Here is a 44,715-nt window from a genome sequence, read left to right as displayed (position 1 = left end):
CAAAAAAATACCTTTGTGCCCTTGCGATTAACCAATAATATCAATTATTTAAGCTATTTTCTCTGTTTGCTAAATGATGCCATTAAATAAAACAAAAACGGCAATATAAACAAAGATCCTAATAGTAGAGCCCATCCTAATGCTGAAATGGTTTTCGGGGCAGCCACGTGTTCCAATAAAGAAAGATGTTGCCCGTTTCCAAATAAGATAATATTCGGATTATGCTGATACGTTGCTGCCACCAAAATCATAATCACCTGAAATCCTGCCAAGGCTCTTACAGGAAGGAGTTTTCGAGTATTCATCGCTTTTAAGATAAGGAAAAGGCTAATGGTTGCAAAAACGGTAGCCATAATTCCTAAAGGTTTCGAGAAAACCCACATCACCAAAGGAATATCTGAAATATAAGCCGTCAGAAATACCAAAAGACCAGTGATGACAACGAAGATCATTGTCTGTTTTGATTTTTTGATCATTAAACCTAATTCAAGACGGTCGGTAGTTTCTCTCAAAGCAAATACGGAAGCGAGATAGGCACAAATTGAAATGGTAAATAATCCTACAGCAACGCCAAACCAATTCAACCAGCTGAAAATATATAAGTCTAAAAATCCAGTAGCATCCGGATTGATAGAATGTGAAACCGTTGCGGCCGCAATTAACCCCAAGAAAAAGGGAGTTAATAAGCTTGAAAAATAAAATATCTGAGCATAAACATGCTGCCAATCGTCTTTCACAGCATCATAATGTCTGAAAGTAAAAGCGGTTCCTCTCGCAATAATTCCAACCAGCATTAAAACCAATGGAATATGAAGATAGGTGGAAAGGGTAGTATAAATCTCAGGAAAACCGACAAAAAGAATTACAATCGCAATAATCAGCCACATATGATTGGCTTCCCAAACGGGCGCAATAGATTCATACATGATCTCTTTCGTCTTATCTCGCGCTCTTTTTTTCGTGAAAAGTTCTACAATTCCGGCTCCGAAATCGGCTCCGCCCAAGATCACATAAAGACAAATTGATAACCAAAGAAAACCTATAACTACGTAAATCATGATTTTTTGTTTTTAGGGTTAAACTGAACGTCGGTAGGATCGTATAATCTCGGAACCATCTGTATTTGCCGTCTCAGTAAGAAGATGATAATGATTGATAATGAAACGAAAATCGCGGTAAAAAAATAAAATGAATATTGAATTCCTGGCATTGGCGTTACGGCGTCTGCGGTTCTCATAATTCCGTAGATGATCCATGGTTGTCTTCCGACTTCGGTCACTGTCCAACCCGCTTCCAAAGCAATATATCCAAAGGGAGTAGCGAATAAAAATGTTTTTAATAACCAGTTTTTCGTCAGCCATTCTTTCTTAAAATACGTTGCATACAGAAAAATAGTTCCAATAATAATCATGACAACGCCGAAAAAGATCATAATCTGAAAAGCATAATGCACAACAGGAACTGGCGGCCATTCATCTTTCGGGAAATCATTCAGGCCTCTTACTTCATGGTCAAAATCATTGGCTACTAAAAAACTCAATACTTTCGGGATTTTTAAAGCATATTTTATTTCTCCTTTTTCTTCATCAGGAATTCCACCAATCACGAAAGAAGCACCTTTTTCGGTTTCAAAATGGGCTTCCATGGCGGCTAATTTTATAGGTTGTCTTTCTGCCACAGATTTTGCCGCAACATCACCGCTTAAAGGCGCTCCAAATGCTCCGATTAAAGCAAATCCCGCTGCAATTTTGAAGGCTTTGGTATGAAATTCCACATTCTTTTTTCGCATAATTAAATAGGCATGAACCCCCGCAACGGCAAAACCTGTCGCACAAAACGCGGCTACAGTCATATGCAAAGCCTGTGGAAACCAAGCTTCATTAAACATGGCTTTAATAGGATCTATATTTAAATATTGCCCATCAATATAATCAAATCCGGCAGGTGAATTCATCCAGGCATTGGCAGCAACAACTAAAATTCCCGAAGCCAAACCGCTTAATCCTACCAAAAATCCACAAAACCAATGGAACCATTTATTAAATCTGTCCCAACCGTAAAGGAAAAATCCGATAGCAATGGCTTCGATAAAAAAAGCGGTTCCTTCCAGTGAGAAAGGCATTCCGAAAATCGGTCCGGCATGTTTCATAAATTCAGGCCAGAGAAGTCCGAGCTCAAAAGAAAGCATTGTCCCGGAAACGGCTCCCACAGCAAAAAGAATGGCAACTCCTTTGCTCCAGGCTTTGGTAAGACCTTTATAGACTTCGTTGTTTGTTTTTAAGTATTTCCAGTGTGCAAATGCCATTAAGAAAGGCATAACCATACCCACACAGGAAAATATGATGTGAAACCCAAGCGACATTGCCATCTGCGCACGGGCTGCTAGAAAATCATCCATAATATCAACTTTTGAGTAAATAAATGTAAGCATAAATTAGAGATTTTAGTATGATTTACAACAGCAATGGTTTAAATAATAGGTTTTAACTTTGATATTTTTTAAATTCAATACTTTCAGATTTCCTCAGAAAAATCAATGCTTTTTTGACATATTTTAACTTTCATACCTCGAAAAAAATCACGATATTTGTAGGTCTTTGCATATAGCAAGATTTTAATATTTGATATGAGTCAGAAACAATATACAGCTAGTAGTATTCAGGCATTGGAAGGAATGGAGCACGTACGTATGCGTCCTTCAATGTACATTGGTGATGTAGGAGTAAGAGGTCTCCATCATTTGGTTTATGAAGTAGTAGATAACTCTATTGACGAGGCGTTGGCAGGATACTGCGACACGATCTTTGTCAGCATTAAAGAAGGAAACGGGATCGAGGTTAGCGATAACGGTAGAGGTATCCCTGTAGATTTCCACGAAAAAGAACAAAAATCTGCTCTTGAGGTTGTAATGACGAAAATCGGAGCCGGAGGTAAGTTCGATAAAGATTCTTATAAGGTTTCCGGTGGTCTTCACGGAGTTGGGGTGTCGTGTGTGAACGCGCTTTCAAACCAGATGGTTACAACCGTTTACAGAGACGGAAACATATATCAGCAAATTTATTCTAAAGGTAAAGCTCAGACAGAGGTTGAAGAAATCGGTCACAGCGAAAACAGAGGAACGAAGCAGTTCTTCCAGCCGGATGATACGATCTTCACAGAGTTAGTGTATAATTATGATACATTGGCAAACCGTCTTAGAGAGCTTTCTTACCTTAATAAAGGAATCACGATTACGCTTACCGACGAAAGAGAAAAATTGGAAGATGATACTTTCAAAACTGAAGTTTTCCATTCTGAAGGTGGTTTGAAGGAATTTGTTGCTTATATCGATGGAAACCGTGAATCAATCATGGAGCACGTAATTTTCATGGAAGGTGAAAGAGACGATATTCCGGTTGAGGTAGCGATGCGTTATAATACATCATTCAACGAAAATCTTCACTCTTACGTTAATAATATCAATACTCACGAAGGAGGTACTCACTTGGCAGGTTTCAGACGTGCTTTAACGAGAACTTTGAAGAAATATGCAGATGAATTAGGACTTCCTGCCAAAGAAAAAGTAGAAATTACTGGGGATGACTTCCGTGAAGGTTTAACAGCAGTTGTTTCTGTAAAAGTAATGGAACCTCAGTTTGAAGGACAGACGAAAACGAAATTAGGTAACTCTGAAGTTTCGGGTGCTGTAGATAAAATTGTTGGGGAAATGCTTACCAATTTCTTGGAAGAAAACCCTAATGAAGCGAAGTTAATCGTACAAAAAGTAGTGTTGGCCGCAAAAGCTAGACAGGCTGCGAAAAAAGCTCGTGAAATGGTTCAGAGAAAATCTCCGATGGGAGGTTCTGGGCTTCCTGGAAAATTGTCTGACTGTTCATCTAAAAATCCGGCAGAATCTGAAATATTCTTGGTAGAGGGAGATTCCGCAGGTGGAACGGCAAAACAAGGTCGTGACAGATTTTTCCAGGCAATTCTTCCATTAAGAGGTAAAATTTTGAACGTTGAGAAATCAATGCTTCACAAAGTGTATGATAATGAGGAGATTAAAAATATTTATACTGCTTTAGGAGTTTCTGTAGGTACAGAAGAAGACAGTAAAGCATTGAATATGGCGAAGTTGAGATATCACAAAATCGTAATCATGACCGATGCCGATATTGATGGTTCTCACATTTCTACGTTGATTTTAACGTTCTTCTTTAGATATATGAAGGAATTGATTGAGAACGGATATATCTATATCGCTCAGCCGCCTTTATATTTATTGAAAAGAGGTAATAAAAAGCAATATGCTTATAACGAAAAAGAGCGTGAGCAGTTTACCTTAGAAATGTCTCCGGACGGAAAAGGTGTTGAGATTCAGCGTTACAAAGGTCTTGGAGAGATGAACCCTGAACAACTTTGGGAAACGACACTAAATCCTGAACACAGAATTCTGAAGCAGGTAACTATTGATAATGCAGTAGAAGCTGACAGTGTATTTTCGATGTTGATGGGTGATGAAGTTCCGCCAAGAAGAGAATTTATAGAAAAAAATGCTAAATATGCGAAAATAGACGCGTAATTTTTTCATTTTTAGATAGATACAAAAAAGCCCTAATTTTAGGGCTTTTTTAGTATAATGTTATTTCATTTTATAGAGATATAAAATATTTTTTTAATTTTTTTTCAATAAAGGTATAATATTTGTTACAGACATGATGAAAAAACCCCTTTTAAGATGAAAAAAATTAAATTAGTAATGCTAGTTGCTATGACTACCATTTCTGCGTATTCTTACGCCCAAGTAGGTATTAATACCAACAACCCTCAAGCTTCTTTAGACGTAGTAGGTAATCCTACCAATACTTCAAAACTAGATGGTTTTATTCCACCACGACTTACAGGAGATCAACTGCGTGCGAAAACATATACCGCAGCCCAGACGGGAGCACAGGTATATGTGACGGCTGCGGACTCTAATCCGTCGGGACAAACGGCAAGTGTTAAAACTCCAGGAAGTTATTATTTCGATGGAACAGTATGGAAGCATGTTGTGGGCGCAGATAATGCTTTGCCAAATGGGACAGGTACGGTTATCATGATTAACGGTGTACTTCAGGTGGCTCAAGAAATGTCTTTGAGATTGAGTAATGACTGGACTTTTACCACAAGTTCCGCAAACCCATCTGGCACAACCAATAGATTTTCAATTGGTAACATGACCACAGAATTGATTGATAACTATAATGGTTTTACAGGAACTGCAGCTTCCAATTCATTTACTGTGCAACAAGCCGGAACTTATCTTATAGGAATGAATTTTCCTATCCAAAATCCGAATGCTGCTACGTTAAGTGGTAATCTCTATTACGGAGTATTCAATGTAACTGATAATGTTTGGGAAAATTTTGGATTAGATACCATTCAGAGTTTGAGCCAAGGTCAGGTGGAAAATGTTAGCTATTTGGTGGCTTTGGATTTATTACCTTCAAAAACGTATTCATTTTACATTGGTCAACAGCAATCAACAGCTTCTACTCTTACCATGAGAGGAATATCAACTATAAACGGTAATACAGCACTCACTTATTTCTCAGTAAAACGTTTAAAGTAAGAATACAAAAAAACACTAGAAAGACTTCAGAAATGAGGTCTTTTTTTTGTGGTATTAATTGTAAAATTATTGGTAAAAGATATTGTTTATTTTATTATTTTTGCTCAATTTTAGTAACCATGATGAAAATATTTTCGATTGGAGCATTATCTTTAGCTTCAATATATTATGCTCAAACATATCCCGCTTCCGCCATTCCGGAAAATCTTAAAAAAAACGCCAATATCGTTGTCCGAAAGGATTTTACAACCATTAATATTAATAAAATTGATGAAGTAAAATATCAGATCAACACGGTAACTACTGTTTTAAATAAAGACGGAAATTCTCAGGCAACGGCCTATATTCCTTATGAAAAAGGTGATAATATTTCGGATGTAAAAGTCACGATCTATGATGAGCAAGGTAAAAAAATAAAATCTTTTTCTAAATCAGATTTTAGCGATTTTGCCAATAATACCCAAGGCGTTTTTTACTCAGACAATAGGGTGATGGCATTGCAATACACCCCGACACAATATCCTTATACGATAGATTTTTCGTATCAGATTGCAAATGATAATACTGTTTTTATTCCTGATTTTGTGCCTTTTACCAATACCAATGTGTCATTGGAAGAGGCTCAGTTTAAAATCGTTAATAAATCCGGAATCGAGCTTAAAACAAAAACATATCCTTCGAAATATAATTATGCCACTGTAACCGAAAGCGACAATGCTGGCGAGAAGATATATTCTTATAAAAATGTTCCGGCGATTGACGATGCTTTGATGTTGCCTAAACCAATAACGATTTTACCAAAAGTAAGTTTTGCCTTAACTAAATTTAATCTTGAAGGAAAACAGGGAAGTATCAATACCTGGAAAGATTTCGGATCTTGGTATTACAACAGCATTTTGCAGCCGGTTTCGGTTTCTACGCCAGCGATCAAAGCAGAAATTGCTTCTTTGAATCTGCAAGGTTCTACCGAAGAAAAAGTAAAGAAAATCTATCAGCACATGCAGGCCAAAACACGATATATTTTCGTGGCGTTGGGAATCGGAGGATGGCAGCCTATGCTGCCGGATGAGGTTCAGAAAAAAGGTTATGGCGATTGTAAAGGGCTTACCAATTATATGAAAACGTTGCTGGATGAAGCTGGAATTCCTTCGCAGTATTGTGTGATTAATTCTAATTCTTCTGAAGTTTCTTTTGATCCTGAATTTCCAAAAATGGGCGGAAACCACGTGATTTTAATGGTTCCTACCGAAAAAGGAAATATTTGGCTTGAAAATACTTCTCAGCAAATTGCTTTTAATCATTTAAGTTACAGAACGACAGATAGAAATACACTTTCGGTAACGAAAAACGGAATTGATATCATTAATACGCCTTCTTATAAACCAGAACAGAATCAGGAAGTTCAGAAATTAAATATTAAACTGAACGAAGATAACAGCATTAACGGAGAGGGAAATTTTGCCTTTACCGGAAATCAATATGATTACAGTTTGGCATTTGCCTATATGTCTCCAAAAGAAAAAAATGATGCATTGAAAGAAAGGCTTTCTGTTCTGAATTTTGAAAAGGTGGAAATGAAGAATTACGTCAATGATCGTGACAAAGCCGTAGGAAAATTTGATATTGATTTTAAAGCGAGTAATTATTCGAAAAATATGGGAAGTAGCTTGATTTTCAGAGCGGTTCCTATTTATTCGGATAGCTTTTATAAATCTGATGAAAGCAGACAGCTTCCTTTCGAAATCGGACAGTCTTTTAATGATGAATATGAGATCAGTTATGCGATTCCTCAAAATTATAAGATTGATGAAGTTCCTGATAATGTTATGATTAATTCAGAATTTGGAACTTACAAGCTTAGTTTTGTTAAAAATGGCGAAGAATTAAAAGTCATTCGATCGATTAAAGTAAATAAAGGAATTTTCCCGAAAGAAAAATACAACGACTATATCAGTTTCCGAAAAAAAACACTTAACTCAGATAACTCAAAAATTTTAATAACAAAAATATAAACATGAAAAAAATATTATTAGGTGCTTTCTGCTCATTAAATGTCATTTTTATTGAGGCTCAGAAGCATGAATTTTTAGACTTTCCGAAGTTTAATGATGCCGATCTTTCCAGAACAAAATCTACATTGGATGAAAATGCTCCGGCGGAAATTTTATACAAATCGGTTCATTTTAATGTGGATACCAATACAGGAAATCTTCGTAAAACGGCTTTTTACAGAGTGAAAATTTACGATAAAGATAAGGTTGAAGACTGGTTGAATCTTGAAATTCCATTATATCAAAACGGAAGCAACAGAGAAACATTAGATAAAATAAAAGCTTTTACTTACAACCTTGAAAACGGAGCTACAGTTTCTACTAAAGTTGATAAAAGTTCGAAATATAAAAGTAAGGAAAGTAAAAATGTGACGGTAACCAAATTTGCTTTTCCAAATGTGAAAAATGGTTCGGTGATTGAATATCAATACGAAGTCGTTTCACCTTTTTTATATGCCATTCCACAGGTTTTAATTGAATCTGACACGCCTTCTTTATATACAGAATACGTGCTGGATGCGCCAAGCAATATTTCTTATAATGTAAATTACACAGGTTCTCTAAACCCAAAATACAGAATGGTGGAAGAGAAAATGCTGTATGGAATGAATCACAGAACATACCGTTTTGGTTATGAAAATGTGAAAGGTTTCAAAACGGAAAAGTTTGTGAAAAATGATAGAAACTTCAGAACGAAAATCAGTGCAGAATTGCATTCAACCAATTTTAGAGAATTGAAGTTGTATTCGTCTTCATGGGAAAAGATTAAAGATAAATTGTACGAGGATGAAGATTTTGGAGGTGAGCTGAAGAAAACAAAACTAGCTAAAGAAAATTTGCCGAATCTTTCAGGAGCTACTTCTGATCTCGACAAAGCCAACGCGATTTTTAAATATGTTAAAAATACATTTACCTGGAATAAAGACCGCGGAATTTACACCGAAGATGGCATTAAAAAAATGCTGGAAACAAAAACGGGAAATGCTGCAGAAATGAATCTTTTTCTAGTGATGCTATTAAGAGAAGCGGGTTTGAAAGCTGATCCTGTGATTATTTCTACTGTTGATAATGGATTAATTAATTTGATTTCGCCAAGTGTTGCAAGTACCAATTTTGTAATCGCAGCGGTGAATACGAAAGAAGGTTTCCATGTGTATGATGCGACTTCAAGACAATCTAATGTCGATGATTTGCCACCAAGAGACTGGAATGAATATGGAATTTTGATTGCGAAAGATAAAGCGCAGCAAATGCAGTTGGTAAACAGTACTTCAAGTTTTACACATTTAACGACAACAGCCAAAATTAATGATGACGGCAGTATTTCCGGAACATATTCTGATAAAGATACAGGTGCTTTTGCCATGTTTGCGAAGGAAAGTTATGATGAAAATACCGATAAATACAAGAAGCAGTATAAAGAAAATTTTTCGATAGATTTTAATAATATTGATTCTAAAGTATTGGAAAATGGTGATTTTGAAAGCACGATGAGTTTTTCTTCAGACAACCTGATTGATAGAGTTGGTAAGAAAATGATCATCAACCCAATGCTTTTTATGAATAAAAACTCGAATGAATTTGATCAGACGGAAGCGAGAAAATTTCAGATTGATTTTATTGCGCCTTACACAAAAGTGAAAAAGGTGGTTCTTGAAATTCCGGATGGCTATTCTATTGAAGAAATGCCTAAAAGTAAGAAAATTGTAACGGACGATAAAGAAATTGAGTACAGTTACGTAGCCGAGCAAAAAGGAAATAAGCTGGAAGTTACATCGAGTATAAAAGTAGCGAGCGCCGATTATCCTAAAGAGTATTATCCTGCGTTTAAACAGATTTGGGGAGTTGCTTCAAAAAGTGAAAACCAAGTAATCAGTTTAGTTAAAAAGTAGAATTTTAATTAAATTTCAAAAATATTTTAAAACCATTCATTTTTTGAATGGTTTTTGCTTTTATAATGAAAATTAAAAATTATGAAAAATACGGTGGCCGTTTTAGCACTATCTTCTTTCTTTATTTTTTCGGCATGTAAGAAAACCGAAACTCAAAATACAACCATTGAAACTTCCGAACCAAAAGCTGAGCAATTTGTGGTAGATTCTGTAAGCATCAATGATTCTATCAAAATAAGCGATTCACTTCAGTTGAAATTCAGTTCTAAAATGTTGGTTTTTCCATCAATTAAGGATAAGAATTTGTTAGACAGTATTTATATGAAGAAAAATATGAGTGATTTTTCTAAAACTGGCGTTCAAAATTTACTTCAGGCAGAGAAAAACGGTTATTTTGAAAGTGTAAGAAAAGATTCTAAAGATTTTCTTTCAGATATTACTTTTGCTGAGGTGTGGTATGAAGATAACAAGATGAAACTTGTCTCTCATGCGAATGATTATCTTCATATTCGGTATTATGGAGGTTCTTACTCAGGGGGTGCACATGATAATTATGCATACATGGAAAGAGTTTTCGATTTAAAAAATTCTAAAAAACTGGAGTTAAAAGATATTACTTCAATGCCTTTAGCTAAAATTGAAGAATTATTAAAGAAAAATATCAATAAAATAAACAGCGGAACAACCGATGAAAAAGGGGAAGTCAATAATTCTGATATGCTTTTGGTGGATAAAATCCCTGCAACCGGAAATTTCTATTTTGATGAAAAAAACCTGTATTTTCACTATAGTCCTTACGAAATAGCAGCTTTTGCGGCTGGAGATATCGAAATTCCGATTTCTTGGGAAGAGTTAAAAGGCACGCTGAATGCTGGATTTAAAGAAAGAATGAAAATTAAATAAATTTTAATGCTTCCAATCAGGAAGCATTTTTTATTTTTGTGGCAATGGAAAAAGTAGCTTTTATCATCAATCCTTTTTCAGCGAAAAAGAATTATCAGCCGTTTTTGAACGAACTTAAAAATAAGGTTGAGAATCCTTTGTACTACGTCTCAGAATCTATTCCCGGAACGGATGAATTCATCAAAGAACATTTTGAGAATACAGATATTTTTGTGGCGATAGGAGGTGATGGCACGATTTCCACGGTTGCCAAAAACTTAATTAATACGGAAAAAATTCTGGCTATTTTTCCGGCAGGTTCAGGAAACGGATTTTCTAATGAAACCCAATTCAGTAAAAATCTGGATGAACTTTTAGAGAAATTAAAGGCAAAAAAATCCAGAAAAATTGATACGTTTACGGTAAATGATCGCCTTTCGATTAATGTTTCAGGAACCGGATTTGACGGAAAAGTGGTGAAGGAATTTGAAAAAACCAATCGCGGTTTTAAAAATTATATTAAAGTTTCTCTAAAAACGTTTTTTAATTATAAACCGATCAAGCTTAAGTTTTTCGATGAACAATATCAAAAACACAACGGAAAATATTTAATGGTAAATATCGCCAATACACGTCAGTTCGGGAACAATGCCTATATCGCGCCACATGCCAGCAAAAGTGATGGTTTGGTTGATATGGTTTTGGTTAAAAAATTTCCACTGACGTATTCGCCGCTTTTTGCTTTTAGAATGTTCACCAAAAAACTGAAAGAGGACGATTATATCACTTATCTTCCGGTTTCAGAAATTGAATTTAAAGTGAATACTAAAAACTGGCATCTGGACGGGGAGTTTAATAAAATAAAATCTCCGGTTCATGTGAAAGTGCAGCCTGCAAGTTTGAATATTTTGGTTTAGGGAGTTATTGTCTAAAAGCAGTCTCAAATCTTAATAATCATTTTTACCATAATGTTTGTCATTCCGAAGGAATCTAGACGCGAATTTTTTCATTCTCATATTGCTTAGATCCTTTCAGGATGACAAAGTGAGTGTTGAGTTTTTATGACAAACATTTAAATTTCGACCTATACCTAGCCCCGATCGCAGCAATTGTTTGAGCTCATTTTGAGTATTTCGGCTGCGGCTGGCAAAGCCAGCCGCAGCCGAAATACTCAAAATAGCGAGTGCGTAGAGCGGGAAATTGCTTCTAAAAGCTAAACTTCCAATTTCTTTTCCACTTGGTTCGGGTGATCCAAACAATATTGCAACTGCTCTTTATCAAGCTGCTTTTCCCAATTGGCAACCACAACTGTTGCAACGGAATTTCCGATAACGTTGGTTAAGGCACGACATTCACTCATAAATTTATCGATTCCTAAAATTAAAGTCATTCCTGCAATCGGAATTTCAGGAACGACAGCTAATGTTGCAGCTAAGGTAACAAATCCAGCTCCTGTTACTCCTGCAGCTCCTTTTGAACTTAACATAGCGACTAATAATAGCATAATCTGTTTCTCAATCGGAAGATGAATATTTAATGCCTGAGCAATGAATAAGGAGGCTAAGGTCATATAAATATTTGTTCCGTCAAGGTTGAAAGAATATCCGGTAGGAACCACAAGTCCAACGATCGCCCTCGAACATCCCGCTTTTTCCAGTTTTTCCATAATTCCCGGAAGTGCAGATTCGGAAGAGCTCGTTCCTAAAACCAAAAGAAGTTCTTCTTTTAGATAATACATGAGTTTGAATATATTAAAACCATTATACCAAGCCACTGCCCCTAAAACTAAAACAACAAATAGGGCAGAAGTGATATAAAATGTTCCGACTAAATAGATAAGGTTCAGGACAGAATGTAGTCCGTATTTTCCGATGGTAAAAGCCATTGCGCCAAAAGCTCCGATGGGAGCCAGCTTCATCAGCATATGAACAATTTTAAAAACCGGAGTAGAAAGGTCTTGTAAAAAATCGGTTACTTTCTGGCTTTTTTCTTTGGTTAAAACTAAAGCGACCCCCATCAAAATAGCGACCAAAAGTACTTGCAGGATATTTTCCCCAACCAACGGACTGAAAAGCGTTTCAGGAATGATATTCATGATGAATCCGGTTAGTGTAGATTCATGTGCTTTTTGTTGATATTGCGAAACATCTCCAGATAATGTTGCAGGATCGATGTTTAATCCATGTCCGGGTTGTAGAATATTTCCAACAACCAATCCTATAATTAAAGCTAATGTTGAAAAAGTAATAAAATAAATCATTGCTTTGATGGCAATTCTTCCTACTTTTTTCAAATCGGTCATGTGGGCGATTCCTAAAGTAAGGGTAATAAAAATCACGGGAGCGATGATCATTTTAACGAGTTTAATGAATCCGTCTCCGAGAGGTTTCATTTTTTCGCCTAATTCCGGATAGAATCGTCCTAAAAGTATCCCCGCTATAATCGCAATAATTACCTGAAAGTAAAGTTGTTGATAGATTTTTTTTGCCTTCAATTCCACAAAATTTATTTTTTGAAGGGCGAAAATTAAGAAAATTTACTTGAAAATATGATAAAAGTCATGAAAAGTTTCGGCGTGGCTGAAAGCCACGCCGAAACTCAAAATATTCATTTGTAATTTAAACTTTAATGATAAAAATAACGAATTTATTCAACCGCCACAGAATCATCCCCACGTCCGTCAGCAACGGCATGAATGGTTCCTTTTTCATCAATGGTAATTACTTCTGTTTTTCCGATATGATCTATTTTTTCAGGTTTATAGCCTAGTTTTTCAAGATCTTTAATTACGTTTTCAGGGAAATTCTTTTCGTAAGAAACTGTTTCCGGAAGCCATTGATGATGAAATTTCGGTGCATTGACCGTCATATTGGCATTCAATTTAAAATCAACGACATCTACAATCGACTGATAAACAGAAGTTGGAATCGTAGTTCCTCCCGGAGTTCCCACCACCATATAAGGTTTTCCGTTTTTCAAAAGAATGGTCGGTGTCATCGAAGAAAGCATTCTTTTATTGGGTTGAATAGCATTAGCTTCACCCCCCACAGCCCCAAACATATTTGGAACCCCAGGCTTGATAGAAAAGTCATCCATTTCATTATTTAAGAAGAATCCTGCGCCAGTTACGAGTACCTTACTTCCATAATATCCATTCAGTGTAGTGGTCACAGAAGCTGCATTTCCATCTTTATCAAGTACTGAAATATGAGTGGTTTGTGTAGATTCATTCGGTTGTTTGATGATGTTTCCAACTTCAGCGCTCGGAGTTGCTTTGTTGAAACTAAAGCTTTTCCATCTGCTTTTTAAATATTCATCAGAAATTAAATAAGACGTTTTATCTTGAATAAAATCTGGATCTCCCATGTATTCAGCGCGGTCGGCAAAAGCTCTTCTTTCTGCTTCTATCATAATCTGAACCGCTTCTTTAGAGTTTTGCTGATATTTTTCAAGATTTTCAAAACTTGCCATTCTCAACATTTGAGCCAAAAGAAGTCCACCACTTGAAGGCAAAGGCATCGAAACTACATTGTTTCCTTTATATTCAAATTCCAGTGCTTTTCTTTCTGCAACTTTATAATTTTTAAGGTCTTCTAAGGTAATAATTCCATTTCCTCGCTTCATTTCAGCCACCAAAAGCGCAGCCGTTTTTCCTTCATAAAATCCTTTTGCTCCTTGTTTTTGAATTAATTTTAAGGTTTCAGCCAAATCTTTCTGAACCAAAATATCACCTCCTTTCCAAGGTGCATCCTTAACAAAGATTATTGGTGATTGATTATGCTTCTGGAATTTTTCTCTTTGTGAATTTAGCATATTGGCTTCAAGATCGGTAATCGCAAATCCTTTTTCAGCCAAATCAATAGCCGGCTGAATGATTTTTTCCATCGGAAGTTTACAATATTTCAACGTTGCATAAAATCCGGCAATACTTCCAGGAATTCCGACTGCTAATCTTCCGTTTTGAGAAAGATCAGTGTTAGCTTTTCCGTTTTTATCAAGATACATATCTCGGGAAGCTTTCCTTGGAGCCGTTTCACGGTAGTCAATGGTGAATTTTTCACCATTATTTTTCACCCCAACCAAAAATCCGCCACCGCCAATATTTCCGGCTTGAGGATACACCACCGCCAATGCATATTGCGTCGCAACGATGGCATCATAGGCATTTCCGCCCATTTTCATCACCTTTGCTCCGGCTTCACTTGCCAAAGGGTGAGCAGATACTACAACGCCTTTATTTTTTACTTTTACTTCTTTAACAATATTAATGTCTGTGTACTGTGCTGATACAGATTGTGTTGCAAGTACCAATAGAAATATATACTTCTTCATGATAAAAATTATACTCGAATTTACAATTTTGTTTTAAGATAGGGGGTAAAATATTTATTTTTGCTTTGATCAACTAAAAAGAATAAAATGGAATCCTATACGGAAAGAATACTGATTACGGGTGCTTTGGGACAAATCGGCACCGAACTTACGAACAGACTTGTTGAAATGCATGGTGCGGAGAATGTTGTGGCTTCAGGGCTAGACAGATGGCAAAAAGGAATAACTTCTGCCGGGCACTATGAAAGAATGGACGTTACCAATACTCAGCTGGTAAGACAGGTTATTAAAGATTACGAGATTACAACGGTGTATCATTTGGCTTCATTATTGTCTGGAACTTCAGAGAAGCAGCCGATTTTCGCGTGGAAATTAAATCTTGAACCTTTGCTTCATTTTTGTGAAATGGCAAAAGAAGGACTTCTTAAAAAGATCTTCTGGCCAAGTTCAATTGCGGTTTTCGGGAAAGGAATTCCAAAGCATGAGGTAGCTCAGGATGTTGTGTTGAATCCTACAACCGTTTATGGTATTTCTAAAATGGCAGGCGAGAAGTGGTGCGAATATTATTTCGACAAGCATGGAGTAGATGTAAGAAGTATCAGATATCCTGGTTTGATTTCGTGGAAAACTCCGGCAGGTGGTGGAACTACCGATTATGCGGTTGAGATTTTTTATGAAGCGATTGAAGAAGGAAAGTATACAAGTTTCATTTCCGAAGATACAGGAATGCCGATGTTGTATATGGATGATGCCATCAACGCAACGTTGAAATTAATGGAAGCTCCTGCAGAAAATCTTACGGTTCGTTCGTCTTATAATTTGGGTGGAATGTCATTTACTCCAAAAGAATTGGCGGAAGAAATCAAGAAAGAAATTCCTGAATTTACGATCGATTATAAACCAGATTTCAGACAGCAGATTGCAGATTCTTGGCCAGCTTCAATTGATGATTCTGTGGCTAAAAAAGATTGGGGATTGTCTTACGATTTCGGAATTTCTGAAATGTCTAAAGATATGATCAAAAATTTGAGAGTAAAATTAAGGAAGGGTTAATTATGTAAAGTAAAGCTTTAAGTATTAATCTTTTTAACATCTGATTTTTAATTAAATATAAAATTTATATAAACTTTAATTTAAATGATATTATTAACTTTTAACATCGCAAATATTGAAGCTGAAGCTAAAAATGGCTTTGAAATTTCCGGTGAAGAGAGATTAAATATTACAGAAGATAATACGAAAGCGATTCTTAGAATTTTAGATCTTCACGATACAAAAGCCAGTTTTTTTATAGAGATTTCTATTGTAGAAAAACTGCAAAATTTAATAAAAGCAATTTCATCTCAAGGGCATGAAATTGCTTTTTATAATAAAAATTCCAGCCTTCAGGAAATTGAAAATGAAAAGAAATTTATTCAGGATTTTTTAGAAAAACAGATTCGGGGAATTCGCCAAAAAGATCATAAACTTCCTCTTGAAGAATTGAAATCGTTGGAATTTAATTATGTTTCTAATATCGATAACGCGAATATTCTTTTTCCTTTTAAACGTTTAAAAAGAGATACGGAAATAAGTGAAGAAGATGGATTAAGTATTGTTCCGGAAAGTATTTCGCCTTACAGTCAGCTTCCTTATAATGATTTTGTATTTCAGATTTTGCCAACTAAGTATTATGAAAATATGGTTTTTGAAACCCTGAAAAATGACGGCTTTGTTTTGATTTATCTCAATGCCTGGCAATTCACAGATTTCAGCTCCTATCAATTTGATATTCCTTTTTACAGAAAACGAAATTCGGGCAAAAAAATGGAGGACAAATTAGATGCCCTCCTTGCTTGGTTCAACGAGAAGGAGATGGCTACTTCGCGTATGAAAGATTATATTTTTTAGGTTGCAGAAATTAGGTTGTAGGGCTTAGGTTAAAACTTTAAACCCAAAAACTCTGAACCTTGAATTTTTTAAGCCAATTCAAAAAGCGTAATTTCCGGTAAAACACCAACTCTTCCCGGATATCCCAGAACCCCAAAACCTCGGTTTACATACAGCATTTTTCCTTCACTTTCATAAAGATCTGCCCATTTTGGATAACGGTACTGAACGGGTGACCATTTCACATTTTTAAGATCCAGACCAAACTGCATTCCGTGAGTATGACCGGAAAGTGTTAAATGAATATCTACCGGATGTTTTTTCACCACATAATCAAAGTGAGTAGGGTCGTGACTCATTAAAATTTTGGTGGCATCTTCAGGAACTCCTTTCAATGCATCATCGATTCTTCCGAATTGTGGGAAAGGTTTTAATCCCCAGTTTTCAACGCCCAGAATGTATATTTTCTCGCCGTTTTTCTCAATCACGCGGTGTTCGTTTCTCAACATATCAAATCCTGCCTGCTTTTCATAATCAATCAGCGTGTCAAGATTTTTCTTTTTCGCATCCAAAGAAGCCCATTCAACATAGTCTGCATAATCGTGATTTCCAAGAACTGCAAACTTGCCGTCTTTCGCCTTAATTTGAGAAAATAAAGGAATGAATGGTTTAAACTCATCCGCCACATTGTTGACCATGTCTCCGGTGAATAAAACCAAATCCGGCTTTTGTTCGTTGATTAAATCTATGGCATGTTGAAGTTTGCTCGGATCTGCGAAACTTCCGCTGTGGACGTCGGAAATCTGAACAATTTTATATCCTTTAAAGCTTTTTGGAAGGTTGCTGAAATTAATTCTCACTCTTCTCACCTTGTGACGGTATTTTCCAAAAGTAATTCCATCGATAAACAAAGCGGAAAGAACGCCGCCCATTCCCAACCCAACCAGACTTAAAAACTTTCTTCTTTCTGGGAAAAAGTTCTCGGTCGGTCGCGTTAATCCTACTAAATAACTTCCTGTTCTGAAAATATCATCAATCAATAAAAACAAAACAATGAAGACTTTTGGTAAAATAAAGATCAAAAATAAAGAGATCATGATTTGGGCTCTTACCATGCTTCGGTCGGCTCTGCTGAAGTGGGAAACTTCGTACGCGAAAAACCCGTAAATGGCCAGTGAAATCACCCAATAGCTTGTTCTTATCCAGAAATTATCTGTTAATGTTCTTATGGCCTGATAAATGTAAATTTCTAGAAGGAGAAATAACCCGGCAATGATTAAAAAATTTCTTTGCATAACTCTATTTACAAAAAAGCACAAAAGAAGACTTCCTTTGTGCTTTTATATTTTTATTAATTAAAATAATTTTAAGGAAATCTGTATACGATAGCATTGATGTTCATTCCGGCACCAACCGAAGTCATTACAATGTTACCTTTTTCTTTAAACGTTTGACCTTCCATTTTTCCTTTAATTATTAAATCGAACATGGTAGGAATTGTTGCAACAGACGAGTTTCCAAAGTCTTGGATCGTCATTGGAGAGATCGAATGATCATAATCTTTCACATCATATAATTTATGAAGTCTTTCGATCATGGCATAATCCATCTTAGCGTTTGCCTGGTGAATTAAAATTTTGTTGATATCTTCAATAGAAAGACCTGCGTCTTCAATGGTTTCTTTAATCGCTGCAGGAACATTTTTAAGAGCATATTCGTAGATTTTTCTACCCTGCATTCTTACAAATAAACGTGATTGATCTGAATCTTTATTGATAGAAGGTCCGTTTGCTAAATAATCAAGTTCCGGTCCATTATCACAGATTGTGTTGTGAGCAATGATTCCTACGTTTTCCTGATCTGTAGCCTGTACCACAACTGCTCCGGCTCCGTCTGCAAAGATCATCCTGTTTCTGTCATGCGGATCTGTTACTCTGCTTAATGTTTCAGCACCGATTACCAGGATTGTTTTTGCTACTTTGGCTTTAATTAAATTATCAGCCAAAATCATCGCTTCCACCCAACCCGGACATCCGAAAAGCATATCATAAGTGATACATTTTCTGTTTCTAATGCCTAATTTATTCTTTACTCTCGCCGCCATTGTCGGCATAAAGTCTGCATATCCGTTTACAGTAACTTCACCAAAATTACTTGCGTAGATAATATAATCAAGTTCCTCCTGATCTACGTTGGCATCTGCAATAGCCAATTTTGCAGCTTCGTAACCGATTTGTGAGTTTGAAAGATCATCTTCTATGAATCTCCTGTTCTCTATTTCCGTGATTTCTACAAATTTTGAAATAGTTTCCTCAGCAGGTTTGTCAATCTTCACCCCGTCTTCTGTATAAAACTCTGAATCTAAGAAAAAGTCTCTACCTATAATTCTGTTTGGAAGGTAAGATCCAGAACCAATAATGATCGTATTCGGCATTCGTTTAAATGATTTTTTAAAGTTGCAAAGTTAATAATTAATATTAATAACGAAGAATTAAAAATATTATTAAATTTGCAAAAAATGTACTTTACAGTCTATGAAAAATAATCCGTCTTTGAAAGGTTTAATTATTGCAGTTGTGGTATTTTTCGTTGCCTTTGGAATCTACTTCTTTTTTTTAGCCAAAAAAAATTATTACGTAGTAGATAATCCTACTCCCAATACATATTACTATAAAATAAACAATGGTTCGGAAGGAGTTGTTTCTGCCGGACAATTTGTAGATGTTGATTTGAAGTTGGGAAAAAATTCGATTAAAGTGTACGATCAAAATAAAAAATTATTGTACGATTCTGCGTTTGAAGTTAATAAGATCCGTGGTCTTTTGAATATTGCCCATCAGGATTATTACATCAATGATCAGTATTACGGGTACAATCTTAAAAAAGATTCATTACTTTTGGCACTTGATAAAACCACAATCGACGGAAAAACGTATTTCGGAGGTGCAAAACACTTCAACAAATTATACAGTGAAGATTTTTATTATAATGTAAATGAAGATTATGATAAAGTGATCAAGAACATTCAACAGGTGGAGTCGAGATCAAAGATTTTCAGAAAGCAGGATTACCTTAATTATTATAAAGAATATTACAAGTTTTAAGTTTTGACAAAAGATATTACTAAAGTTACTCCCTACAATTCTGACGCTACTAAGAAGAGCCAGGTAGAGGATATGTTCGACAATATTGCACCAAAATATGATCTTCTGAATCGTGTTTTATCTCTGAAAATTGATGTTTTGTGGAGAAATAAATTGGTGAAAATGATGAAAAATGATAACCCTCAGGAAGTGCTGGATGTGGCTACTGGAACGGGAGATCTTGCAATCACCATTGAAAAAGGAACCAACGCAAAAGTAATTGGTTTAGATTTATCGCAACAAATGTTAAATGTTGGCGTTATTAAAATAAAAAAACTTAATTTAGACGGCAAAATTTCCATGCAAAAGGGCGATGCAGAAAATTTACCTTTCGAGGACAATAGATTTGACGCTGTTTCCGTTGCATTTGGAGTAAGGAATTTTGAAAATCTTAAAAAAGGTTTAGCAGAGTTAAGAAGAGTAGTTAAAGATAACAAAAGTGTTTATATACTGGAGTTTTCAAAGGTTGAGGGGTTGATGGGGCCATTGTATATGTTTTATTTCAAAAACATTCTGCCGGCAATAGGCAGGCTGGTTTCCAAAGATAATAGGGCGTATACATACCTTCCGGATTCTGTAAATGCATTTCCTTTCGGGGAAAAGATGAAGCAAATTCTTTTAGATACAGGATTTAAAAAAGTTGAATATAAAAAACTAAGTTTAGGTATAGCCACAATTTATAAAGCAACAAAGTAACCTATGAATAAATTTTTATTAAAAGCACTGGTTTTAGCCTCAGTAAATATTGCAATGTTTGCCAACGCGCAATTTAGAACCCGAAACAGAATGGATAAGTTGGAGGAATTCGACGAGCAGAAGTTCAGCTGGGGTTTTTATCTGAATGGTAATAAACTAGATTATCGTATTGTTTTGAACCCAACATACGGTATGAATGGTAACCAAAATCTAGTTACATCTAAAGAAAGTTACAGTTTCGGGGCAGGGCTTATCGCTAAATGGAGACTGAATGATTATTTAGATTTAAGATTGGAACCAGGCTTGCAATTTGGTCAGAGAGAGCTGAACTTCAACACGCAATCTAATGACTTTTATCAACATGGTACTTTAACAAACCCGGCTTTTACCCCGATTCCTTTAACGGATAAAGATAAAACAAGACAAATTAAATCTACTTTGGTAGATATCCCTTTTATGCTAGAATTACACGGTCACAGATGGTATAATTCAAGACCATACGTTGCAGCAGGGGTAAATTATATCGTAAACCTACAATCGAATGCAGATTCTACAGATGACAACATGCAGCAGGTTTTCAGATCTACTACGCACAACTTCGGTTGGTCTGCAGAGATGGGTATTCAGCTTTACTTTAACAAGTTTAAACTTACTCCGGCAATCAGAGGAACATTTATCATGAACAACGAGGTTGTATCTGATAATGCTACTACGCCTCCGTACTGGACAGCTGCAATGTCTACTTTACAGACAAGAGCGGTAATGTTCGTATTGAAATTCGAATAAGAAAAATTAGACTTAAAAATATAGAGGAGATGCTAAAAGCGTCTCCTTTTTTGTTTACAGATCAAAATATAGAGAGTTTTATTTTTGTTAGTATTAATATTTTGTTATTTTTGCTAATAGTTAGAATATACAAACCTGAAATGCTTCAAGATTTAGAAAACAATTTTTCAGAATTAGAAAAAAAGATTTTGCTTTTACAGAAAAACTATAAAAATCTTACTGAGAAATTTTCAGAATTAAGTATTGAGCATGAAGACCTGAAGAAAAGATATGATGAAGAAAGAAAGAAAGGTCAGGTATTAGCAGAAGAGCAAAAAAATATAAAACTTTACTCAGCAATATCAGGAAATCCTGAGCACAATAGATTGATGAAAAGTCACATCAACCGATTGGTAAAAGAGATAGATTTCTGTATTGCACAGCTTCAAAACAGTGGATTATAATGGAGGTAAGAAGAATAACCATCAACATTGCAGGAAGGGTGTATCCGCTGAACGTACCGGCAGCAGAGGAGGAAACTTTGCGTAAGGTAGGGAAGCAAATTGAAAGTATGATTAAAGATTTTGAACAGAATTTCGATGTGAGAGACAAACAAGATGCTTTGGCAATGTGTGCCCTGAAACTGGGAACCAATGCAGAAGTAGTGTCTGCGAACTACGATAAAACAATACATTCTACCAACGACAGATTATCAAAAATCAATCAGTCGTTGAATGAAAAATAGCGGAAATAGATTTTTTTTCCGCAACAAGCTGCCTACGATAATTCTAACACATTAAAGGTAAACTCAACGCTAAACAATTACCGAACAAATGTCCATGGAATGGCGTGCCGATTTATCGGATTACAGACCATGGAAATCAGTTCAAATCGTGTTGATTAGGAGTTTACTCTCAATCTCTGGATTATTGTGGGCTTTTTTTATGTGAAAAAATTAAAAGGATATGAATACAATTAAAACTCAATATAAATTATGATAGAAGTTATAATCGGCGTTGTTTGTTTAGTAATCGGTGCGGTTATAGGGATATTTTTCTCTAAAAGCTCACTGAATACCAAAGCAAAATTTATTATAGATGATGCGAAGAAGAATGCCGAAAATCTTATAGAAAAAGCTAACGTACAGGCCGAATCCATAAAGAAAGAAAAGAATCTTCAGGCTAAAGAAAAATTCTTAGAGTTAAAATCTCAGCACGATGCAGATATTCAGTCTCGTGAAAAGAAAATGCAGGAAGTAGAAAAGAGAATTAAAGATAAGGAACACAAGCTGAATGACGAGCTTAGCAAGACCGGAAAACTTGAAAAAGATCTAGATAAGCAAATTGCTGATTATTCTAAAAAAACAGAGATTTTAGAGAAAAAACAGCATGATTTGGATACTGCAACAGCTAAAAAGGTTGAAATTTTAGAAAAAATCTCTAACTATTCTGCAGAAGAAGCAAAAGCTGAATTGGTAGAATCTTTAAAAGCAGAAGCAAAAACGAGAGCTCAGGCACACGTTCAGAGCATCATGGAAGAAGCTCAGCTGAACGCAAAAGGAGAGGCGAGAAAAATCGTTATTCAGACTATTCAGAGAATTGGAACTGAGCAGGCTATCGAAAATTCTGTATCTGTTTTCAACATAGAATCTGACGAGGTAAAAGGTAGAATTATCGGTAGAGAAGGTAGAAATATTCGTGCTTTAGAAGCGGTTACGGGTGTTGAGATCATCGTTGATGATACTCCGGAAGCTATCCTTCTTTCATGTTTCGATCCGGTAAGAAGAGAGATCGCAAGATTATCCCTTCACAGATTGGTAACAGACGGTAGAATTCACCCTGCGAGAATTGAAGAAGTTGTTGAAAAAACAAGAAAACAAATCGAAGAGGAGATTATTGAAGTAGGTAAAAGAACGATCATTGATTTAGGAATCCACGGATTACACCCAGAATTGATCAAAATCGTAGGTAGAATGAAGTATCGTTCTTCTTACGGACAAAACCTACTACAGCACTCAAGAGAGGTAGCAAATATTGCAGCAACAATGGCTGCAGAATTAGGCTTAAACGTAAAATTAGCAAAAAGAGCAGGTTTATTACACGATATCGGTAAAGTTCCGGAGCAGGAGTCTGAACTTCCTCACGCTTTATTAGGTATGCAATGGGCTGAAAAATATGGCGAAAATCCAGAAGTTATCAATGCCATTGGAGCTCACCACGACGAGGTAGAAATGACGTCTCTATTATCTCCGATCATTCAGGTTGCCGATGCGATCTCAGGAGCAAGGCCGGGAGCAAGAAGACAGGTTCTTGAATCGTATATCCAAAGATTAAAAGACCTTGAATCTGCTGCATTAAGCTTCGAAGGTGTATCTTCAGCATACGCAATCCAGGCGGGTAGAGAATTAAGAGTAATGGTAGAAAGCGGAAAGGTAAATGACGAAGTAGCTTCACAATTATCTTACGACATTTCAGAAAAGATTCAAAATGAATTAACTTATCCTGGACAGGTAAAAGTAACAGTAATCAGAGAAACGAGAGCTGTGAACATCGCAAGATAAGATTTGATTTTAAAATATTTATAAAAACCTTTCAAGAAATTGGAAGGTTTTTTTTGTGGTTAAAAATTATAAAGATTAAATAACAATTTTAGGAATAAATATGATTTGTTTAAGAAATATTTATAATTGGTTTTCCGTTTATTGTTTAATAAGTGCAACAAAATAAATTAATTATGAAAATTCCCATTAAATTATGCTTTGAATAATTAATATTTGTTTAACTTTGAAATGTAACTAAACTATATTGTTTAATCTCAAAACCAAATCACATGTCACAAAACATTTTGAAAAACGCTAAGAAATTAGGTAAAAGCGATTTAAAAGAAATAACAGGAGGGGTTATCACTCCGGATCTTTCGCTTTGCGGATGCAGTTGTACAGGCGCTGTTACAGGCCCGAAATACTGCACACAATACATCGGATGCCCGGGAGTAATTACCTGCTAGATTCGATTTTAAACAGAATTATTTCAACTAGAAATAAACATTTCCACATTTAATACGCAAAAACCTTCTGGATTTCCAAAAGGTTTTTGTTATTCTAGGAATATCAATAAATTTATTATAAATATTTTCGTAAAACGTATAGACGCTAAAACTCTCAACCCCTCAAACTCTCTCACTTCTTAAAAACGAATTTTTTCTGGAGCTTAATCCCGCTCTCCGCACTCGCTATTTTTTTTATTTCGGCGGCGGCAGCGAAGCTGCCGCCGCCGAAATAAAAAAAATGAGCTCAAACAAATGCTGCGATCGGGGCTAGGAAATGGGGTATTCCATCAAAATTTGCCAACTAATTCATAATAAAAAGTAGACTTCCGACACTGATAAAAAACCAAAGAAAAACAGCCAAAGCCAAAGGTTTAAAATCAATCGTTTTTAACGTCTGAATTGAGAGGGTAGAACCAATTAAAAATAAAGTTAAATTCAATCCTGATTTCGCAATAATCGTAATTCCTGAGCTTAATGTATCAAAAAAAGGAAAATAAGTATTCAGCAAAATCGCTAAAATAAAATATCCGATAAACCATGGAATTTTAATCTTAGACTCTTTTTTAAAAATAATCATCGTAATCAAAGACATCGGAATAATCCATAAAGCTCTTGCCAGTTTCACCATTGTTGCGATTTTCAGGGCTTCATTTCCATATTTACTCGCGGCACCGATAACCGAACTTGTATCGTGAATTCCAACCGCGCACCACAACCCGAATTGTTCCTGAGAAAGATTCAGCCAATGCCCAATTGCCGGATACACAAATAACGCAATAGAATTCAATGTAAAAATGATCGCCAGTGCCAAAGAGATTTGCTTTGTACTCGGTTTAATAATCGGAGAAGTCGCGGCAATCGCACTTCCACCACAAATCGCTGTTCCCACAGAAATGAGATAAGATAAAGATCTTTCTAGTTTCAGTATTTTCCCAATATAATACCCTAAAATCATAACGGTGAAAATACTGATGACTGTCAATATTAGACCCGATTTTCCGGCTTCCAGAGCTTCATTAAGTTTTAATCCAAAACCCAATCCAACAATTGAAATTTGTAATAATAAATGAATGTATTGATGTAAACTTTTCTCAAAAGGATTTCCCATCAAAACAGCCAGAATAAAACCTAAAAGCAAAGTAATTGGAGAAGAAATAAAAGGAGTTAAACAGAAAACAGCCAATAGAATGAAAACAATTTTCTTTACATTTTCATTTTGAATGAAATATTTCATTTTGTAAAATTTTAAATTGATGGTTCAAAATTCTACAAATTAGTATTACAAAGTAAATTGTATTTTGTTATAATTGATAACTTTTAGTTATAGTTTGGTTGCTGGTTTCTAGTTGATTGTTGTTGGATTTAAACCTTATAATTGATTGATGAATTTCAGGAATAGTCTTATCAATTCAGATTGTTCGCCTTTTGGAAGAATAAAACGGAAGTTTCTTTCAATATTAAAATTTTTAATATCAATAATCATCAATTGATTGTTTTTCAGTTCATTTAAAACCGTACTGATCGACAGGAAAGCCAATGCATCCGAATGTAAAAGATAATTTTTAATACTTTCGCTGCTTCCCAGTTGCATTACAATATTTAGGTTTTCAATATTAATTCCTTTTTTCTTCAATCGATTTTGAATAAATTCTAACGAACCTGAACCCTGCTCCCTGAAAATTAATTCCAGATCATATAAATCTTTAAGATTCAAAGTTTTATTGGCTAAAGAATGATTGGTTTTTGCAACCAGTACAATTTCATCAGGTTTAAATATTTGATAATCAAAATAATTCGATTGAGATTCTCCTTCGATAATCCCCAAATCAATTTTTCCTTCTTTCAGTAATTCCGAAATAATTTCCGTGTTGTGCGTAAGCAGTTCAATTTTAATGTCTTTATAGTACGAATTGAATTTAGCCAAAATTTCGGGTAAAATATATTGAGCAACAGTTGTACTCGCTCCGATGATTAATTTCCCTTTATGCTGTTGGTTGATCTGATTAATTTCAAACTCCAGATCACGATAAATATTTCGGATTTTTTCAGCATATTCAAACAAAATTCTGCCACTTTGCGTCAGCTGAATCGACGTTCCTTTTCGATCAAATAACTTGGTGTTCAGCTGATTTTCTATTTCTTTAATGTGCTTTGTGACCGCGGGTTGAGAAATGTTCAGTTCTTCCGAAGCTTTTGTAAAGCTCGATCTTGAAGCTACCGTATGAAAAACTTTTAATCGATAATCAAACATATTCCTGGTTGTTGGTTGGCGGTTAATCGTTTTTAGTTTTCATAAAATTAAGAATCTTACACAAAAAACTAACAACTATCAACCAATTTCTATAGATCCGAGAAACTTTTATCATTCAGATGTTCGAATCTTCTGTTTTTTGCTTCTCCGATTTTCTGTTTCGTATAAATGCTGTTGTTTCCTGATAGTAAATAAGAAACAACACACGCAATAGCAATATAAACGCCACTTTCGGCACCGAATAATTCAATGCCCATCAGCATACAGGCGAGTGGGGTATTGGTTGCTCCGGCGAAAACAGCCACAAAACCCATTCCCGCCAATAATCCAAATGGTAGCGGAATAAGTAATGACAGAGCACTTCCCAAAGTCGCTCCGATGAAGAATAACGGGGTGACTTCACCGCCTTTAAATCCTGCCGAAAGTGTGACAATCGTAAAGATCATTTTTAAGGCAAAATCATACAAAGGAAGTTGTTTTTCAAAAGATTCAACGATGGTTGGAATTCCCAAGCCTATATATCTCGTCGTTCCCATAGTAAAAACGGCTATTGCAACAATAATTCCACCGATAGCCGGACGAAGCGGTAGATATTTTATTTTAGATTTAAAAATTGAGCCTGCCCAATGAATTATTTTACTGAACGCTGCGGCACAGATTCCAAAGGCAATTCCTGCCAAAACGCTGTATACAATAGGCAGAAATTCAAGTTTCGGAATAAAATCAATGTGATAGTGGGTATGCTTTACGTTCCAGAGATTCGTTGCCCAATCGGCTAAAATCGCGGATGCAAACGCAGGAAAAATAGCATTGTAACGAATTTTACCAATCAGAAAAACTTCAAGTCCGAAAACAGCTCCTGCCAAAGGTGTTCCGAAAACAGAGCCAAATCCGGCAGCAATCGCTGAAATGATTAAAATTCTTCTTTCATTTTGATCTAATCTGAAAGGTTTGGTCAGCTGATCGGCAATCGCGCCCGCCATTTGTAAAGCGGTTCCCTCGCGACCCGCCGAACCTCCGAAAAAGTGAGTAACAATGGTTCCTAAATAAACAAAAGGTGCCATTTTGAAAGGAATAATTTCCTTCGGCTCATGAATATTCTCAATTAAAAGATTATTTCCGGCTTCCACATTTTTCCCGAAGTAATAATAGAGAAGTCCGACCAAAAAACCGGCAACAGGTAAAAAGGCAATGATCCAGATATGATTTTCCCGAAACTGGGTTGCCCATTCCAATGACTGTAAAAAGCCTGCCGAAGCCGTTCCTACCAAAGCACCAATGATTAAACTGATGCAAAGCCATTTCGCAATATAAGGCAACGCAGGGTATTTTCTGAAGAAAAATTTTGTATGAAAAACAGTTTTTGTTCTAAGTGCTCGTTGATTTTTAGGCATATTTTTCCTGATTTAATTACTGTTAATAATCTTTTAATCAGGCGTCATCAGCTTTTGAAGGCGGTTGGGTAAGGAAGAACACCATTTCCTTTTATAGGGCAAATATAGGATAATTTTAAATATTATAAAAACGGCTTCATTTCATCTTCAATCTGCGTTCTTAGCTCCATCAGACGTTTGGCATATTGTTCCTGCTGTTTTTCTTCTTCGGTTTCTGGAATCCATTTGGGAACGGGAAGTTTCTTACCATTTTCGTCAACCGCTACAAACACGATGATACAATGTGTTTTTTTATCAAAATTAGGCTGTTTCAGATTTCTGGAAAATACATTAATGGAAATGTGCATGCTCGAAGAACCTGTATAAATTACCTGGGCTTCTACCTTTACAATTTCCCCGATTTTTATAGGTTCGTAGAAACGTATTCCGCCAACATACACGGTTACCGAATAATTTCCGCTCCAAGTGGTTGCACACGCATAACCTGCCTGATCGATCCATTTCATAACGCTTCCTCCATGTACATTTCCTCCGTAGTTCACATCTGAAGGCTCTGAAATAAACTGAAAAGTGATAGGTTTGTTCTCCATTTTTTTTAATTTCAATAAAGATATTTAATAATTTTCAGAATCTCTTATTTAGCCTTAATTTTGAGGATTAAAATTTAATTATGAAGAAAGTTTTTCACCTTAATACCTGCGATACTTGCAGAAAGATTTTAGCGCAATTCGATTTATCAGATTGGGAAAATAGAGAAATAAGAAAAGAACCGATCACGGAAGAAGAACTGGCTGAAATGTATGATAAAACAAAATCGTATGAAGCTTTATTCAGTAAAAAATCGACTCAGATTAAGTTGAGAGGCTTGGATGTAAAATCTTTAGGGGAAAAGGATTTCAAAGAATTGCTTCTTGATCATTATACTTTTTTGAAGCGTCCTGTTTTTATTACTGATAATGAAATTTTCGTAGGCAATGATAAAAAGAATGTTGAAGCACTGAAAGAATTTTTTGGCGTTGCAGAATAATAAGTTGATTAGCTACCATCATAAATGAAAAAACTGAATTTTTTAGTAATTCTTACCGTTATTCTAAATGCTGTAATCGTAATAGGTGCGGGGCATGGTTTGGGTATCTTGCTAATATTTGAAGTTTTAAGTCCTAAATTTATTTTAACTGAGGGAATACATTTCAATAAATTTGATTCTTATGATGGAAGATTATTACCTGTTGCATTTTTATCTTTAATTTTTCAAATACTGCTTTTAATCATTTTGAAAGTGAAGGTTTGGAAGCTACAGAAAATTTTAATAAATACATTTTGTATTGCTTTAATGTTGGCGTTTTTTGTTTTAATTAAAGATTTTTCAGAATCTAGTTTGGATAGATTATCGTTACTAGGCGGAATTCCTTTTTTAATATCATCTGTCTTTTTGCTAATTAAAATTAATTTTTTAGTAAAGTTTCAGTAAGTAAAATATCAAACCTAACGGGTTTTCAAAACCCGTTAGGTTTTTAGAAGAGCTTTGGGAGTATACAATTGACGGAAGTTCCAAACAAACTGCGGGGAATAAAATGCAACATACAGAAAGTCCAAATGAAAGTGGACGAATAAAATCGTAAAGACTGAGGCCTAGCCCGGATAGGAGCGGCATCCTTTTTTCGGCGGCTGTAGCGAAGCGGAAGCCGTCGAAAAAAGATACAGCGGATAGCCGGAATAAGCTCCTAAAAAACAAAACCGTCTCGTAAAATGTACGAGACGGTTTTTCTATTTTAAACAATATTCAATTATACAAAAGGAGCTTTCACCACTTTTGCAGGTATATTTTTGTTTCTTACCTGAATGAAGATTTCAGAACCCAATTTGAAGTAAGGCTTGTCTACATAAGCAAGACCCAAACCTACTTTTTTCATAGGAGACTGAGTTCCGGAAGTTACTTTTCCGATCACGTTTCCTTCTGAATCTACAACCGGATAATCGTGTCTTGGAACTCCTTTATCTGTTAATTCAAAAGCAACCAATTTTCTGGTAACGCCTTCTTCTTTCTGTTTTGCGAAAGTTTCTTTAGATACAAAATCTTTATCAAATTTCGTGATCCAACCTAATCCCGCTTCAATCGGAGACGTAGTATCATCGATATCGTTTCCGTAAAGGCAGAATCCTTTTTCTAGTCTCAAAGTATCTCTGGCAGCCAATCCGCAAGGGATAGTTCCTTCTTCAGCACCCACTTCAATGATGGCATCCCAAAGTTTTTCCGCAGAATCATTGTTAAAATAAATCTCAAAACCGCCACTTCCTGTGTAGCCAGTGTTTGAAATAATAATATCGCTAACTCCTGCAACAGAGCCTACTGTAAAGTGATAGTAAGGAATTTCCGAAAGGTTAGTTTCTGTTAATTTTTGAAGAATTTCAGTCGCTTTCGGACCCTGAACTGCCAATAAAGACATGTCGTCGGAAGCGTTCGTCATTTTTGCTCCAAAAGTGTTGTATTTTGAAATATGATTCCAGTCTTTATCAATATTTGAAGCGTTTACAACCACAAAATATTTTTCGTCTGCCATTTTGTAAACGATCAAATCATCTACAATACCTCCGTTTTCGTTAGGTAGACAAGAATATTGTGCCTTTCCGTTTTCCAAAGCATCTACATTGTTTGTTGTAACGAATTGTAAAAGCTCTTTAGAACCGGGACCTTCAATAAAAAACTGTCCCATGTGAGAAACATCGAACAATCCTGCTTTTTCTCTTACGGCAAAATGCTCTTCTGTAACTCCGGAATACTGCACAGGCATTTCAAAACCTGCAAAAGGTACGATTTTAGCTCCCAAAGAAACGTGTTTGTCGTACAAGGCTGTTTTCTTCATATTTAAATTTATTTCTATTTCTTTATTTTAAAACTGTTAAAGGCTTCGTTGAAAAGCATCATAAAATGCCCGTTCCAGTATTTTTGATTACAATTAATGGAAATTAAATACAGATCTTTATCTTTCTGAAAAACCTTGGTTATCCAAAAAAGATTGTCTTTTGGATCCAGATATTCGTAAAAATATTCTGTATATCCCTTTTTTCCTTTGCTGCTTTTCACTTTACTCTCGTCATCGGCAGATTGGTAAAGGGCAAGGACGAATTTTTTAGTTTCCTCTTTGGGAAGAGCAAGGTCGTGATATTCGGAAATAGTGATTGCTCCCATTTCTCCGGAAGGGAAAATGTTAATAATATCGCTGTCATTGGTGGTTTTCCAGCCATCCGGAACGTTGATCGAGTAGTTGGCTGTATCAAATACCGTAGATTTTTGAGCAAATGAAAAAGATCCTAATAAAAAGGCAAAAGCGACTATTAATTTCTTCATTGTTCTAAAAATGATGTTTGTATTCAGCTAAAATGATCTTAAACCATTCGGTGAAGTTATCGGGATTTTCGGCAAGTTCTCGGTCAAGATCTTCCAATGAAATATATCGTACGGCCGCCACTTCATTTTTGTTTAAATTAAATTCAGCATTGAAATTTCCTACAAAAACATGGTCTAGCTCGTGTTCCCACAAGCCACCGCCAACATTGGCTTTATAAATAAAATGGAATTTTTCTGAAAGTTCGGTTTCAATTCCCAATTCCTCTTTTAATCTTCGATTCGCAGCATCAAGATACGTTTCCCCATTTCTTGGATGAGAGCATACCGCATTGGTCCATTTCAATGGAGAGTGATATTTTTCGTCGGCTCTTTGCTGTAAAAGCATTTCTCCTTTTTCATTAAACAAAAACACGGAAAAAGCACGGTGTAGCACGCCATTGATGTGTGCCTGCTGTTTTTCCATTAAGCCTAAAACGTTGTCCTGAGGGTTGACTAAAACTACGAGTTCTTCCATTTCTACAAATGTAAGTTTAATAAATGTATTTTGGAAATTTTTGGTGAAACATCATTGCTTTTAAGAATGAATCTAAAATTTACTTTTTAGAAGCTTTCCCTATTCGAATAAATAAAAAAGATAATGCTAAAAAGAAGAGTAAGATGAAAAACGCATTAATAAAAACTTTATTTAAACCTAATTCAGTTACATTCACAAACGGGTAAGGATAAAATTTAGAGAAACTTCCTCTTATTAAGATGTAAAAAAGATAGAATAAAGGATAAATTGCCCATAATGCCATTTGTTTGTACTGTAAATTTTTCTTGTTTTCGTACAAGTGCCAGTAAATAATAACTAAAACAGGAATAATGCTGTGCAGCAATTCGTCTACAATTCTCTGCAGACCTGTGGGATTCCATGTCGATCGTAAAGCAACCTGATATACCATTCCGACAATCAGAATATAAATGGTAATCGCGGTAAGTAAACCTGATTTTATTTCTGAATCTGATTTTTTTAAAGCCTGATTGGTAAAATAAATAGCTACCATTAAATTGGTAAGAATCGTAAAATAACTGAAAAATTGAATCGTCATTTCATTAAAATTCAGCACCGAATTTTTCAGCATTAAACAATACTGAGCAATTAAAGCAAACCATCCTAAAAGCGCAAAAACAAAAGCCAATGTTCTTTTCATATTTTATAAATGTGTTATTCAAATATAAGTAAATCAAGTTTTAAATGTAAATCGTCATAAGTAAGACCTTGAAAAAAGAAAAAATTTTAACTAAAATTATAAAAACGATAGGTAACATGTTGATTTTATTCCTTAAATAATAATTTTTAAAGCAAAAATTAAATTTAAACTAAGTTTAACGCCTTCATTCGATGTAAAAGCCGTAACTTTGCAACTCAATTTTTAACGATGGAATTAGAGTACATAGAACACATTAGTCCAATTCTGAAGGACGGAGTAAAGAATTACTTAATCGATATTGACGGAACTATTACAGAAGATGTTCCGAACGAAGAACCGGAAAGAATGGTTACTTGTGAGCCTTTTCCAGACGCGTTAGAAACCATTAACAGATGGTATGACGAAGGCCATCAGATTTGTTTTTTCACTTCCAGAACTGAAAATTTAAAACAAGTTACCATTGATTGGCTGGATAAACATGGCTTCAAATACCACAGCGTATTGTGCGGAAAACCAAGAGGCGGAAATTATCACTGGATTGATAATCACTTGGTAAGAGCCACAAGATACAAAGGTAAATTTACCGACCTTGTAGAAAAGCAGGTTACTATTGAAGTATTTAAAGAAGAAGAATAAAAAAATTTAGTTTAAAGATTAAACGATTAAATTTTTACCGCGGGTATTATTTAATTGTTTAATCTTTTTAATTTTTAAATCGATAAAAAGTTTTATGAAAGTTTTAGCAAACGATGGTTTGGATCAATCTGGAATTGATGCATTAACGGAGAAAGGATTTGAAGTGATTACAGCAAAAGTTCCTCAGGAATCTTTGGTAGATTACATTAATGAGCACCAGATTCGTACAATTTTGGTACGTAGTGCGACGCAGGTAAGAAAAGATATTATTGATAACTGTCCGTCTATCGAGATCATCGGTAGAGGTGGTGTAGGAATGGATAATATTGATGTAGATTATGCAAGGGAAAAAGGAATTCATGTCATTAATACTCCTTCTGCTTCTTCAGAATCGGTTGCTGAATTGGTTTTTGCTCACTTATTTTCAGGTGCTAGATTTTTGCAGGATTCCAACAGAAAAATGCCTTTGGTAGGCGATACTGAGTTTGCTGGTTTGAAAAAAGCCTATGCTGCAGGTATCGAATTGAAAGGAAAAACAATTGGTATTGTTGGAATGGGAAGAATCGGGCAAGAAGTAGCTAAAATTGCTCTAGGTCTTGGAATGCGAGTGATTGCAGCAGATAGCAATGTGGGAAGAGCGAGTATTAAAGTTACTTTTTACAACAATCAGTTCATCAATGTTGATATTGAGACAGAACCGCTTCAGGATGTTTTGAAACATTCAGATTTTATCACGCTTCACGTTCCGGCTCAGAAGGACGGTTACATGATCGGGAAAAATGAATTCGACATTATGAAAGACGGTGTTGCGATTGTAAACTGTTCAAGAGGTGGTGTTATTGATGAAGTTGCTTTAATTGAAGCTTTGGATTCAGGAAAAGTGAAATTCGCAGGATTGGATGTTTTCATCAACGAACCAACACCTTCAAAAGAAATTCTGAATCATTCTAAAATCTCTCTAACTCCGCATACAGGAGCATCTACATTAGAAGCGCAGGATAGAATCGGGCTTTCTTTGGCAGAGCAGATCTCAAGTATTTTACAGATCAACTAAGATTTTAAGGATAAAGTAAAAACCACCTCAATTTGAGGTGGTTTTATTTGTTATATATTGTTTTTACTTTTAAGCAAATCTCTGATTTCCATTAATAATTTTTGGTCTTCAGTAGGTCCGGCAGGCGCAGCAGGCGCTTCCTCTTTTTTAATGATCTTATTAGCTCCTTTTACCAACCAGAAAAGCACCATAGCGATACATAAAAAGCTGATCACCGCAGAAAGGAAATTTCCGTAGGTTACACCATTCCAGGATAATTTTGAAATGTTTTCTGCACCCGCAGCTTTCAACGCAGGGTTTAGTAATAACGGAGTAATAACGTCTTCCACTAAAGAAGAAACAATTTTTCCGAATGCACCCCCAATGATCACGGCAACCGCCAAATCAAGCACATTTCCTTTAAATGCAAATTCTTTAAATTCTTTTACAAATCCCATAATTTATATTTTTTTAATTAGTCTATACACAAAAGTAGGAATTTCAATTTTTAAAATTCAACATTTTATGAGTTTTTTGGGTTTAAAATTTACTTATTGAATAATTATAATTAAATTTAGTAAAACAATTAATAATGAAAATTTTCACGGCAGAACAAATTCGTCAGGGTGATTTGTATACAATTAATAATGAGCCAATTCCCTCGATACAGTTAATGGAAAGAGCAGCATTAGCCTGCGTAAACTGGATTTCTGAAAACTGTAAGAACCATAGAAACTTTGCGATATTTTGTGGGAATGGCAATAATGGAGGTGATGGATTTGCCATTGCAAGAATGCTTTATCAGAAAGGTTTTGATGTAGATGTTTTCATCAATTCTAAAGCTAAATATTCTGAAAATGCGAATGAAAATCTTAAAGAATTAAAAGAACTTTCAGGCGTTTTAATCAAGAATTTCAAAGATGCCGAAAGTTACCGTTTTGATAGCAGAACGATTATTATTGATGCCCTTTTCGGAATTGGCTTGTCTAGAAATATAGAAGGTGATTTAAAAGATTTAATTGATTTTTTAAACCAAAAAAAGAATGTCAAAATTTCTATTGATGTTCCTTCTGGGCTTTTTATTGATCGTATTGCAGATGAAAATTCAACGATTTTAAAGGCAGATTATACTTTAAGTTTTCAACTTTGGAAGAAAGGTTTTCTTCATCCTGAAACAGGAAAATATACAGGAAAAGTTGAAATTTTAGATATTAATTTAAGTGAAGAATATATCTCGCAGACTAACACGAATGATTTTGTGATCGACGATGAGGTGGTAAAAAATATCTTCAAACCCCGAAATGATTTTTCACACAAAGGAACTTTTGGAAAAGTAACTATTGTTGCCGGAAGTTATGGTAAAATTGGTGCCGCAGTTTTAGCAACTCAGGCAGCGTTGAAAACTGGTGTAGGATTAACATTTGCTCATGCTCCGAAATGTGGTTATGAAATTCTCCAAACTTCTTGTCCGGAAGCGATGTTTATCGAAGGGGGGAATCAGCAGATTGAAAATATTGAATTGAATGAAAATTCAGTCTATGGAATTGGTCCTGGAATCGGAAAAGATGAGAAAACACAAAAGGCTCTTCTGAAGTTTTTAAAGGAATACTCCCAATCTGTTGTGTTAGACGCAGATGCTTTGAATGTTATTGCTGAAACTAAAGATGGTTTACAATTAATTCCGAAAAAATCAATCATTACGCCTCATCCGAAAGAATTTGAAAGATTATTCGGAGCAACAAAAGATTCGTTTGAAAGAACAGATTTGGCGAAAAAAAAATCTAAAGAGCTTGATATTATCATTGTTTTGAAAGATCATCATACCCAAATCATTACGCCGGAAGGAAACGTTTTTTATAATCTTACCGGAAATTCCGGATTGGCAAAAGGGGGAAGTGGTGATATTCTGACGGGAATTATTACTTCATTTTTAGCGCAAAAATATACGGAGGAAGAGGCTGCGATTTTAGGGGTTTGGTTTCATGGAAAAGCCGCAGATTTTGCTTCAATAAAACATTCAAAAGAAGCTATGTTGCCGACCGACGTTATTAACGAATTCAGGAAAGTTTTTGAAGAAATCAATGAAAAAGTAGAAATTAAACTTTAAAAAATATTGAGTTTCCCTAAAAATAAAAAGCAGATTATAAAACTATAATCTGCTTTTGTATTTAAATATAAACTTTATAAATTATTCCGGTTTCTCGTTTTCCGCCTGCGTGATTTTAAACTTTTTAGAAATAGCCATGATCACGAATCCTGCTATCATAAAAGGTATCGAAAGTACCTGTCCTGTATTTAATCCTCCGAATTGGATGAATTCGTCTCCCTGCGGCTCTTTTAAGAACTCAACGAAGAATCTGATTGCCCAAAGAATGATGAAGAATAATCCGAATAACCATCCTTGCTGATATTTTTTATTCGTTTTTCTGTATAAAATCCAAAGCATAACGAACAGACAAACGTATCCAAAAGCTTCAAATAATTGGGATGGATAACGAGGAACCGTGATTCCGTATTCGCTGCTTTGCTGTGGGAAAAGTAACGCAAATGGAGAGTTGGGGTCTACTTGTTTTCCGATGATTTCAGAGTTGAAAAAGTTCCCTAATCTTACAAATGCACCGCCCAAAGATACTACAATTCCTAGTCTGTCATATACCCAAAACGGATTTTTCTTTATGATTTTGAATGAATAATAAAGCGTCGTAAAAATCAAAGCGATGGTTGCACCGTGACTTGCCAATCCGGAAAATCCTGTGAATTTAAATCCGTTTTTAGTGCTTATCGGTAAAAATACACTCCAGAAATCTTCTTTGAACAATTCGGGCTGATAGAAAATAACGTGTCCCATTCTCGCGCCTAAGATCGTTCCAATCAAAGTCCATGTGAAAAGAGGCTCCAGATATTTCTGGTTTACATTGTCGATTTTAAAGATTTTTGTCATCAAAACGTAACCAAAACCAAAAGCAAAGACAAACATTAAACTGTAAAAATGTAATGTTACAGGCCCCAACTGAATACCTTTTGTAGGATCCCAGATTTTAAAAGGAGTATCTAGCTCCACATTATCTGATGCAGCAATCGGTTTGCTGGATTTTACAGCATATTTAAAGGTGTCAATATTTTCCTGACTTACAGGAGTCGTGATCAATTTAAAATTTTTATCTAAAAACTGATATTGCGCTGTTTTGAATTTATCTAAAGTTAAAGCACTGAAATTATAATAATTCGGTTCAAAATTAGATTCGTTCAGAATCACCAAAACATTTCCTTCAACTTTTCTGTCTGGAAAAACGTTCAAATCTCCCAATTCTGTTGTTGCGTAAATCTTTACGGGAACATCAGCTGAATTTACTTTTAAAGTTCCTTCTGATAATCCGCCGGGATAGTTTTGTGCAAAAATACTTTGAGTAATTAATGCAAATACAGCGAGGTAGATTCTGAAAAAAATATTATTCATCTCTATTTTTTTAGTAATTTTTTAATTTATTGATTTTGTTTTTTTTGGGTGGCACGGGATCATAGCCGCTTCCTCCCCAAGGATGACATTTTGCAATTCTTTTTATACCCATCCAAAATCCTTTAAACACGCCATGCACTTGCAAAGATTCTACCATATAATGCGAACAAGTAGGTTCGTAACGGCAGTTTTTAGGAAGTAAAGGCGAGATAAACCATTGGTAAAATTTGATGAGAATTACCAGAGGAAAAGTGATTATTTTATTGAATGTAAGTTTCAAAACATTGCAAAAATAGGGTAAAAAATTGAAAATTAGTTTAAATTTGTTAGAAGTTTCAGACGTGTAAACAGCGTTTCATCGGATAAATTCGGGTGTTCGTCGATTTGTCATCTTTTTAGATTTAAAATCATGATTTTTGCAGCGTTTCTGTGACCTTTACATTAAAAATTTACTTTAAATCAAACAATAATTTTGAGTCAAAATATTCCATTAGCCGAAAAACTGAGACCGAAAACGCTGGATGAGGTTCTGGGGCAGGAACATCTTACCGGAGAAAAAGGAACCATCAGAAAAATGATTGATAATAACAATCTGAATTCACTTATTTTTTGGGGACCGCCGGGAACGGGGAAAACAACCATAGCGGAAATTCTTTCTGAAAAATCGGGTAGAAAATTCTATAAATTGTCGGCTGTTTCTTCTGGAGTGAAAGATGTGCGCGATGTGATTGAAGATGCTAAAAAGCAAAATCTGTTTTCCGGAAAGTCGCCGATTTTGTTTATTGATGAGATTCACCGTTTTAATAAATCTCAACAGGATTCTTTGCTTCATGCGGTTGAAAAAGGATGGATTGTTTTAATTGGAGCGACAACGGAAAATCCGAGTTTTGAGGTAGTTTCTGCTTTACTTTCCAGAAGTCAGGTTTATATTTTAAAAGCTTTGACTTATGAAAAACTGGAAGAACTGATTGATATTGCTCTAAATCGATATAATCAGGATGAAAAAACAGAGTTTGAAATTGCTGATAAACAAGCTTTTATTCAATATTCGGGAGGTGATGGAAGAAAGTTGATTAATTCCGTGGAATTGGTTTTGAATCAATATGTTAATTCAAAAAAGAAAAAGATTACCAATGAAGATGTGCTGGAAGTTTTGCAGGAAACCATGGCGCTTTATGATAAAAATGGCGAGCAGCATTACGATATTATTTCTGCTTTTATTAAATCGATGCGTGGAAGTGATCCTAATGGCGCTGTGTATTGGCTCGCAAGAATGATTGCTGGAGGTGAAGATATTAAATTCATTGCCAGAAGAATGCTGATTTTAGCTTCTGAAGATATTGGCTTGGCCAATCCGAATGCGTTGGTGATTGCTAATAATTGTTTTCAGGCGGTAAATGTGATCGGAAATCCTGAATCAAGAATTATTTTAAGTGAAACTGCAGTTTATCTGGCGGTTTCTCCGAAGAGTAATTCAACCTATAATGCGATCAATGAAGCATTGGCTTTGGTAAAACAAACCGGAAATCTTCCCGTTCCTTTACATTTAAGAAATGCGCCGACAAAGCTGATGAAAGACCTCGATTATGGTAAAGAATATAAATATGCCCACTCTTACGAAGGTAATTTTGTCGATCAGGATTTTTTACCGGAAGAAATCAAAAACATAAAATTATATGAACCGGGAAATAATGCAACGGAGAAAAAAATTTACGAAGAGCTTAAGAAAAAATGGACTAATAAATACTAAAAAAGGATGCTGTAAAGGCATCCTTTTTGTGAAATATGTTTTATAAATTATCTCTGAGTCGTAATGTATAAAGTCTTTTTGCCGTTGTAGTCTTTCACTTCCATTTTAGCTAAAAGATCTCCGTAAACTGCTGTTGCAGGATCTTTAAATTCATATCCGTCAATCAAAACCAAATTATCATTGGGTAATTGATACTGGTTGTTCAATTTTGCAATCGTAAGCCTGTCAAGACCTCCTTGTCCTTGCTTTATTTTTACTTCAGTTAAGCCGTTTTCAGCAATAAAACTGTATTTTTTTAAGCTTTGAGGAAGAGTAGCTGCTGTTTTATAAGCGTTTTTACTTTGTACGATATCTTTTCTAATATTGAACATATCTACGGTTCCTACCACATCATTTGCAACGGCAAATCTTGTTGAAGGATTCTTCTGAGCAAATAAAGTTGCCGAAGAAAACATTAATAAAGAGTAGAAGATTTTTTTCATAATCTGGAGAATATATAAAGATTAAAAACTGGATAAATATAGTTATTTTTTACAAAATCTGAACGAAGTTTCGGTTTAATTTGGAAATTAATCACAAATCAATGATTTTATTGAGATTCTGTTGTCTCATTTTCAATATTTTCTTCTTTATGATCTACCAAATTTTTAATGATATTTTTAAGTCTTTGAAAGGTGAATGAGCTTAATAATAAAATGATTCCCAAGATGATAAAAGCAACGATTCTCGAAACATTATCCATTTGCCAAACATCGTAAGCGTATAATTTTAACACAACAATTCCGATCAATGCAAAGCCAACTTTTGTAAGTTCTGAGACTGAATTTTTCAATCCTATATAAATGAATAAGCTTGACAGAATAGCCCAAATAATAGGTAAATAAAGAATACTGAAATGTTTTTCAAGCTCGTAAGATTCAGCCAAAGTATTGGAATTTGTTACGTTGTAGATATGGTACAATTCAAAACTGACAACAGAGATCAAGGCTAATGAGAAAATCCAGTATGAAATATTTACACTGAAAAATTTGATTTTAGGTAAAATTTTCCAACCGATAAAAACAAACGGAATAAGATATAATAAATGAAGGGCATAAAAACTGCTGTCGATTTTTTTAGAAATGATGGATTCAATTATACTTAAACCTGAAACGGACGAATTAATGATAACCAAAAACAAAAACAGGTAAGACAAGCCAATTTTGAATTCTTTACTAATATCAAACACTTTTCGGAGTAATAATAATACGAAAATGAAATAGATGCTGTATAAAATTCCGGTTCCGAAGATAATGCTCCACGGTTTGTGAGAAATGTGATAGATTAATTCAAACAATAAAGCAAAATAAATGATTCCATAGCTTGCAAGAATGAACAAATTTTCGAAAAAATTATTTTCTTTTTCTTCGCTTTCGGTTAATTTTCTTAATAAAAATAAATTTGAAAGAGTGGTAATAACCGTTACAGAACTTGTGAGAAATACAGGATTGAAAACAATATTCAATTTATCTGATGAAAAATATTCGCCCCAAGTAATAATCTGTGCAATAATAACCAGCGGAAACAGAATATAAAAACATATTTTAAAAATGTTATGGTTGGTTCTTTTCCAGATAAATAGGAGAAGGGTAGCTTCAATAGCCCAAACACTTGTAATTAAATGAGTTTTAAACTGTAATGCAATCGCAATTGTTACTAAACTTACTGTAATTGCTGAAAATGTTGAATAATTAATTTCAAAACTTTTTTTGCTGTATTCTTTAAATAATAAAACAGAATTTACCAAAGCAAAAATAATCGGGAAAATAATTACAGGTTCGTATTTCAATTCATTAAATGTATAAACCAAACCTATAATGCTGGAAAAATTAATTAAAACCAACATCAGAATATCAGCAATCGAAAGAGTATTTTTCTTGAAATAATCCTGTAATGCAAATGCATAAAAAACAATATAGCTGATGACATAAAAGTAAACACTTAGAATTTCCGTTTTTTCAATCGTCCAATAGAAAAGGTATATATTGGTGAAAACAAAGGCAATCCAGCCCACACTTTTCCAATGTTTCAGAAAAACGATAATTAGCATTCCTACATTTAAAACCATTAAATAAGTAAAAAGAAAAGGGTAGTTGCTTTGCCCTGTACTGATCATTAATGGTGCTAAGAAACCTCCGAAAAGCGAAAAAATAATTAAAATTTCACTTTTATAAAAATAGGAGAGCCCAATGGAAAGTAGTGTAATAAGGCAAGTAACGACAAATGCTGTATTTTGGGTAAACAAATGATATTCGCGAAAGGCAATGGTAATGGTAAAATAGAGAACTGCAATTCCGCCGCCGGTAATAATAGAGGCGAAAACATTGTAATTTTTCCTCAAAAAATGACCGACCGTCATGATGATAGCTCCCGTTGCAATCCCGATGCCCACGCGGGGTGTTTCACCAATCCATTTTTTATCAATAGCATATTTTACAAAATAACCGATTCCTAAAACAAGGGTGAAAATACCAATGATAGTTAAGGCGTTTTGTTTAAGGAAATCAAAAACAGGCTTCATCCAATCTTTTTGAGGAACCTGAATCACTTCTTCCTGAAGAGGTTTTGAAGTTACATTTTGAAGTTCATTTTCAAAAGCCACTTCTTTGCTTAATTCTGGCTGAGCAGCAGTTTCAGCTTTGGGTGTAATTTCTTTAGAATAAACCTCAGAGCTTTTTTCCCGCATCAAATCGGCAACTTTTCTTTCCAGATCATTAATTCTATTAACGAGACTTGCGTAAACGAGAACAATAGCTATTATTAATATGATGATAAAAATGCTGTTCATTATTTGCTTTTTGTAAATCAAATATAATATAAATGAAATGAATAAGGATAAAAAAACTCTGCCACCGAAAATGTGACAGAGTGATTGGTAATACAGATTAAATAATATTAATCTTAGTTTGATACTTTGTAAATGTAAAAAGACGAAAGGCTGGAACCTATCAGGCCTGCTGATAATGCTGTAGAACCTGTAAGGCCAAATGAAATCTTGTCACCTGCCTGCAAAGGGTACAGAGAATTAAGGCTTGATTCCGAAATCGTTAAACTTAAAATCAGAAGGTTAGCACCACTAAATGCTCGGTTGTCAATAAGCGTTGCTACACCTGCTCTTGTTCTTACGATTCCAATTCCTGGGGCATTAGCAAGAATTTCAGCCTGTAAACCTGTTCCATATCTGAAACTGAAACCAATAGCATATGTTCCGGTGGAAGGGATCGTGTAGGTATTGTCTGTATCAGAAAATAAAGCTGCAGAGCCTACTGTTCTTTCAGTAGTTAAGAAGTTCACCGCTCTGAAACCTGTCGGAAATAATCCCAGACTCAGTAAGCTTATTCCAGTTGTCTTTCTTGCAGCATATACCGAAGTATTTGTTATCCCAGTAGTATTTACTGCAGTTACAGCAGCATCTACAACAAGCTGAGGATTTACTTGTGCCACTTGGAAATCGCCACCTGAATTTTGATTTAATGCTAAAATTTGATAACCAGGTAAAGCGGGCGCCGAAGGTGTTTGCCTGATTTTCATAGTACCATTGATGTCGAGAGTTGCTGTCGGATTTGGTGTATTGATTCCAACTTGAGCGTGAATACTGCTTGCGGCAGCTGCAAAGATGAGGGTAAAGATCGTTGCTTTCATGAGTAAATTTTTTAATTAGTTTTCAAATAAATCATCAACAAAAATTATGCCTTTGGATTGTTAAAATTTTAATTATTAACAAGATATGGTATCATAATTTTAATTGATTCTATGTTATGTGTTTAAAAAAGTCTTATAAATACAATATGTTTCGAAATTATAAAAATAAAAATCTTGTTTTAAACGACATCAAAAATACTAATAAATCCCTATTCAATGAATAATTTTTATAAAAAAATAATACTGCCACATAATGTGACAGTATTATTTTGTGTAAACTGACAAAAAAGCTTATTTTTTTTATTTAATCTAAATTTTACTTAATCTAAACAATAATTTTTTGTTGTTTTATTTAATATTTGAAAATTAACTTTCAAGAATAAGAAAAACTGTCATATTTTTTTATGTCAAAATTTCTTATTAATGAAAAATCAGCTTTCCAAAAGATATTCTTTGTAATTACCTAAGAAATCGACTTCGGCTCCAATAGATTTTAATTCTTCCAAAGCATTTTCGTGCAATACTTTATCCCAATTTCCGACAACGTTGATGAAGAAGAAATAATTTCCTAAACCGGTTTTCAATGTTCGGGATTCAATTTTGCTTAAATTCATTTTGCGCCATGTAAAAACCGACAAAACCTGATGCAAACCTCCAGCATGATCTTCAGGAAGAGTAATCAATAAACTCGATTTTTCACCTAAAGTATTTAGTTTTTCATTATCGTAAACATTTTGCACTTTAGAAATGACGATAAATCGGGTATGATTTTGCTCAAAATCCTGAATATTTCGGTGGATGATTTTCAGACCATATAAATTGGCCGCGAACTGATTAGCAACTGCCGCTCTTTTGAGTTCAGGATGTTCCGAAACATACTTTGCCGCTGCCGCAGTGGAAGAGAACTCCTGCTTTTGAACATTTTTAAAGTTTGTATCTAAAAAATGAAAACTCTGAGCCAACGCTTGCGGATGAGAGTAGATTTTTTCTAATTCTTCGGCTTCATTATTAGGATGAATCATCAAATGATGGGCAATCGGCATTACGGCTTCTGCTTCAATTTTGATGTCGGATGTTTTATATAAATAATCCAGCGTCATCGAAACTGTTCCTTCAATCGAGTTCTCCAACGGAACCACAGCCTTGTCTACTTCTCCGTTTTCTACAGCCGTAAAGCAATCTAATATATTGGTTTGAGGAATTAATTCTTCGTTCGGAAAAAGCTGTGTGGCTGCCAACTGAGTGAAACTCGCCTGCGGACCTAAAAATGCAATCTTCATTATATCTCTATTTATTTTGAATTTTAAATGTAGTGAAAAAGTAATTACGCTTCGAGGTTTAATATCGTTAATTCACCGTTACTTTCATTAAACATTAAACATTAAACATTAAACATTAAACTTGCTCATTCCAACTCTTCTCTATAAGCTCCATTAAAAAATCCGGACACTTAATGACTTTGTTTGTTTTTGCATCCAAAAAGAAGAGCGTAGTGGAGGCTTCTGTGATTTTTATCATATCTTCATTGAAAATTTCATACTCAAATTCAATCTTTACTCCCGGAGTTTTTTTTACATATGTATGAATTTCTAATTTTTGATCATACAAAGCTGGTCGCAAATACTTAATTTTATACTCCGAAACAGGCAACCAAATTCCTTGATTTTCAATCTCATTATATGACATTCCTATGCTTCGGA

At 34.9% G+C, this 44,715-nt stretch carries 43 protein-coding genes and 1 riboswitch (1 of these 44 only partly in view); of the genes, 21 read left to right on the top strand and 22 right to left on the bottom strand.

The genetic code is table 11. The features are described 5' to 3' along the window. Positions 1-53: 53 nt before the first annotated feature. Together OXQ85_RS14935 and OXQ85_RS14930 are read right to left on the bottom strand one after the other, a co-directional pair. The gene (locus OXQ85_RS14935; RefSeq protein WP_267405478.1) at positions 54-1,058 is read right to left on the bottom strand and encodes a cytochrome d ubiquinol oxidase subunit II; all 1,005 of its coding nucleotides are present in this window, start codon (positions 1,056-1,058) and stop codon (positions 54-56) included. Next, the gene (locus OXQ85_RS14930) at positions 1,055-2,398 is read right to left on the bottom strand and encodes a cytochrome ubiquinol oxidase subunit I (protein ID WP_267405483.1); all 1,344 of its coding nucleotides are present in this window, start codon (positions 2,396-2,398) and stop codon (positions 1,055-1,057) included. The genes OXQ85_RS14935 and OXQ85_RS14930 overlap by 4 nt, the downstream gene beginning before the upstream one ends. Positions 2,399-2,626: 228 nt before the next feature. On the opposite strand from OXQ85_RS14930, the gene gyrB reads away from it, so the two are divergent. The 6 genes from gyrB to OXQ85_RS14900 all read left to right on the top strand — a co-directional run bounded on the left by gyrB (position 2,627) and on the right by OXQ85_RS14900 (position 11,335). Continuing rightward, on the top strand, positions 2,627-4,561 hold the full coding sequence (gene gyrB, locus OXQ85_RS14925; RefSeq protein WP_267405477.1) for a DNA topoisomerase (ATP-hydrolyzing) subunit B: 1,935 nt from the start codon (positions 2,627-2,629) through the stop codon (positions 4,559-4,561). A 156-nt stretch (positions 4,562-4,717) separates the two neighbouring features. Next, positions 4,718-5,593, top strand: coding sequence for a hypothetical protein (locus tag OXQ85_RS14920; RefSeq protein ID WP_267405476.1), 876 nt, complete (start codon positions 4,718-4,720; stop codon positions 5,591-5,593). A 119-nt stretch (positions 5,594-5,712) separates the two neighbouring features. Next, positions 5,713-7,605 carry a DUF3857 domain-containing protein gene (locus tag OXQ85_RS14915; RefSeq protein WP_267405475.1) on the top strand — a complete coding sequence of 631 codons (1,893 nt, stop codon included), beginning with the start codon at positions 5,713-5,715 and terminating at the stop codon, positions 7,603-7,605. A gap of 2 nt (positions 7,606-7,607) precedes the next feature. Beyond that, the gene (locus tag OXQ85_RS14910; protein WP_267405474.1) at positions 7,608-9,536 is read left to right on the top strand and encodes a transglutaminase-like domain-containing protein; all 1,929 of its coding nucleotides are present in this window, start codon (positions 7,608-7,610) and stop codon (positions 9,534-9,536) included. An 81-nt stretch (positions 9,537-9,617) separates the two neighbouring features. Further along, the gene (locus OXQ85_RS14905) at positions 9,618-10,439 is read left to right on the top strand and encodes an RsiV family protein (RefSeq protein ID WP_267405473.1); all 822 of its coding nucleotides are present in this window, start codon (positions 9,618-9,620) and stop codon (positions 10,437-10,439) included. 44 nt (positions 10,440-10,483) lie between these two features. Next, positions 10,484-11,335, top strand: coding sequence for a YegS/Rv2252/BmrU family lipid kinase (locus tag OXQ85_RS14900; protein ID WP_267405472.1), 852 nt, complete (start codon positions 10,484-10,486; stop codon positions 11,333-11,335). 296 nt (positions 11,336-11,631) lie between these two features. Here the strand turns inward: OXQ85_RS14900 and OXQ85_RS14895 are convergent, their stop codons facing one another. After that, complete coding sequence (locus OXQ85_RS14895) at positions 11,632-12,912, bottom strand: dicarboxylate/amino acid:cation symporter (protein ID WP_267405482.1); 1,281 nt, start codon at positions 12,910-12,912, stop codon at positions 11,632-11,634. A gap of 152 nt (positions 12,913-13,064) precedes the next feature. Further along, on the bottom strand, positions 13,065-14,750 hold the full coding sequence (gene ggt / locus OXQ85_RS14890; protein ID WP_267405471.1) for a gamma-glutamyltransferase: 1,686 nt from the start codon (positions 14,748-14,750) through the stop codon (positions 13,065-13,067). A gap of 87 nt (positions 14,751-14,837) precedes the next feature. On the opposite strand from ggt, the gene OXQ85_RS14885 reads away from it, so the two are divergent. Together OXQ85_RS14885 and OXQ85_RS14880 are read left to right on the top strand one after the other, a co-directional pair. Then, the gene (locus tag OXQ85_RS14885; protein ID WP_267405470.1) at positions 14,838-15,803 is read left to right on the top strand and encodes an NAD-dependent epimerase/dehydratase family protein; all 966 of its coding nucleotides are present in this window, start codon (positions 14,838-14,840) and stop codon (positions 15,801-15,803) included. An 84-nt stretch (positions 15,804-15,887) separates the two neighbouring features. Beyond that, entirely contained in the window at positions 15,888-16,640 is a 753-nt protein-coding gene (locus OXQ85_RS14880) for a polysaccharide deacetylase family protein (protein WP_267405469.1), read from the top strand. A 68-nt stretch (positions 16,641-16,708) separates the two neighbouring features. Here the strand turns inward: OXQ85_RS14880 and OXQ85_RS14875 are convergent, their stop codons facing one another. Then, positions 16,709-17,914 (bottom strand): metallophosphoesterase, encoded by a 1,206-nt coding sequence (locus OXQ85_RS14875; RefSeq protein WP_267405468.1) that lies wholly within the window; start codon positions 17,912-17,914, stop codon positions 16,709-16,711. A 71-nt stretch (positions 17,915-17,985) separates the two neighbouring features. Next, a complete protein-coding gene (locus OXQ85_RS14870) occupies positions 17,986-19,053 on the bottom strand; it encodes a ketoacyl-ACP synthase III (protein WP_267405467.1) in 1,068 nt (355 codons plus the stop codon). 100 nt (positions 19,054-19,153) lie between these two features. Here OXQ85_RS14870 and OXQ85_RS14865 point away from each other — a divergent pair, with 100 nt between their 5' ends. The 7 genes from OXQ85_RS14865 (at position 19,154) to OXQ85_RS14835 (ending at position 24,229) form a co-directional block, all read left to right on the top strand. Continuing rightward, complete coding sequence (locus tag OXQ85_RS14865) at positions 19,154-19,723, top strand: hypothetical protein (protein ID WP_267405466.1); 570 nt, start codon at positions 19,154-19,156, stop codon at positions 19,721-19,723. A gap of 3 nt (positions 19,724-19,726) precedes the next feature. After that, the gene (ubiE, locus tag OXQ85_RS14860; protein ID WP_267405465.1) at positions 19,727-20,458 is read left to right on the top strand and encodes a bifunctional demethylmenaquinone methyltransferase/2-methoxy-6-polyprenyl-1,4-benzoquinol methylase UbiE; all 732 of its coding nucleotides are present in this window, start codon (positions 19,727-19,729) and stop codon (positions 20,456-20,458) included. 3 nt (positions 20,459-20,461) lie between these two features. Further along, a complete protein-coding gene (locus tag OXQ85_RS14855) occupies positions 20,462-21,244 on the top strand; it encodes a porin family protein (protein WP_267405464.1) in 783 nt (260 codons plus the stop codon). 140 nt (positions 21,245-21,384) lie between these two features. Continuing rightward, complete coding sequence (locus tag OXQ85_RS14850) at positions 21,385-21,687, top strand: hypothetical protein (RefSeq protein WP_267405463.1); 303 nt, start codon at positions 21,385-21,387, stop codon at positions 21,685-21,687. Continuing rightward, positions 21,687-21,968 (top strand): cell division protein ZapA, encoded by a 282-nt coding sequence (locus tag OXQ85_RS14845; RefSeq protein ID WP_267405462.1) that lies wholly within the window; start codon positions 21,687-21,689, stop codon positions 21,966-21,968. Before OXQ85_RS14850 ends, OXQ85_RS14845 begins: the two co-directional genes overlap by 1 nt. Positions 21,969-22,217: 249 nt before the next feature. Then, entirely contained in the window at positions 22,218-23,783 is a 1,566-nt protein-coding gene (rny, locus tag OXQ85_RS14840) for a ribonuclease Y (protein WP_267405461.1), read from the top strand. 269 nt (positions 23,784-24,052) lie between these two features. Continuing rightward, positions 24,053-24,229 (top strand): hypothetical protein, encoded by a 177-nt coding sequence (locus OXQ85_RS14835; RefSeq protein WP_267405460.1) that lies wholly within the window; start codon positions 24,053-24,055, stop codon positions 24,227-24,229. A gap of 343 nt (positions 24,230-24,572) precedes the next feature. Here OXQ85_RS14835 and OXQ85_RS14830 read toward each other — a convergent pair whose 3' ends face one another. From OXQ85_RS14830 to OXQ85_RS14815, 4 genes are all read right to left on the bottom strand, one after another. Continuing rightward, the gene (locus OXQ85_RS14830) at positions 24,573-25,505 is read right to left on the bottom strand and encodes a putative sulfate exporter family transporter (RefSeq protein WP_267405459.1); all 933 of its coding nucleotides are present in this window, start codon (positions 25,503-25,505) and stop codon (positions 24,573-24,575) included. A 135-nt stretch (positions 25,506-25,640) separates the two neighbouring features. Beyond that, positions 25,641-26,522, bottom strand: a complete 882-nt coding sequence (locus tag OXQ85_RS14825; RefSeq protein ID WP_267405458.1) for a LysR family transcriptional regulator — start codon at positions 26,520-26,522, stop codon at positions 25,641-25,643. A gap of 89 nt (positions 26,523-26,611) precedes the next feature. Beyond that, positions 26,612-27,916, bottom strand: a complete 1,305-nt coding sequence (locus OXQ85_RS14820; protein ID WP_267405457.1) for a voltage-gated chloride channel family protein — start codon at positions 27,914-27,916, stop codon at positions 26,612-26,614. A 31-nt stretch (positions 27,917-27,947) separates the two neighbouring features. Further along, a riboswitch (Fluoride riboswitch) is annotated at positions 27,948-28,014 on the bottom strand. A 24-nt stretch (positions 28,015-28,038) separates the two neighbouring features. Next, positions 28,039-28,506 (bottom strand): acyl-CoA thioesterase, encoded by a 468-nt coding sequence (locus OXQ85_RS14815; RefSeq protein ID WP_072953061.1) that lies wholly within the window; start codon positions 28,504-28,506, stop codon positions 28,039-28,041. Positions 28,507-28,586: 80 nt separating this feature from the next. On the opposite strand from OXQ85_RS14815, the gene OXQ85_RS14810 reads away from it, so the two are divergent. Both OXQ85_RS14810 and OXQ85_RS14805 read left to right on the top strand, forming a co-directional pair. Next, positions 28,587-28,943 carry an ArsC/Spx/MgsR family protein gene (locus OXQ85_RS14810; protein WP_267405456.1) on the top strand — a complete coding sequence of 119 codons (357 nt, stop codon included), beginning with the start codon at positions 28,587-28,589 and terminating at the stop codon, positions 28,941-28,943. Positions 28,944-28,967: 24 nt separating this feature from the next. Then, positions 28,968-29,387 (top strand): hypothetical protein, encoded by a 420-nt coding sequence (locus OXQ85_RS14805; protein ID WP_267405455.1) that lies wholly within the window; start codon positions 28,968-28,970, stop codon positions 29,385-29,387. 316 nt (positions 29,388-29,703) lie between these two features. Here the strand turns inward: OXQ85_RS14805 and gcvT are convergent, their stop codons facing one another. The 4 genes from gcvT to OXQ85_RS14785 all read right to left on the bottom strand — a co-directional run bounded on the left by gcvT (position 29,704) and on the right by OXQ85_RS14785 (position 32,458). Next, entirely contained in the window at positions 29,704-30,780 is a 1,077-nt protein-coding gene (gcvT, locus tag OXQ85_RS14800; RefSeq protein ID WP_267405454.1) for a glycine cleavage system aminomethyltransferase GcvT, read from the bottom strand. A 14-nt stretch (positions 30,781-30,794) separates the two neighbouring features. Then, complete coding sequence (locus OXQ85_RS14795) at positions 30,795-31,265, bottom strand: hypothetical protein (protein ID WP_267405453.1); 471 nt, start codon at positions 31,263-31,265, stop codon at positions 30,795-30,797. 4 nt (positions 31,266-31,269) lie between these two features. After that, entirely contained in the window at positions 31,270-31,779 is a 510-nt protein-coding gene (idi, locus tag OXQ85_RS14790; RefSeq protein WP_267405452.1) for an isopentenyl-diphosphate Delta-isomerase, read from the bottom strand. Between the two features lie 79 nt (positions 31,780-31,858). Continuing rightward, entirely contained in the window at positions 31,859-32,458 is a 600-nt protein-coding gene (locus OXQ85_RS14785; protein ID WP_267405451.1) for a Pr6Pr family membrane protein, read from the bottom strand. Positions 32,459-32,686: 228 nt separating this feature from the next. On the opposite strand from OXQ85_RS14785, the gene OXQ85_RS14780 reads away from it, so the two are divergent. Both OXQ85_RS14780 and OXQ85_RS14775 read left to right on the top strand, forming a co-directional pair. Beyond that, a complete protein-coding gene (locus OXQ85_RS14780) occupies positions 32,687-33,094 on the top strand; it encodes a phosphoheptose isomerase (RefSeq protein WP_267405450.1) in 408 nt (135 codons plus the stop codon). Between the two features lie 94 nt (positions 33,095-33,188). Then, positions 33,189-34,148 carry a D-2-hydroxyacid dehydrogenase gene (locus tag OXQ85_RS14775; RefSeq protein WP_267405449.1) on the top strand — a complete coding sequence of 320 codons (960 nt, stop codon included), beginning with the start codon at positions 33,189-33,191 and terminating at the stop codon, positions 34,146-34,148. A 50-nt stretch (positions 34,149-34,198) separates the two neighbouring features. Here OXQ85_RS14775 and mscL read toward each other — a convergent pair whose 3' ends face one another. After that, positions 34,199-34,585 carry a large conductance mechanosensitive channel protein MscL gene (mscL, locus tag OXQ85_RS14770; RefSeq protein ID WP_267405448.1) on the bottom strand — a complete coding sequence of 129 codons (387 nt, stop codon included), beginning with the start codon at positions 34,583-34,585 and terminating at the stop codon, positions 34,199-34,201. A 134-nt stretch (positions 34,586-34,719) separates the two neighbouring features. Here mscL and OXQ85_RS14765 point away from each other — a divergent pair, with 134 nt between their 5' ends. After that, a complete protein-coding gene (locus tag OXQ85_RS14765; protein ID WP_267405447.1) occupies positions 34,720-36,234 on the top strand; it encodes an NAD(P)H-hydrate dehydratase in 1,515 nt (504 codons plus the stop codon). Between the two features lie 81 nt (positions 36,235-36,315). Here the strand turns inward: OXQ85_RS14765 and lgt are convergent, their stop codons facing one another. Next, the gene (gene lgt, locus OXQ85_RS14760) at positions 36,316-37,164 is read right to left on the bottom strand and encodes a prolipoprotein diacylglyceryl transferase (RefSeq protein WP_267405481.1); all 849 of its coding nucleotides are present in this window, start codon (positions 37,162-37,164) and stop codon (positions 36,316-36,318) included. Between the two features lie 430 nt (positions 37,165-37,594). Continuing rightward, complete coding sequence (yidD, locus tag OXQ85_RS14755; RefSeq protein WP_267405446.1) at positions 37,595-37,864, bottom strand: membrane protein insertion efficiency factor YidD; 270 nt, start codon at positions 37,862-37,864, stop codon at positions 37,595-37,597. 192 nt (positions 37,865-38,056) lie between these two features. Between yidD and OXQ85_RS14750 the strand changes: the two genes are divergently transcribed. Then, entirely contained in the window at positions 38,057-39,334 is a 1,278-nt protein-coding gene (locus OXQ85_RS14750; protein ID WP_267405445.1) for a replication-associated recombination protein A, read from the top strand. A 47-nt stretch (positions 39,335-39,381) separates the two neighbouring features. On the opposite strand, the gene OXQ85_RS14745 is transcribed toward OXQ85_RS14750, so the two are convergent. The 5 genes from OXQ85_RS14745 to OXQ85_RS14725 all read right to left on the bottom strand — a co-directional run. Beyond that, positions 39,382-39,816 (bottom strand): hypothetical protein, encoded by a 435-nt coding sequence (locus OXQ85_RS14745; protein ID WP_267405444.1) that lies wholly within the window; start codon positions 39,814-39,816, stop codon positions 39,382-39,384. A 107-nt stretch (positions 39,817-39,923) separates the two neighbouring features. Further along, positions 39,924-42,161, bottom strand: a complete 2,238-nt coding sequence (locus tag OXQ85_RS14740; protein ID WP_267405443.1) for a DUF2339 domain-containing protein — start codon at positions 42,159-42,161, stop codon at positions 39,924-39,926. 113 nt (positions 42,162-42,274) lie between these two features. Beyond that, positions 42,275-43,015: a hypothetical protein gene (locus OXQ85_RS14735; RefSeq protein WP_267405442.1), complete on the bottom strand. Its 741-nt coding sequence runs from the start codon at positions 43,013-43,015 to the stop codon at positions 42,275-42,277. A gap of 431 nt (positions 43,016-43,446) precedes the next feature. Next, positions 43,447-44,295 carry a prephenate dehydratase gene (gene pheA / locus OXQ85_RS14730; protein WP_267405441.1) on the bottom strand — a complete coding sequence of 283 codons (849 nt, stop codon included), beginning with the start codon at positions 44,293-44,295 and terminating at the stop codon, positions 43,447-43,449. Positions 44,296-44,410: 115 nt separating this feature from the next. Continuing rightward, on the bottom strand, positions 44,411-44,715 hold the 3' portion of the coding sequence (locus tag OXQ85_RS14725; protein WP_267405440.1) for a thioesterase family protein. It continues 112 nt past the right edge of the window; 305 of the gene's 417 nt are visible here — the last part of the coding sequence; the start codon falls outside the window, past its right edge; the stop codon is at positions 44,411-44,413.

The sequence above is a fragment of the Chryseobacterium sp. GM_Chr_2 genome (genome assembly GCF_026540445.1).
Lineage (GTDB): Bacteria > Bacteroidota > Bacteroidia > Flavobacteriales > Weeksellaceae > Chryseobacterium.
The sequence above is the reverse complement of the archived record's forward strand: the minus strand, read 5'-3'. Positions and strand labels throughout refer to the sequence as shown.

What these genes read in the sequence shown, in the direction of transcription:
- OXQ85_RS14935 (WP_267405478.1), bottom strand. Translation starts at nt 1,058, where the DNA reads ATGATTTACGTAGTTATAGGTTTTCTTTGGTTATCAATTTGTCTTTAT.
- OXQ85_RS14930 (WP_267405483.1), bottom strand. Translation starts at nt 2,398, where the DNA reads ATGGATGATTTTCTAGCAGCCCGTGCGCAGATGGCAATGTCGCTTGGG.
- gyrB (WP_267405477.1), top strand. Translation starts at nt 2,627, where the DNA reads ATGAGTCAGAAACAATATACAGCTAGTAGTATTCAGGCATTGGAAGGA.
- OXQ85_RS14920 (WP_267405476.1), top strand. Translation starts at nt 4,718, where the DNA reads ATGAAAAAAATTAAATTAGTAATGCTAGTTGCTATGACTACCATTTCT.
- OXQ85_RS14915 (WP_267405475.1), top strand. Translation starts at nt 5,713, where the DNA reads ATGATGAAAATATTTTCGATTGGAGCATTATCTTTAGCTTCAATATAT.
- OXQ85_RS14910 (WP_267405474.1), top strand. Translation starts at nt 7,608, where the DNA reads ATGAAAAAAATATTATTAGGTGCTTTCTGCTCATTAAATGTCATTTTT.
- OXQ85_RS14905 (WP_267405473.1), top strand. Translation starts at nt 9,618, where the DNA reads ATGAAAAATACGGTGGCCGTTTTAGCACTATCTTCTTTCTTTATTTTT.
- OXQ85_RS14900 (WP_267405472.1), top strand. Translation starts at nt 10,484, where the DNA reads ATGGAAAAAGTAGCTTTTATCATCAATCCTTTTTCAGCGAAAAAGAAT.
- ggt (WP_267405471.1), bottom strand. Translation starts at nt 14,750, where the DNA reads ATGAAGAAGTATATATTTCTATTGGTACTTGCAACACAATCTGTATCA.
- OXQ85_RS14885 (WP_267405470.1), top strand. Translation starts at nt 14,838, where the DNA reads ATGGAATCCTATACGGAAAGAATACTGATTACGGGTGCTTTGGGACAA.
- OXQ85_RS14880 (WP_267405469.1), top strand. Translation starts at nt 15,888, where the DNA reads ATGATATTATTAACTTTTAACATCGCAAATATTGAAGCTGAAGCTAAA.
- OXQ85_RS14875 (WP_267405468.1), bottom strand. Translation starts at nt 17,914, where the DNA reads ATGCAAAGAAATTTTTTAATCATTGCCGGGTTATTTCTCCTTCTAGAA.
- OXQ85_RS14870 (WP_267405467.1), bottom strand. Translation starts at nt 19,053, where the DNA reads ATGCCGAATACGATCATTATTGGTTCTGGATCTTACCTTCCAAACAGA.
- OXQ85_RS14865 (WP_267405466.1), top strand. Translation starts at nt 19,154, where the DNA reads ATGAAAAATAATCCGTCTTTGAAAGGTTTAATTATTGCAGTTGTGGTA.
- OXQ85_RS14855 (WP_267405464.1), top strand. Translation starts at nt 20,462, where the DNA reads ATGAATAAATTTTTATTAAAAGCACTGGTTTTAGCCTCAGTAAATATT.
- OXQ85_RS14850 (WP_267405463.1), top strand. Translation starts at nt 21,385, where the DNA reads ATGCTTCAAGATTTAGAAAACAATTTTTCAGAATTAGAAAAAAAGATT.
- OXQ85_RS14845 (WP_267405462.1), top strand. Translation starts at nt 21,687, where the DNA reads ATGGAGGTAAGAAGAATAACCATCAACATTGCAGGAAGGGTGTATCCG.
- rny (WP_267405461.1), top strand. Translation starts at nt 22,218, where the DNA reads ATGATAGAAGTTATAATCGGCGTTGTTTGTTTAGTAATCGGTGCGGTT.
- OXQ85_RS14835 (WP_267405460.1), top strand. Translation starts at nt 24,053, where the DNA reads ATGTCACAAAACATTTTGAAAAACGCTAAGAAATTAGGTAAAAGCGAT.
- OXQ85_RS14830 (WP_267405459.1), bottom strand. Translation starts at nt 25,505, where the DNA reads ATGAAATATTTCATTCAAAATGAAAATGTAAAGAAAATTGTTTTCATT.
- OXQ85_RS14825 (WP_267405458.1), bottom strand. Translation starts at nt 26,522, where the DNA reads ATGTTTGATTATCGATTAAAAGTTTTTCATACGGTAGCTTCAAGATCG.
- OXQ85_RS14820 (WP_267405457.1), bottom strand. Translation starts at nt 27,916, where the DNA reads ATGCCTAAAAATCAACGAGCACTTAGAACAAAAACTGTTTTTCATACA.
- OXQ85_RS14815 (WP_072953061.1), bottom strand. Translation starts at nt 28,506, where the DNA reads ATGGAGAACAAACCTATCACTTTTCAGTTTATTTCAGAGCCTTCAGAT.
- OXQ85_RS14810 (WP_267405456.1), top strand. Translation starts at nt 28,587, where the DNA reads ATGAAGAAAGTTTTTCACCTTAATACCTGCGATACTTGCAGAAAGATT.
- OXQ85_RS14805 (WP_267405455.1), top strand. Translation starts at nt 28,968, where the DNA reads ATGAAAAAACTGAATTTTTTAGTAATTCTTACCGTTATTCTAAATGCT.
- gcvT (WP_267405454.1), bottom strand. Translation starts at nt 30,780, where the DNA reads ATGAAGAAAACAGCCTTGTACGACAAACACGTTTCTTTGGGAGCTAAA.
- OXQ85_RS14795 (WP_267405453.1), bottom strand. Translation starts at nt 31,265, where the DNA reads ATGAAGAAATTAATAGTCGCTTTTGCCTTTTTATTAGGATCTTTTTCA.
- idi (WP_267405452.1), bottom strand. Translation starts at nt 31,779, where the DNA reads ATGGAAGAACTCGTAGTTTTAGTCAACCCTCAGGACAACGTTTTAGGC.
- OXQ85_RS14785 (WP_267405451.1), bottom strand. Translation starts at nt 32,458, where the DNA reads ATGAAAAGAACATTGGCTTTTGTTTTTGCGCTTTTAGGATGGTTTGCT.
- OXQ85_RS14780 (WP_267405450.1), top strand. Translation starts at nt 32,687, where the DNA reads ATGGAATTAGAGTACATAGAACACATTAGTCCAATTCTGAAGGACGGA.
- OXQ85_RS14775 (WP_267405449.1), top strand. Translation starts at nt 33,189, where the DNA reads ATGAAAGTTTTAGCAAACGATGGTTTGGATCAATCTGGAATTGATGCA.
- mscL (WP_267405448.1), bottom strand. Translation starts at nt 34,585, where the DNA reads ATGGGATTTGTAAAAGAATTTAAAGAATTTGCATTTAAAGGAAATGTG.
- OXQ85_RS14765 (WP_267405447.1), top strand. Translation starts at nt 34,720, where the DNA reads ATGAAAATTTTCACGGCAGAACAAATTCGTCAGGGTGATTTGTATACA.
- OXQ85_RS14745 (WP_267405444.1), bottom strand. Translation starts at nt 39,816, where the DNA reads ATGAAAAAAATCTTCTACTCTTTATTAATGTTTTCTTCGGCAACTTTA.
- OXQ85_RS14740 (WP_267405443.1), bottom strand. Translation starts at nt 42,161, where the DNA reads ATGAACAGCATTTTTATCATCATATTAATAATAGCTATTGTTCTCGTT.
- OXQ85_RS14735 (WP_267405442.1), bottom strand. Translation starts at nt 43,015, where the DNA reads ATGAAAGCAACGATCTTTACCCTCATCTTTGCAGCTGCCGCAAGCAGT.
- pheA (WP_267405441.1), bottom strand. Translation starts at nt 44,295, where the DNA reads ATGAAGATTGCATTTTTAGGTCCGCAGGCGAGTTTCACTCAGTTGGCA.